This window comes from Agrobacterium sp. ST15.13.015, from assembly GCF_027871645.1.
In the GTDB taxonomy this organism is placed as follows: Bacteria; Pseudomonadota; Alphaproteobacteria; order Rhizobiales; family Rhizobiaceae; genus Agrobacterium; species Agrobacterium leguminum.
In genome coordinates this window covers 1-54264 of the sequence record NZ_JAQAHF010000023.1, presented here as the reverse complement: position 1 = coordinate 54264, position 54264 = coordinate 1, and the positions used below count along the sequence as shown (strand labels likewise).

Sequence of the window (54264 nt, the reverse complement as noted above, 5' to 3'; positions counted from 1 at the left end):
TGCGAAAGCTTCTGACAATGCTCAACGCCATCATCAGAGACAACAAACCATGGCAAAACGCTTGACATCAAAGACAGTCGCTCATCCGACCCTTCGGGCCACCTTCTCCCCGGCGGGGAGAAGAAACCGGCGGCGATGCTGTGCCCTCAAGTCACCCAACCCGGGCCAGCGGCTCATGCGCGCCGTAGTAGTGGCCGAACCGGTTTTCGAGGAATTTCGATAGCGCCACTTCCTCCTGTCGCACGAAGCCCTTCTGCGGCAGGGCGCCTTCGGCGAGCAGATCGAGAACCGTGCAGATGCCGGCGGCGGTCGTGATCTGGATGGCGCTCATCATCCGGCCGGAAACCGGGCCGGCATAGACCTTGTTGGCGTAGGTTTCCTGCAGGAAACGGCCGTTCCGGGTGCCGCAGACGGTGACGAAGACGATGACCACATCCTGCATGGTGCCGGGCAGGGCGTTTTCGAACAGGTCTTTCAGCACATCGCGGCGATTGCGCAGATTGAGATCGTTCAGCAGCGCCTTCATGATCGCCACATGGCCGGGATAACGGATGGTGCGGTAATTCATCGTGCGCACCTTGCCTTCCAGCGTGGCGCAGAGCGTGCCAAGCCCGCCCGAGGTGTTGAAGGCCTCATAGGTGACGCCGTCGAGCGAAAATTCCTCACGTTCCTCCAGCGCCGGAACGGCGGTAAGGCGGCCTTCGACGATCGCTTCGCAGGGCTCGATATATTCGTTGATCAGCCCGTCCGTGCTCCAGGTGAGGTTGTAATTGAGCGCATTGGACGGATATTGCGGCAGAGCGCCGACGCGCATCCTCACGCTGTCCAGCTTGTCGAACTTGGCGGCAAGATCGGCAGCGACGATGGAGATGAAGCCGGGGGCGAGGCCGCATTGCGGAATGAGCGCCGTCCCGGCCGTTTCTGCCAAGGCCTTGACCTTGCGGGTGGATTCGACGTCTTCGGTGAGATCGAGATAATGCGTGCCGACGGTAACGGCCGCTTCGGCAATGCCCGCCGTCAGGTGGAAGGGGGCGGCGGAAAGCACGGCGAATTTGCCTTTCAGCAGTGCTTCCAGAGCGGGACGGTCGGTAATGTCGACGATTTCGGTATCGACACGTTCATGCGCCGGCACATTGGCCAGCTGATCGGCCGAACGGTCTGCGACGGCGATGCGATAATCGCCGGTGGCGGCCAGCATCCAGGCGATGGCCGAACCGATATTGCCCGCGCCGATGACGACAATGTTTTTCATGTTTTGTTCCCCGCAGTGAATGCAAATCTGTCAGCGCGGATGCGCTTCAAGAACAGAATGCCAGTTTTTATTGACGATTCGCAGCTTCACTATGTGCGGATAGCGGGTTAATATTAGGCAATAAGACGACAGGATTGGTCACTATGACGATTGCCGACAAGGACCGGGCGCTGCTTGCCCTGCTTTCCGAAAATGCCCGCATGCCGGTGGCGGAACTGGCGCGCAAGCTCGGCCTTTCGCGCACCACGGTGCAGGCCCGTATCGAGAGGCTGGAGGCGGACGGGGTGATTGCGGGTTATGGCCTCAGGCTTTCGGAAAGCTATCTTTCCGGGCTGGTGCGCGCCCATGTGCTGATTACCATCGCACCCAAGGCGCTGCCCGGCGTCACGGCGGCGCTTGCCGCCATCAAGGAGGTGACGACGCTGCATTCGGTGAGCGGCACCTTCGACCTCATCGCCATTCTCGCTGCGCCTTCGATCCTCGATCTCGATCGGTTGATCGACCGGATCGGCGCACTTGACGGCGTGGAGCGCACGCTGTCGTCGATCATTCTGTCGACACGAATTTCGCGGTAGGAGCGTTTGAGGGAGTGGAAGATACGCGAAACCCACTTCCGTCATGCCGGATTTGATCCGGCATCCAGCCGACGCGCGTTTGCGCGGCGAATAGAGTCTTTTCAGCCCAAGGACTTGGGCTGGCTGGATACCGGATCAAGTCCGGTATGACGGAAGCGATGGTCTGCAAAACGAAGCAGCAAAGGAGTTTGCCGCTCCCATGCTTCCGTCTCTACGCGGGCGCGAAGACCCTCTAAACCACCGCCCGCTCATCATAAGCCCTCTGCGCCGCCATCACCGCGTCGATATTCCCCTCCGCCCAATGGGCAAGCGCCGCCACCGTGTCGGTCAGCGTCCGCCCCAGCGGCGTCAGCGAATATTCGACCGTCACCGGCACGGTCGGGAACACCTGCCTCGAAATCAGCCCGTCACGCTCGAGCTTCTTCAGCGTCTGCGACAGGACTTTCTGCGAAATGCCCTTGATCTCCCGCCGCAGCAGATTGAAGCGCACCGCTTCCACCCGCAGCCGGTCGAGGATCAGCAGCGCCCATTTGTCGGCAATCCTGTCCAGCACCATGCGGGTGGGGCAGCGGTCTTCATAGACGTCATAGATACGTTCCATGGGTTTGTTCCGTCGTTTCAGGGCCATACCGGTTTCCGAAAGGAAACCAGATAACCGAAAAGTGCTCTCTTTTCATGATTTCGCAAACGCAGTACCTGTGTTTTCGAAACATGGTTTCCATTAGATACTACGGAGATTTGAGATGACAGGCAAGATACTCGTAATCGGTTCCACCGGCACCATCGGCACGCCGCTGGTGAAAACGCTCCTTTCCAAGGGCGAAAGCGTGAAGGCCGCCTCGCGCAGCGGCAAGGCCACGGACGGCGCGGAAGGCGTGCGTTTCGATTATACCGACGCATCGACTTACGCGGATGCCTTCGACGGCGTTGACCGTCTGTTCCTCATCCTTGCGGGCGGGCGTCTGGATGCCATCGACGCGCTGACGCCTGTGGTCGAGGAGGCGGCGCGCCGCAAGGTGAAGATCGTGTTCCTCAGCGTCCTCGGCGTCGATGCCGACGATTCCATTCCCTATCGCCAGATCGAGCTAAAGATCATCGCTTCGGGCACGCCTTACGTCATCCTGCGCCCCAACTGGTTTGCCGATAATTTCCACAGCTACTGGAAGGCCGGCATCGATCACGGCCAGATCGCCGTGCCGGCCGGCGAGGGCAAGTCGAGCTTCATCGACGTCCGCGATATTGCCGACAGCGCCGCCGCCGCCCTGACCTCTGACGCCTTTAACGGCAAGGCTTTCAACCTGACGGGTCCGAAGGCCCTCGGTTACGGCGAAGCGGCCGCGCTGATATCGCAGGCGATCGGCAAGCCGGTGTCCTACGCCGCCGTTTCGGATGAGGTTTTCATCGGCATCCTCACCGGTGCGGGCGTGCCGCAGGACTATGCCTCCTTCCTCGCTTCGATCTTTTATCCCGTGCGTGAAGGCTGGACAGCGGTGGTGACCGGCGATGTCGAGACACTGACCGGCCATGCACCGCGCTCACTCGAGACCTATATCGCCGACAATCTGGACCGGCTGGAGGGCTGAGGCTCAAAGCGAGCCCGCCGTGCTCACGCCGGATCGGTGGAGCCGCGGCGGGCCTTGAAGAACATCTTCAGCCGCTGGATCTCCTCGGGGTTCCAGCCCTGCGGCTCGGTCACCTCCGTCCATGCATCGATATAATGTTCCGGCGCATAGACATGGCCATAACCAATAGGCGCGGTGGTGGCTGCGGCGACATCGAGACCGAGCTGCAGCAGGGTGACGACCGGGAACCAGCGGAAGGATGTGGAAACGTCAGGCCCGTGATGCGCCATCCATTGCGGCCGCCGGTAAAGCGAGGCGGCCTCGAAGAAGGTGATCGGGTCGCTGGCATATTGCAGATAGACGATCCGCATCGGCCCCCATTTCGCATCGGGCATATGGGCGGTGGTATATTGGTTGGCAAAGCGGATGACGGAGGAATCGCGGAAGCGCGGTAGCCATTCCGGCGTGCCCTTCACCCGGCCATTGGTGGCCATGCGCCATGTCGGGCTGGAAAAGGGCGGTCCGCTCCACAGCGCGCCCTGGAACGGATCGGAGAGCACATCGTAAAGATCCGAGGATTTCTGCGAGTTGAGCGAACCGAGGCTGAGGCCATGCAGATAAAGCTTCGGCCGCGTTTCCTTCGGCAGCGTGGTCCAGTAACCGTAGACGGCCTCGAACAAAGCGCGCGCCGTCTCAACACCGTAATCCGGTTCCGTCAGCAGCGCGATCCAGCTCGAGAGATAGGAATATTGCACGGCGACGCTGGCGATATCGCCGTCATGCAGATATTCGACCGTATCGAGCGCTTCCGGGTCGATCCAGCCGGTGCCGGTGGGAATGACCACCAGAAGCACCTTGCGCTCGAAACCGCCGACCCGTTTCAGCTCCTCCAGCGCCAAGGCCGCTCTTTCTTCCGGCGTCGACGCCGAGTTGAGGCCCGCATAGACCCTGAGCGGCTCCTTTGCCGGGCGATGGGTGAAGGCGGATATCTCTGTGGCCGCCGGGCCTTCGGCGACGAATTCACGCCCGCGTCGGCCGAGCGATTCCCATGTCATCAGCGAGGCGCTGCTGCCGGTCTTGAGCGCGTCTGACGGGCGCGGGACGTCGGGTTCGATCAGCGCATCCACCTGCTTCAGCGAGGAATCGGCAAATCTGAGGCCGATATCGAAGATCAGCCCATTAAGCAGCATCCAGGAGAGGATGATCGCCACCGCGATACCGAGCACATTGGCAAGGCGGCGTGGCAGGAAATGGCGGCTGCGCGCAGCAAAGAACCGGCGGATAAGCTGGAACAGCCGGCCGGCGCCGATGAGGATGGCGGCGACCAGCACCGCAAGACCGCCGGTCTTGGTGGGGTGGGCGCTCGGCAGCGGATCGAGCTCCATCAAAACGCGGATGGAATTCTGCCAGTCCTTCGCCTGCCATAAAAACGCGATGGCCGTGATGGCGGCGGCGAGCGCAATGAGAAAACGAATGCCGCGCGCATTGTGGCGTGAAGGTTCAGGCAGCTCCAGATAGGCCCAGATGGCGTGCAAAGCGACACCGATCAGATAACCGATGGCGAAGGAAAAGCCGCACAGCACCCCCTGCATCAGCCATGTGCGCGGCAGGAGCGAGGGCGTGAGCGAAGCACAGAACAGGATAGTGCCGAAGACGATGCCGGTTGCCGAAAGACCTGCAAACAACCGCTCAACCCATTGTTTCACCAACTTGACTCGCCCCTTGTACTCACCGCGTGGTGCTGAGTGTAATATGTGACGGACGAGGGTGCAAATCCTGCGGGCAGGATAAAAATCATGAAAATAGGAAAATAATCCTTTACAGCGTGACGGTGGTTTGATAGTGTTTGGCTACGGTCGGAGATTTGCGGCTGGGTTAATTCAAAATATCAGAGCGCTGGATTTTACAAGTAACAAGGCTTTGCTCTCTTCCCTCATTCCTGTGCTTGTCACAGGAATCCAGCCAGCCCAAGTCCTTGGGCTGAAAAGACTCCTTCCGCCGCGCAGACGCGCGTCGACTGGATTCCTGTGACAAGCACAGGAATGAGGGTTGTGGAGAGGCGCCGCCCGCAAATGAACCACGTGCATCCCGTACCCATTTCCATTTCCATCTCAGGCCAATTCCATGACAATGTCTCACAATTGCGATCCGGCGCTCTACGGCGTCTGGCCGGAAACGCCCGCCTATGCGGCTGAGGACGCGCTTGAAGCCGCACCGGAGACGAAGTCGCGGGCCGACAGGCTGGCCGCCGAAGATGCGGCGCGCAACGGCAGCCTGCGGCAATTGCTGAACGAGCTGACGGAGGAGATGCGCGAGCAGTTCTGCCTGTACCGCAATCTCCGCCAGGCGAGCGAAGCGGCCTTTCTGGCGACGGCGGAGGACGCTTCGGGCAAGCTGGCGCGCGCCGATGTGAAGGCTGCGACGGACCAGCTCTCGCTGATCGTCCGCACGCTGGAGCGGATCGACGCCCTGCAACGGGTGCTGGCGGAAGAAAGGGAAGCTCTTTTCAGCGAAGACGAAACCGGGGCCGGGGACTACGAAGCGGCGGTGGCGCATTTCCTCAACCGCATCGACGAACTGGCTGAACAGAAATGCCGCGCGAAGATGGAGGTTGATCCCGCCCGCAGCCCATCCGCAGAAGCCGACACGTGACGGATACGCCAACCGGACCCCATCTGCCGGCGCAGGTCTTCAACCTCCTGCGTGACTGGCGTTTCATCGGCAACCTGCCGCAGCAACCGCCGGAGGGCGACTGGCGGACATGGCTTCTGATCGGCGGGCGCGGTTCCGGCAAAACGCGGGCCGGGGCGGAATGGGTGCATCGTGTCGCCTCCGCCGGCAAGCAGTCGGATTTGCGCATCGCGCTCGTGGCCGAAACGCTGGGTGACGCCCGCGAGGTGATGATCGACGGCATTTCCGGCATCTGCCGCATCGCCCGCCGCCATCGCCCCGCCTTCGAGGTATCGCGCCGGCGGCTCCTCTGGCCGAATGGCGCGATGGCGCAGGTGTTTTCCTCGGAAGACCCGGAAAGCCTGCGCGGCCCGCAATTCCATATGGCCTGGGCGGATGAACTGGGCAAATGGAAATATCCGCAGGAAACCTGGGACATGCTGCAATTCGGCCTGCGTCTGGGTGAAACGCCCCGGCAACTGGTGACCACCACGCCACGGCCCATTCCTTTGCTGAAGGAGCTTCTCGCCGATCCCGCGACACGGGTGGCGCGGATGCCGACGGCCATGAATGCGCGCAATCTCTCTCCCGGTTTTCTCAAAGCCATGCAGGACCGTTACGGCGGCACCCGGCTGGGGCGTCAGGAAATCGGCGGTGAATTGATCGACGAGCGTGAGGGCGCGCTGTGGAAACGCGCCGATCTGGAAGCGATCGTCGAAGCGGTGAATGAGCCGCTCACGCGCATCGTGGTGGCGGTAGACCCGCCCGCCGGCGTCGGTGAACATTCCTGCTGCGGCATCGTCGTGGCGGGGCTTGGCATGTCCGGGCGTCTTAACGTGCTGGCGGATTGTTCGGTGGAGGGCGAAACGCCGGCCGGCTGGGCCCGCACCGTGGTCGCCGCCTTTCGTCGCCACGAGGCGGACCGGGTGGTGGCGGAGGTCAATCAGGGCGGCGAGATGGTGCGCGCCATGCTGCAGAGCATCGACGCCAACCTGCCGCTGACACTGGTGCGGGCGAGCCGCGGCAAGTTCACCCGCGCTGAGCCGGTTGCCGCACTCTACGAACAGGGCAGGGTGCGCCACGCCGCGCGGTTTGAAAAGCTGGAAGACCAGATGACGGATTTCGGGCCTGACGGCCTATCCTCCGGGCGTTCGCCGGACAGGCTGGATGCGCTCGTCTGGGCGATCACGGCGCTGACGACGATGGTGGTGAGTGAACCGAAAGTGCGGGGGATGTGAGGTAGCCGATTATTGGCTCCCGCGAATGAGAGCCAATTACCCGTGGAGCGGATGCCCCCGGTTTCTTCTCCCCGCCGGGGAGAAGAAAAGTGAGGCGCCGTCAACGCCCGTTTCGGGCGTCTGACGGATATTATTTCTTCGGGGATTGCGCCGGTTTCGGCTGGGAGCCGGTTTCACGCATCTGGCGCCACTCGTTTTCGAGACGGTCATAAACGGTCTGGGGGATTGTCGCTGTCATGGTGGCATTCCTCCTTGAATGGTTAACGCTGCAGGATTGCGCGGTGAATGGAGTTAGCGCGCTAAGGTTCCGGAATTCAAGGAATTTTTTACCCCAAAACCCCGGGGCGCGGATTAAAATCGATTAAGGTTTTTTCAAATCGATTTAGTTCCGGCGGCCTGCATGTGGAAAAACCGGGCGTCGCATCGCCCATCATTTTCAGGAGCCATCATGGCCTATGACGAGGCGCGATTCTTCGCGTCGGCGCGGATTTCCATTTTTGGCGGTCGCCTGCGCGCGGCCCAGCTTGCCGGCACGAAAACGATGCTGGCAGGGTTCGAAAAGTCGATGCCGGGCGGCGACCCGCGCTGGCTCGCCTATATGCTGGCGACGGCCTTTCACGAGACGGCGGCGACCATGCAGCCGGTGCGCGAGACATTGGCGGCAAGCGATGCCGAGGCGATGGCAAGGCTCGACCGCGCCTTTGCGGCGGGCAGGCTGCCGATGGTGCGCAAGCCCTATTGGCGGCCGGACACGGAGGGTAAGAGCTGGCTGGGGCGCGGCTTCGTGCAGCTGACGCATCGGCGCAATTACGAGGCCATGTCGGCGCTGACCGGCGTCGATCTCCTGGAACGGCCCGAGCGCGCCATGGAGGCGGAGGTGGCCACCGCGATCCTGATCCACGGCATGGCGGGTGGCGGTTTTACCGGCCGCAGGCTCACCGATTTCTTCAGCGACAGGCGTGAGGATTGGGATGGCGCCCGCGCCATCATCAATGGCAGCGACCGGGCACGGCTGGTGGGCGGTTACGGGCGCGCATTTCATCACGCGCTTGTCGCGGCGCGGATTGAACCCGGGCGGGCCAGATGATAACCCGTTACCCGGTGCCGAAAAGGCTGCCTCCAAATTCTGCATGACAGGTGACACCGTGATCCGCCATATCGTCTTCTTCACCGTTCCCGAGGAAAACCGCGACGCCGTGCGCAGGGGGCTTTCCGGCCTCACCGCGATACCGCATTCGCTGAAGCTGGAAATCGGCGAGAACGTGAAGAAGGACCAATGGGGCAATTCGGTCGATTTCATCGTCTATGGCGAGTTCGAAAACGAGGCGGCGCTCGCCGCTTACAAGGCCGATCCGGCCTATGACCTCTCGACCCGCACGGTAAAGCCGCTGCGCGAGACCCGCGTTGCCGCCGATTTCGACAGCGATACGGCGGTGAAAGCGCCGATCCGGTAAACGTCCGGTTTCACCGAAGTCGGCATGAGATATTGCCGTTGTGCGGACAGGGTGCCTCACGCGCGACGTCATCCTTGGGCTTGTCCCGAGGATCTGATCACGTCCAATAAAATCGAGACGTTGCAGATGCTCGGGACAGGCCCGAGCATGACGAAAGAGAGCTTTCAGGACGTCGTCAGAAATTTCAGCGTCTAGCCTGTCGGTGAAAACCCCATGCGGGCGACGCCACAGGACTCGACGCCGCGCGCCATCAAAACAAGGACAACTCCATGCGATTTCCCTTTTCCCTGCCGTGGCTGCGCCCGGCGGATGGCAGAGCCGTGCCTGAAAGCCGGAAAATGGCCGATGGCTTCATGGCGGTTGCCGTGCAGGGCGGGCAGGCCTTCTGGTCGGGCCGGTCCTATGCCGCACTTGCCCGCGAGGGCTTCATGAAGAACCCGGTGGCGCACCGGGCCGCCCGCATGGTGGCGGAGACCTCGGCTTCCGTCAGCTGGCTGCTTTATGATGGCGAAGAGGAACTCGCCGATCATCCGCTCCTGGCGCTGCTTTTAAAACCGGGCGCCCATATGGGCGGGCCGGATTTCTTCGAGGCGCTTTATGGTCACCTCATGCTCGCCGGAAATGCCTATATCGAGCCGCTGATGGTGGGCGGGCGGCTGCGCGAGCTGCATCTCCTGCGGCCCGACCGGGTCAGCATCGTCGAGGGGCCGGATGGGTGGCCGGTGGCCTATGATTACCGCGCCGAGGGCCGCGCCTCCCGGCGCATCGCCGCCGAGCGCGACGGGCTGGGGCTGCTGCATCTGAAACTTTTCCATCCCTTGGATGACCGGGCGGGTTTTGCGCCGCTCGCCTCCGCAGGGGCCGCGCTCGATCTGCACAATGCCGCAAGCCAGTGGAACAAGCGCCTGCTCGACAATTCCGCCCGGCCATCCGGGGCGCTGGTCTACCAGCCGAAGGAGGGCGGCAATCTCTCCACCGAGCAATATGAGCGGCTGAAGCGTGAACTGGAGGAAGGCTATCAGGGGGCGATGAATGCCGGCCGGCCACTGCTTCTGGAAGGCGGGCTGGACTGGAAGGCCATGGGGCTTTCGCCGCGCGACATGGATTTTCTCGAGGCCCGCAACGGTGCGGCGCGCGATATTGCGCTTTCGCTCGGCGTGCCGCCGATGCTGATCGGCATTCCCGGCGACAATACCTATGCCAATTACCAGGAGGCGAACCGCGCCTTTTATCGCCTGACCGTCCTGCCGCTCGTTTATCGCACGGCGGCAAGGCTCTGCGGCTGGCTTTCTCCGGTCTTCGGCTCTGGGCTGAGGCTTGAACCCGATCTCGACCGGATTGCCGGGCTTGCCGGCGAGCGGGATGCGCTCTGGGCTCGCATCGGCGCGGCCTCGTTCCTGAGCGACGAGGAAAAGCGCGAAGCCGTCGGTTATTGATCGCCGCCCCGGCGGGATCGGAACCACGGTTTCCTGTTCAATCATTTTCTGAAGAAGCGGAATCTCCCTGTGAGGTCTTCCGTCCAAGCGATTCCGAAGATTCGCAAAATCACCGGCGCAGGCGCGCAAAAAGCGCCTGCGTGCGACGCGGCGCGTCCGCCCGATAACCACATCCTAGAACGGAATGATTACCCATGTCTGAATTCGCCAATGAGGCTGGCATCTGGGCCGCCCGCATCACCGGCGCCGTGGCGGGCGCGGGTGTGTCGCTCGTTTATCTCCTGCCGAAAAGCAGACGCGAGGCCGCGAGCCGTTTCATCACCGGCGTTTCCTGCGGCATGATCTTCGGCGGGCCTATTGGCCTTTGGATCGTGCAGCAGCTCGATATCGCCGGTGCGCTTTCGGGCCGGGAAATCATGGTGGCGGGTTCCGCCGCCGCCAGCATGGGCGCGTGGTGGGGGCTGGGCGTGCTGGTGCGCATCGCCGACCGTTACGGTGCGCGCCCGCGCGCCTGACATTTCCTTCATATCGCAGGAGTTTTCCATGCACGTTTATCGCGGGCCGCGTCCCGCCACGCGCAAATTCGCCAATCTGGAACTGCGCGGCATTAGCAGCGACGGCACCTTTTCCGGTTATGCCAGCGTCTTCGGCGAGGTCGATCTCGGTCAGGATGTCATCGAGCGCGGCGCTTTCCGCCGCTCCATCGAGGAGCGGGGCGCAGCCGGCATCCGCATGCTCTACCAGCACGATCCGGCCGAGCCCATCGGCGCCTGGCGCACCATCCGCGAGGACGAGCGCGGCCTTTATGTCGAGGGCGTTCTCGCCCCCGGCGTCGCCCGCTCCCGCGAGGTGCATTCGCTGATGAAGACCGGGGCGCTGGACGGGCTGTCCATCGGATTCCGAACGGTGCGTTCCGGCAAGGCGGCGAGCCACGGCGTCCGGCGCATCCTGGAAGCCGACCTCTGGGAAATCTCGGTCGTGACCTTCCCGATGCTGCCCTCGGCGCGCGTTTCCGACGTCAAGCATGCCCGCTTCTTCCGCGACCGCGAGACCGAGCTGGTGCGCACCATGCGCCGCGCCGCCCGCGCGCTGTTCGACACGACACCCAAACGCTGACTTCCGGACAATCACCAACAAGGAAACGACATGACAGACCAGATGACGAAACCGGCCCCGATGACCGTCGCGCCGCAGGTGAAGGCCGTGCCCGATACGGTGACGGCTGCCTTCGATGAGTTCATGGAGGCCTTCGAGGCCTTTCGCGAGACCAACGACCAGCGGCTTGCCGATATCGAGCGCAAGATGGGCGCGGATGTCGTGACCCGCGACAAGCTCGACCGCATCGACAGGGCGCTCGACGACAACCGCCGGATCATGGACGATCTGGCGCTCAAGAAAGCGCGCCCCGCGCTTGGCCGCAAGGATGCGCTTTCCCACGATGCCGAAGAGCACAAGGCCGCTTTCGAGGCCTATATCCGTCGCGGCGAGGAGGGCGCGCTGCGCGATCTGGAGGCCAAGGCCTTTGCCGGTTCGAGCGGGGCCGATGGCGGTTTTCTGCTGCCGAACGAGACGGATGGCGAGATCGGCCGGCGCATGACGGCGATTTCGCCGATCCGCGCGCTGGCGACCGTCCGGCAGGTTTCCGCCGCCGTGCTGAAGAAGCCATTCTCGCCCGGCGGCATGACGACCGGCTGGGTTTCCGAAACGGCGGCGCGTCCGCAAACGGCAACGCCGCAGCTTGCCGAGCTTTCCTTCCCAACCATGGAGCTTTACGCCATGCCGGCGGCGACACAGGGCCTGCTGGATGATGCGGCAGTCGATATCGAAGCCTGGATCGCCTCCGAAGTGGATATCGCTTTCGCCGAACAGGAGGCCGCCGCCTTTATTGCCGGCGATGGCGCGAGTAAGCCCAAGGGTTTCCTCTCCTATGCGGCCGTCGCCAATGATGGCTGGAGCTGGGGCAATATCGGTTATGTCGCGACCGGCGTTTCGGCCGGATTCGCCTCCGCCGGGCCGATGGATGTGCTGCTCGATGCCGTTTATGCGCTGAAGGCCGGCCACCGCCAGAACGGAACCTTCCTGATGAACCGCAAGACGCAAGGGGCGCTGCGCCGCTTCAAGGATACCAGCGGCGCCTATCTGTGGCATCCGCCCGCCGCTGCCGGCCAGCCGGCCTCGCTGATGGGCTTTCCGGTGACGGAGGCGGAGGACATGCCGAATGTGGCGGCCAACAGCTTCGCCATCGCTTTTGGCGATTTCCGCGCCGGCTACCTCGTCGTCGACCGTACCGGGGTGCGCATCCTGCGCGATCCCTATTCGGCCAAACCCTACGTGCTGTTCTACACCACCAAACGCGTGGGCGGCGGCGTGCAGAATTTCGAGGCGATCAAGCTGGTGAAATTCGGGGTGAATTGACCGCCCTTTCTTCTCCCCGCCGGGGAGAAGATGCCCCGAAGGGGCAGATGAGGGGGCAAGCTCTCCGAACACATCTACCCTTGCCCCCTCATCCCGCTGCCGCGGACTTCTCCCCCTCGGGGAGAAGAAACAAGCGGTACCCGCTCGCTAATGCGACTACCTTTCTTCCGGAGAACCCATGACCTATGCCCTCATTCATCCGCCGCAGGCGGAGCCGTTGACGCTTGCCGAGGTGAAAGCGCATCTGCGTCTCGATAGCGGCGATGAGGATGCGCTTCTTGCCGCGCTCATCCGCACCGCCCGCGAGCATCTGGAACGTACGACCGGGCTTTGCCTCATCCGCCAGACCTGGCGGTTTTACCTCGACCGGTGGCCTGAGAACGGCGTGATTCCGATTGGCAGGACACCGGTGCAAGCCATCGAAACTATACTGGTTTTTGACGGTGAGGGTCGCTCGGCGGACATCACCGCCGTGGAAAAATTGCTCGATGGCGCGGCGCGTCCCGCAAGGCTGTGGCTGCGCGATCCGCCGGCCCCCGGACGGGCGATGAACGGCATCGAGATCGATTTCATTGCCGGCTATGGCGAAGCGGGAACGGATGTGCCCGACACGCTGAAACGCGCCATGCTGATGCATGTGGCGCAGATGTTCGCCTTTCGCGGCGCGGTCGCCGCGGAAAACCAGCCCGCCGCCATTCCCGCCGGTTACGAGCGGCTGGTGGCGCCTTTCTGCCGTCTGGGGCTTTGAGAGATGAACCTTGTTTTTCTCGATCCCGGCAGGTTGACGGCGCGGCTGGAACTGGACGTGCGGACCGAAACGCCGGACGGGCAGGGCGGTGCTGCGGAAAGCTGGAATTTCCTGCGGTCGCTCTGGGCTGCGATCGAACCCGTTTCGGAGGCCTCGCATGAACGGGCCTCGGCCGAGGGCGTGACGATTACCCATCGCGTCTGGCTGGCTTACCGCGCCGACATCGCCGCCGGCATGCGCTTTCGCAAGGGCCGCCGCATTCTGGCGATTCGGGCGGTGATGGACCCGGATGAGACGCGTCGCTTCATCGTGTGCCGCTGCGAGGAGGAAAGCCGATGAGCGCTGCCAACGCATTTCTTCAGGCGATTTTCGCAAGGCTTGGTAGCGATTCAGCGCTGACAGCGCTTGTCCCCGGCGGCATCGTCGACCGGCTTCTGCCGCGCGCGCTTCTGCCGTGCATCGTTATCGACGATCTCGAAAGCCGGGACTATTCGACGGCGACGGAAAGAGCCGAGGAGCATTTTCTGTCGCTGCAGATATGGAGCGATGCCAATAGCCGCAGGGGTGCCGGCGAAATCGTCGAACGGGTGAAGATCCTTCTCGATGATGCGGCGCTGCCGATTGCCGGTGTGTCTCTCGTCAATCTGCATCTTCTTTCCAGCCGCTCGCGGCGCGAGGCGAAGACACGGAATTTCATCGCGGAAATGCGTTTCAGGGCGGTGACGGAGTAGGGCCGTTTCAGGAGCCCTGCCTGCGCACGGTTTTCCACAGAACGATCAGCAGCAGAAACGAAATGCCGATCAGCACGGAGGCGATGGTGAGCATGGCGGATACGCCGCCGCGATCCAGCGCCACGGTGAAGATGACCGGCGCCACGGCAATGGCGAGGTTCTGCGGCAGGGAGATGCGCGCGGCCTGAAGCCCATATTCTTCCGGGGAAAATACCGCGAGCGGCAACACGGCCCGGCTGACGGTGAGCACGCCGGCGCCAAAGCCGAAGAAAACGATGAAGCCGATGAAGGCAGGCATGGCCGGAGCAAAGGCGAGCAACAGCAGCAGGGAAAAGAGCAGCAGACAGAAGCCGATCATGGCGGTGAGGAAGGGGTTTCCGTGCTTCCCGAGCAGAAAATCCAGCCCGCGCGCCGTAATCGCAAGGACGCTGCGTGCCGATGCCAGTTGCACCGCAAGCGATTGCGTTGCGCCGGCCTGAACCAGAAGCAGCGGCAGGAGCGGTGACAGGCCGAAGGTCGTAAACGCGCTGATCGTCGTCATGGCGGCCAGCAGCACGAAGGCGCGCCGCGTATCGACCGGTGAGGGCGACATGGCCGTCTCTTCTTTCGGCTTTGCCTCTTTTCGGGCCGGCCGGCCGGGAAGCACGAAAAGATAGAGCGGCAGCAGGATGAAGATTTGCAGACAGGCATAGGCGGCAAGCGTGCCGCGCCAGCCGAGATGCTGATCGGCAATGGTGGTGACCGGCAGGAAAACCGCCGCCGAAAGCCCGGTGAACAGCATCAGCAGCGTCAGCAGCCGGCCGCTTTCCGCGCCCACGCGTTCCACCACGGCCGCATGGGCCGCCGTCGTCAGGCCGCAGGTGGCGGCAAAACCCATCACGGCCCAGCCGAAGAGATAGCTCACCGCCCCGCCCGCAAAGGCGAGCACGGCAAAGCCGGCCGCGAAGAATACCGAACCGGCCGCCAGCACCGGCGCCGCGCCGTGGCGCATCAGCATTCGTCCAAGCAATGGGCCGCACAGGGCGCTGATGGTCATCATGATCGTGAGGCCGGCGAAAACCACGCCGTTGGTGATGGCCAGTTCCTTACCGATCCGTGGCCCGAGGACGGCCAGCATATCGAAACCGCTACCCCAGCTCACGATCTGCCCGACCGCAAGCACGCCGATAAGGCGCGCGCGAGACGTCAGGGGGGCAGCGTCGGACATGGTGAGATCGCGGGGTGCGAGGTGCAGGAACGCTTTTGGTAGCAGGCCCTTCGCGACCCCGCAACAGCAATCGAGACGAAAGGAAACAACATGGTGGCGCAGAAGGGCAAGGACCTGCTGCTGAAGATCGACAATGCCGGTTCCCACGTAACCGTTGCGGGGCTGAGGACAAAGCGGCTGGCCTTCAATGCCCAGGCCGTCGATGTGACGGATGCCGAAAGCGCGGGGCGCTGGCGGGAGCTTCTTGCCGGCGCCGGCGTGCAGCGGGCATCGCTCACGGCCTCCGGCATCTTCAAGGATCAGGCGAGCGATGCGCTGGTGCGCGGCGCATTTTTTGCGGGCAGCATTTCCGGCTGGCAGATCGTCATTCCCGGTTTCGGCATCGTTACCGGGCCGTTCCAGATCGTAGCGCTCGAATATTCCGGCCGCCACGATGGCGAGGTGCAATTCGAGATCGCGCTGGAATCGGCCGGTCTTCTCAATTTTGGAGCGCTGTGATGCCTGAGCGTTTGCGTTACGGGCGGGCGAACCGCCATCGCGGCGAGATCGAGGCGCTGATCGACGGCGAAAGGCGCGTTCTCTGCCTGACGCTCGGGGCCTTGGCCGAACTCGAAACCGCCTTTGCAGCCGACGACCTCACCGCGCTTGCCGAACGTTTTGCGAGCGGCCGCATGAAGGCGGTCGACATGGTAAGGGTGATCGGCGCGGGCCTGCGCGGTGCGGGCAATGTCTTTTCCGACGAGGATGTGGCCGCCGCCACGGTGGAAGGCGGCATTGCCGGCCATGCCGCCATCGTCGCCGATCTTCTGACCGCCACCTTCGGCGGCCTGAAAGGCGAGGCGCCACCGGACCCTTGAGCGCCGCAGCAGGCGAAGCGACGCCGCGCCCGTTCCCCTGGGAGGCGGCGATCCATGCCGGCTTCTGCCTGCTGCGGCTCTCCTCCGAAACCTTCTGGCGGCTGACCCCGCGGGAATTCTTCGCGATGACGGGCGGCAACGCCGTTCTCCGCGGCCCCGACCGTCAGGCGATGGAGGCGATGATGCGGCGGTTTCCCGATGGGTGACGGCGTCAGGGCATTTTTCGTGGGCGGCCGCCCTTGGCACCGTTCGCGCGACTGGCTGCTGCCTTGGCCGGAGAGCGGGATTGCCCGCCCTTGCGCTGCGTTTCCATGAATGTGCGGCTGCCGAAAATACCGTTCATCAGGCCGCTGATCGTATAATCGACATCGAGGGTTTCCCAATGCAGACCCGTCTCGCCGAGCAGTTCGACATCCGCAAGCTGTTCGGCGGTCGCGTCCTGCAAGCCTTCGAGCGCCCGCGCGGGAAACATGAAGCAGGCGCCGTTGGCGAAATCGACGATGACACGGGCCGAGGCCGTTTCGAAACGCACGGAAACCGGAATGGGGCGCTCGGCGCGCTCTTTTTGCCAGCGTTCCTTGGCGGCGGCGAGTTCGGCATCGCTGACCTCAACCATGATATCGTCTCCAGGTTTCCATAAACAGCTTCCGGTTTTCCTCGATGACGGCGACGGCGCGCCGCACATCCCGGTCCGACATGCCGCCCTGCGTGAGAACGACGAGGCTGACGATGTCGATACGGGCTTCACCCTCTCCATAAACATGAGCATGCGGCGGCTCGTGATCGGCAGTGTAGATGACAAAACGCATGCCATGCTGGCGGAGAACCGTGACCATGAGAACCATAACCCAAGAAGTTGGGTTTTAAAAGAGTGTGGGTTGAAGCAGCGGTTTTTGAGAGCTGTTTCAGCACCATGCATTCCCCAGTTGAATCAGAAAGGCAAGCGCGATGGCGGGCGAAGGATCAATGGCCGAGAACCGGGAAGAGGCGGAGGCGCTGTCCGAGGTGATGGGCGATCTCGAGCGCCGGTCCGAGCGGTTCGGGGCGGCCCTGACCTCGGCCCTGCAGGCGGCGACGGCGGGTGGCAAAGGGCTGGACGATGTGTTGCGCGGGTTGGGGCAGCGGCTGTCCGGCATCGCACTCTCGGCCGGTCTGAAACCGCTTGAGGGCATGATCGGCAATGCCGTCAGCGGGCTGTTGAACGGCGGCGGTTCGCTGTTTGCCTTTGCCGATGGCGGTGTGCCGGGACGCAGCATCACGCCCTTTGCCGATGGCGGCGTCGTTTCCAGCCCCGCCTTTTTTCCGATGGGCGGCGGACTTGGCCTGATGGGCGAGGCGGGGGCGGAAGCGGTCCTGCCGCTGAAGCGCGGTTCGGATGGCGCTCTCGGCGTTGCTGCACCGTCCGGCGGTGGCGGGGCGCAGATCGTCTTTAACGTGACGGCGACGGACGCTGCGAGCTTTCGGAAAAGCGAAGGCCAGATCGCGGCCATGCTGGCGCGCAGCGTCGGGCGCGGCCAGCGCGGATTGTGACGCACGCGCGTCCTCCCACGTTTCAAGACCATCGAAAAGAATCCAGGAACAATGACATGGCGGCATTTCATGAAGTGCGGTTTCCGCTGCGGCTCGCACTCGGGGTGAGCGGCGGGCCGGTGCGGCGGACGGACATCGTCAACCTGTCCAATGGCCGCGAAAGCCGCAATCAGCGTTGGAGGAACGCCAGACGCAGTTATGACGCCGGATCCGGTATCCGCTCCGTCGCCGATCTTTATGAGGTGCTCGCCTTTTTCGAGGCGCGACGCGGCGAACTTTACGGCTTTCGTTTTCGCGACCCGGTGGATTTCAAATCCTGCCCGCCGGGAGAGACGCCCGCCGCGACCGATCAGAGGATCGGCACCGGCGACGGCGTGACAGCGGGTTTTCAGTTGCGGAAGACCTATGCCGATGCGGGCGGCTCCTTCGTGCGGCGGATAGAAAAACCGGTCGAAGGTTCGGTCATGGTTTCGGTCGAGGGGGTGAAGGTCGAAGCGGCTGAGGTGGCGGTCGATCATGTAACCGGCATGATCGTGTTCCGTGCGGGGCGGGTGCCGCCCGCCGGCACCGCGATCCGCGCCGGTTTTGAATTCGACGTGCCGGTCCGCTTCGGGATCGACCGTATCGACGTGAACCTGACCGCTTTCGAGGCGGGCCGCATTCCCTCCATTCCACTGATGGAAATCCTGCCATGAAAACCATTCCCGCCGCCCTTGCCGGGCATCTCACGCAAGATGCGACGACCACATGCCATTGCTGGAAGGTGACACTGAAGGACGGCGGGGTGATCGGTTTTACCGATCATGACGAGGCGATATCACTCGGTGGTCTGTCCTACCTCGCCGCCAGCGGCTTTTCTGCCAGCGATAGTGACGGCGAAACGGGACTGGGTGCCGGCGCCGGGGAGGTGGCGGGCGGTTTTTCGAGCGAGGCGATTGCGGAGGGCGATCTGGCCGCCGGGCGTTTCGATGGGGCGAGGGTGGAGCTTTTCCTCGTCAACTGGCAGGCGCCTGACCAGCATGTGCTGCTGAACAGGCGCGAGATTGGCGAGGTGACGCGGGCCGGCGGCGCTTTTCGCGCCGAGCTGCGCAGTCTTGCCCATCGCCTCGGCCAGCCACAGGGCCGGGTCTATGGGCGGCGCTGCGACGCCGCCCTTGGCGACAGGCGTTGCGGTGTCGATCTGGCACGCTTCACCGGGCATGGCAGCGTGGCGGCGGTGGATGCCTCGGGCGGCCTGCTCGTTTCCGGGCTCGATGCCTTTGCCGATGGTTTTTTCAGCCGGGGAAAGCTGCGTTTTCTGACCGGCCCGCTCGCCGGCAAGGGGTTCGATCTCGACGGGCAGGAGCGGGGTGACGGTGGCGTTCTTCTGTCCTTCTGGCTGCCGCCGGAACAGCCGCCTTTGCCGGGAGATGCGTTTTCCGTCACCGCCGGCTGTGACAAGAGCTTTGCCACCTGCCGGGCGAAATTCGCCAATCATCTGAATTTTCGGGGCTTTCCGCATCTGCCGGGGGCGGATTTTGCCTATTCCTATGCGGCGGGCGGCGAGAGCCACGACGGCGGGGCGCTGTTTTCATGAGCCATCCCGGCGAAAGAGTGCTGGCGCTCGCCGAAGGCTGGATCGGCACCCCCTATCGGCATCAGGCCTCGTTGAAGGGTGTCGGCTGCGATTGCCTCGGCCTCATTCGCGGCATCTGGCGCGACCTTTACGGCCACGAACCGGAATTGCCGCCGCCCTATGCGCCCGATTGGGCCGAATGCGGCGGCGAGGACCGGCTGATGGCGGCGGCAAAACGCCATTTTCCGACGGTGGCGGGCATGGAAGAGGCAAGGCCGGGAGACCTGCTGCTGTTCCGCTGGCGGGCCGATGCCGCCGCCAAGCATCTCGGCATTCTGGCCGGTTCGCAGCATTTCATCCACGCCTATGAACAGGCGGCGGTGGTGCGTTCGGCGCTGGTGCCCGGCTGGCGGCGGCGCATCGCCGGCGTCTTCCGTTTTCCCGATCCCTGATTTTTCGAGGCAAGCATGGCGACAATCGTTTTTCAGGCGGCGGGCGCGGCACTCGGCGGCATTTTCGGTCCTTTGGGCGCGGTAATCGGCCGGGCGGCGGGGGCGCTGGCGGGCAATGCCATCGACCGCACGCTGCTTTCGAACGGGCGGACGGTAACGGGCGCGCGGCTCTCGACCGCGCGCATTCCCGGCGCGGATGAGGGCGCGGCGATCAACCGGCTTTACGGGGCAGCGCGGATCGGCGGCACGCTGATCTGGGCGACGCGTTTCGAAGAAAGCGTGGAGGTGGAGCGGCGCGGCGGCAAGGGCAATCGTGGCCCGAAAGTGGAGACCTTTCGTTATTTCGCCAGCTTTGCCATCGGCCTTTGCGAAGGCGAAGCGGCAAGGGTGCGGCGCGTCTGGGCCGATGGGCGGGAGATGGACCTGAGTGCCGTGGAGATGCGCTTTTATCCCGGCAGCGAGACGCAATTGCCCGATCCTTTGATCGAGGCAAAGCAGGGGGCGGGCAATGCGCCGGCCTTTCGCGGACTGGCCTATGTGGTGTTCGAACGCCTGCCGCTCGACGGGTTCGGCAACCGCATTCCGCTCATGCAGTTCGAAGTGGTGCGGCCGGTCGGTCGGCTGGAAAAATCCATCCGCGCCATCACCGTCATTCCGGGGGCAACGGAACATGGTTACGCCACTGCGCAGGTTTCCGAAAGGACGGGGATCGGCCAAAGCCGCATCATGAACCGCAACGGCCTGACCGCTTCGACCGACTGGGCTGCGGCGATCGACGAGTTGCTGGATCTGTGTCCCAATCTTGAGAGCGTGGCGCTGGTGGTAAGCTGGTTCGGCACGGATATGCGGGCGGGGGAATGCCGCATTCTGCCGGGCGTGGAAGTGGCCGGCCGGGATGGGGAAACCATGCCATGGTCCGTCGCCGGCCTTTCGCGCGATGAGGCGCATCCTGTCAGCCATCATGGCGGCGGCCCGGCCTATGGCGGCACGCCGAACGACGAAAGCGTGTTGCAGGCGATAGCCGATCTCAGGGCGCGCGGCCTTCGGGTGTGCCTTTACCCCTTCGTGATGATGGATGTTCCCATCGGCAATGGTCTGCCGGACCCCTATGGCAAAGGCGAACAGGACGCCTATGCCTGGCGCGGGCGCATCACCTGCTTTCCCGCACCCGGCAGGGCCGGTTCTGCGGATCGCAGCGCGGGCGCAAGGGCGCAGGTTTCCGCCTTCTGCAACCGCGATGAAGGCTATCGCCGTATGGTGCTGCATTATGCGGCGCTGGCGGCCCGGGCTGGCGGGGTGGATGCTTTCCTGATCGGTTCGGAGCTGCGAGGGCTGACGGCGCTGAGAGACGAGAATGATGCCTTTCCCTTTGTCGAGGAACTGGTGCGGCTGGCGGGCGATGTGCGGGCGATACTGGGGCCGGCGGTGAAGCTGACCTATGCGGCGGACTGGAGCGAATATTTCGGTCACCAGCCGGCGGACGGTTCGGGCGACGTGTTCTTCCATCTCGATCCGCTCTGGGCGAGCCCGAATATCGACGCCATCGGCATCGACAACTATATGCCGCTTTCCGACTGGCGCGACGGGGATGCCGCAAACGGCAATCCCGACGGCATGACCGGCCCGGACGATGTGAGCGCCTTCCGCCGCGCGATCACGGCGGGAGAGGGGTTCGACTGGTATTATGCCAGCGATGCGGACCGCGCCGCGCGGCGGCGCACGCCGATTACCGACGGGCTGAAGGGGAAGCCGTGGGTGTTCCGTTACAAGGACTTGCGCAACTGGTGGGGAAACCTCCACTACGACCGGGTGCGGGGTGTGGAGAAAACCGCGCCGACGGCATGGGCGCCGCGCTCGAAACCCATCTGGTTCACCGAACTCGGCTGCCCGGCGGTGGACAAGAGCGCGACGCGCCCCAATGTCTTTCCCGATCCGAAATCGGCGGAAAACGCTTTTCCCTATTTTTCCCGCCGCAACCGCGCCGACAGCCAGCAGCGACGGTTTCTGGAGGCGCATCTCGACCATTGGGGAAAGGGCGATGCGGCGATGGTCGATGCAAGCCGGGTCTATCTGTGGACCTGGGATGCACGGCCTTTCCCTGCCTTTCCGCAGAATGGCGCGGCCTGGAGCGATGGGGCGAACTGGCGCACCGGCCACTGGCTGAATGGGAGGCTGGGCACGGCAACGCTCGCCGATGCCATCGCCGCCATCCTCACCGATCACGGCTTTTCAGACTTCGATGTTTCCGCCGTCAGCGGCGATCTGGGAGGTTATGTGCAGGGAGACGTGACCTCCGCCCGCAACCTCTTGGAGCCGCTGATGGCGGCGTTTCAGGTGGATGTGACGGAAGATGGCGGAACCCTGCGCTTCCGCTCCCGCAATACGGCGGTCTTGCCGGTGCGGGATATTGCCGTGCTGGCCGATCTGGAGGACGAGCCGCTCTGGTCGGAAAATCGCGGCCATGACAGCGATTTCGCCGCTGAAGCCGTGCTGACCTCTTTCAACCCCACGCTGGATTACGAGCAGGCAAGTGTACGGTCCCGGCGCATCGACAATGCCGGCAGCCGGGTGATGCGGCTCGATCTTAACGCTGCCCTGCCTGCGGAAACGGCGGAAGCCGCCGTCGAGGCGTTGTTGCGCGACAACCGGCAGGCGCGGCGCAGCCTGCGCTTTGCTCTGCCGCCTTGCGATATCGCGCTTGAACCGGGTGATTGTATCCGCCTGCCGGAAGGGAACTTTCCGCAGGCGCCGGCAGGGCGGTTTCTGGTCAGCCGGATCGAGGACGGCGCGGTGCGGCAGGTGGAGGCGCGGGCCTTTTCCGCTGCCTTTCCGATCTTTGCCGGCGGCGCGGAGGAACGGCGCAGCAGCGGCGCAAGCGGAGCGGAAGGTTTCGCGCCCGAGGTGCTGTTTCTCGATCTGCCCTACCATGACGGCACCGCGTCGGAGGATTCGGCGCGGATTGCGGCGCTTGCAAAGCCCTGGCGACCAATCATCATTTCCGCGTCGCCGGGCAGGGAAGGTTACCGGCAGCGCGTGCTGCTGGATCGGCCGGCGATGCTCGGCGCGCTGGCGATGCCGCTGACATCAGGCCCTTCCGGCCGCTTCGACCGGAAAAACACCGTTGTCGTCGATCTGCCCTTCGGGGAGGTATCGTCGGCCGGGGAGCTTCCGGTGCTGAACGGCGAGAACCGTCTCGCCATCAAGGCGGCGAACGGCGTGTGGGAGATCGTCGCTTTCGCAAAAGCCGAGGAAATCACACCCTCGCGCTGGCGGCTCTCCGCTCTTCTGCGGGGACTGGCCGGCACGGAAGACGCGCTTGCCGCAGGCGCGCCGAAAGGTGCGCCGGTGGTGGTGCTGGATGCGGCGGTGCAGCCGCTCGGTCTTGCCGCGAGCGAGCGCGGGCGACGCCTGAACTGGATCGCGGAAGCGGCCGGAATGGCGGGCGCGCCGAGCGGTCCGTTTGCCTTCGAGGGCGGCCTGCGGGCGCTGACACCGCTCGCGCCGGTGCATCTTGCCGCCGAGCGGCGCGGCGACGGCGTTTTCATCAGGTGGAAACGCCGGGGCCGGGTAGAGGCCGACGGCTGGGATGCGAGCGACATTCCGCTGGACGAGCCCTTCGAGCTTTATCGCATCGAGGTGCTGGACGGCGAGACCGTGCGGCGCATGGCGGAGGTTTCGCAACCCTTCTGGTTTTACCCCGCAGCGGACGAACTCACAGATTTCCCGGCATTGCGGGATCACATTTCCGTGCGTGTCCGAATGCTCGGCCGCGCGGTGCCTTCGGGCGTGGTGGCTGAGGCCACCCTCCCGATCTGACATGTGCCTGAAAAACAACGCAAAGGATGAGACTATGGACAGTACCAAAGCATGGTATCAATCGCGCACGATCTGGGGCGCTCTGGTTGCGGTTTTCGCACCGCTTTTCAGCATCGCCGGCCTTGATCTGCCCGCCGGTCTGCAAGGAGAACTTGCGGACGGGCTGGTGACGGTTGCGGGCGGAATCGGTGGTCTGGTCGCACTTTACGGCCGTCTTTCGGCGACCAGCGCCATTCGCTGACAGCACCCGCGACAACGCCGTTCCCGCCTGGCGCCCACGCGGCGGGGGCGGCATTCATTTGCCATTCAGACGCTTTGCGCTACATATTCGGTCACAATACGGTTCGAGACGCACCCGGTTTTTTGGAAGTTTGTAGAATGGCATCACCTCTCATCATCGCGACGCTTGCAGCCGGGCTTTCCGGTTTCACGGCGCCCGAGGCTGATCTGCAGGGCCATTACATTCTGGCGGCGAGCGATTGCGGCGCAGCCGTCGCCCGCGTCGTGCGCGAAACCGGCGGTCAGCTGCTTTCGGTCTATCCTTCCGGTGACGGTCAGTCCTGTGTCGTCACCGTTCTCGTCCAGGGCAATGGCGAACGCCCGCGCAAGGTGACGATGCGCGTGCCGATGTAGCTTGCCCGCATCGCCGAAATATCGGAAAACAATCCGACACATTTAGCATGACCGGCGACGCGCCTGCGGGCCGGGATACAGGAAAGGGCGGACAATGCGTATTCTCGTTGTTGAGGACGATGCCAATCTCAATCGTCAGCTGACCGATGCGCTGAAAGAAGCCGGTTATGTTGTCGATCAGGCATTCGACGGCGAGGAAGGCCATTATCTCGGCGATACCGAGCCCTATGACGCCATCGTCCTCGATATCGGCCTGCCGCAGCTCGACGGCATCACCGTCGTTGAAAAATGGCGTGCGGCCGGCAAGGCCATGCCGGTGCTCATCCTCACCGCCCGCGACCGCTGGAGCGACAAGGTTGCTGGTATCGATGCCGGTGCAGATGACTATGTGACGAAGCCTTTCCATGTGGAAGAAGTGCTTGCCCGCGTGCGCGCGCTCATCCGCCGCGCCGCCGGCCATGCTTCTTCCGAACTGGTGTGCGGCCCGGTCCGGCTCGACACCAAATCTTCCAAGGCCACCGTCAACGGCACGACGCTGAAACTCACCTCGCACGAGTTCCGGCTGCTGTCCTATCTCATGCACCATATGGGCGAGGTCGTCTCGCGCACGGAGCTGGTCGAACACATGTACGATCAGGATTTCGACCGCGATTCCAATACCATCGAGGTGTTCGTCGGCCGTCTGCGCAAGAAGCTCGGGGTTGATCTGATCGAGACGATCCGTGGTCTCGGTTACCGGATGCAAGCGCCGGCAGATGCGAAGTAATTCCCTCACCGCCCGCGTTCTGCTGCTCGCCTCGCTCTGGTCGGTGCTGGCGCTGGTGGTGATCGCCGTCGTGATCTCGACGCTTTACCGGCAGGGGGTGGAGCGCAGCTTCACCGATCTTCTGAGGGCGCAGCTTTATAACGTCATCAATTCCGTGACGATTTCCAACGAGAACACGCTGGCCGGCAGCCCGCAGCTCGGCGATCTGCGCTTTTCGCAGCCCGATACCGGCTGGTACTGGGTTGTCGAGCCGCTCGGCAATTTCCAGACCGCGCCGCTGGTGTCGTCGTCGCTCGGCGTCTCCACCCTGCCGGTGCCGAGCATTCTCGATGCGCCCTTCGACAACCGCTATGAGCGCTTTTATGCCGTCACCGACGAGGCCGGCAATCAGGTGCGCGTGGCGGAAACGGAAGTTGTGCTGGATGGCGAGGGGCGCGCGGCGCGTTTCCGTGTCTCCGGCAATCTGAACGTCGTGGAAGACGATGTGCGTGATTTCTCCAACAGCCTTTATCTGGCGCTCGCCGTTTTCGGTGTCGGCAGTCTGGTCGTCAACGGTCTTGCCATTCTCTACAGTCTGCGGCCGCTCGATCAGGCTCGCGTGGCGCTCGGCAAGATCAGGGGCGGGGAGGCGGAAAGCCTCGAAGGTGAATTCCCGCGTGAAATCCAGCCGCTTGCCAATGAGGTCAATGCGCTGATCGACAGCAATCGCCGCCTCGTGGAGCGCGCCCGCATGCAGGTCGGCAATCTCGCGCATTCGCTGAAAACGCCGATCGCCGTTCTTCTGAACGAGGCCCGCACGCTGGAGCCGCAGCATGGCGATCTGGTGCGGGCGCAGGCGGACGCCATGCAGGCGCAGGTGCAATCCTATCTCTCCCGCGCCCGCATCGCCGCCCAGCGCGGCTCGATCCTTGCCCGCGTGGAAGCGGAGCCGGCGCTGGAGCGGCTGGTGCGCGTGATGCGCCGCCTGAACCCCGACAAGCAGTTCGTGCTGAATTTCGAGCAACCCGGCGCCGTCCTCGGTATGGAGCAGCAGGATCTGGAAGAGGTCGTCGGCAATCTTCTCGAAAATGCCGCGCGTTTTGCGCAGACGCGCGTGGTCATCACGCTTGCGACCGGCACGCACCCATCCTCCGATGCGGAAATTGCCCGTCGCTCCTGGGTGGAGCTGACGGTGGAGGATGACGGGCCGGGGCTTGAGCCGGAACAGATCAGCGAAGCGATGAAGCGCGGGCGGCGGCTGGACGAGAGCCGGCCGGGTACGGGCCTCGGATTGTCGATCGTTTCCGAGGTGGTGTCAGAGTACCATGGCCGTTTTTCGCTGTCGCGCAGCGCCATCGGCGGGCTGAAAGCCGATCTGATTTTGCCGGGCCTTTCGAAAGAGCTTGCGTGAGACAAGAAAAAAGGCAAGAAATTCAATGGCACTATATTAGGTGCGATGCGGTAAAAAAGAGGACAGGGTTTGGTTGACGTGTATGATGGCTGCCGCTCCGTGACAATGCGTTCGCTGGTGTCACGCCCGGCACTTCTCTCGATCCTGTGCGTATCGATGCTGAGCGCCTGCACCACCACGGGCACCCGCCCGGCGGGCGGCGGCCTGTTCGGCCGCTCTGCGCAGCCTTCGACGCCGTTCCTTGCCAATCTGGAAGGCGGCATTGTCGGGAGAAGCGGCGTGCAGCTCGACAGGGGTGACCAGACCAAGGCGCTGGAAGCCGAATACAAGGCGCTGGAAACGGCCCCGGTCGGCACGCCTGTGTCGTGGACCGGCGATGACGCCAAGGGGCAGGTGGTCGCCAATGCGCCCTATCAGGTCGGCAACCAGAATTGCCGGCAATATTCCCACACCCTGACCGTCGACGGACGCGAAACCAGGGCGCGCGGCGCGGCCTGCCGCAATGCCGATGGAAGCTGGTCGCCGCTGACTTGAAATAGTTTGACGTAAATCAAGGTCACGGGCCTTTTGCGATGACAAGAAGAGGCATGGCGGTGCAGCCGGGAGATGGCCTGCGGTGCGGCGTGATGTCTCAAATTCACGTCATCCCCGCGCTTCATGTTTCCATGTGCCGCGCATTCGAGTAATTGAGCCTTATGTTCTGGATTGTCGTTGCGATATTGACGGCGGCTGTCGCCATCGTCCTGATGTACCCGCTGATGCGGAAGACCGAGGCGTCGCAGACGCGCCGCGACGGTGAGGTCGCCGTTTATCGCGATCAGCTGGCCGAACTGGACCGCGAACGCGCCGCCGGTCTGATCGGCGACACCGAGGCGGATTATGCCCGCGCCGAAATCGGCCGTCGGCTTCTCGCCGCCGCCGAAGCGGAAGAGCAATCCGGCAAAGAAACCCGGCCGCGCCGGCACAATCTCGCCGCCAGCCTCATCACCATTCTGCTGCCCGCGCTCGGTCTCTGTCTTTACATCTGGAACGGCAGTCCGGAGGTGCCGGACATGCCGCTCGAGGCGCGTCTTGAAAAGCCCGGCAGCGACATGAACCTTCTGGTCGCCCGGGCGGAACGGCATCTCGCGCAGAACCCGGAGGACGGCGCCGGCTGGGATATCCTCGCGCCGATCTATTTCAAGACATTGCGGCTTGGTGATGCCGAGCTTGCCTATCGCAACGCGCTTCGTATTCTGGGACCGAGCCCGGAACGGCTGACGGGCCTTGGCGAAACGTTGGTGGCCGGCAATGACGGCATCGTCATCGAAGCTGCGCGTGCTGCTTTTGCTGAGGCTGAAGAGCTGAAGCCCGGCAATCCGCGCGCCCGTTTCTATCTGGCGCTGTCGCTGGAACAGGCCGGCAAGGCCGAGGAAGCACGCGCCGCCTTCACCGCACTGGCGGCGGATGCGCCCGCCGGTGCGCCCTGGCTGCCGCTGGTTCAAGAGCATATCGCCCGCACCGGCGGCGCGGCGACCCCCGCCGCACCCGGCCCGACCGCTGAGGACATGGCGGCGGCAAAAGACATGACGGCTTCTGACCGGCAGGCGATGATCGAGGGCATGGTGTCGAGCCTCGACGCCAAGCTGAAGGAAAACCCCGCCGATTTTGAAGGCTGGATGCGGCTTGTCCGTGCCTATTCCGTGCTGAAGAACGAAGCCAAGGCTGGAGAGGCGTTGCGAGCGGGGCTGAAGGCTTTCCCGCCGGAGGGCGAGCAGGGCCGCCAACTTTTGGCGCTGGCCAAGGAACTGGGCGTTTCCGCCGGACCGATCCGCATGAACGGGCAGCAGGATGCCGCGCCGCAGGGAGTGACGCAATGACCCGCAAACAGAAACGTCTGGCGATCATCGGCGGCGGCATGAGCTTCATCGTTGCAGCCGTGCTGCTGGTCATGTTCGCCTTCGGTCAGTCCATTGCCTATTTCTACATGCCGGCCGATCTGGAGAAAACGCCCGTCAACCCCGGCACCCGCATCCGCCTCGGCGGGCTGGTGGCGGAAGGCTCGATCAAGCGCGGCGAGGGCCGCACGGTGAGCTTCACGGTGACGGACGGTGAAGCGAACGTGCCGGTCAGCTATACCGGCATCCTGCCCGATCTTTTCCGCGAAGGGCAGGGCGTGGTGACCGAAGGCATGTTCGATGCCGCGACCCGCGGTTTCGTGGCCGACAGCGTTCTGGCCAAGCACGACGAGAACTACATGCCCAAGGAAGTGGCAGACCGGCTGAAGGACAAGGGCCTGTGGCAGCACGCGGGGGAAGGCGAAGAACCAGCCGCCGCAACGCCAGCGGCCAGCGCAACTTCTTCCGACAAGACCGGAGCGACCAGATGATCAACGAGATCGGCCATTATGTTCTGGTTCTGGCGCTCGGTGTGGGGCTGATCGTCTCGACGCTGCCGGTCATCGGCGCGCGCCGCAACGACCGGGCGCTGATGGATGTCGCCTCGCTCGGCTCGGTCCTGATGTTCCTGCTGGTCGCCTTCTCCTTCGCGGCGCTGACGCGGGCCTATGCCGTATCGGATTTTTCCGTGCGCAATGTCTGGGAAAACTCCCATTCGCTGATGCCGATGATCTACAAGCTGACCGGCGTTTGGGGCAACCACGAAGGCTCCATGCTGCTGTGGCTGCTCATCCTGGTATTTTTCAGCGCGCTCGTCGCCGCCTTCGGCCGCAACCTGCCGGAAACGCTCAAAGCCAATGTGCTTGCGGTGCAGGCATGGATTTCGGTCGCCTTCCTGCTGTTCATCCTCCTCACCTCCAACCCATTCCTGCGGCTGGAGCCGGTGCCGGCCGAGGGGCAGGACCTCAATCCCATTCTTCAGGATTTCGGCCTCGCCATCCATCCGCCGCTGCTTTACCTCGGTTATGTCGGCTTTTCCGTCTGCTTCTCCTTTGCCGTTGCGGCGCTGCTGGAAGGACGCATCGACGCCGCCTGGGCGCGCTGGGTGCGGCCATGGACACTCGCCGCATGGACCTTCCTGACCGCCGGCATCTCCATGGGCTCCTACTGGGCCTATTATGAACTCGGCTGGGGCGGCTGGTGGTTCTGGGATCCGGTGGAAAACGCTTCTTTCATGCCGTGGCTTGCCGGGACCGCGCTGCTGCATTCGGCGCTCGTCATGGAAAAGCGCGAGGCGCTGAAGATCTGGACTGTGCTTCTGGCGATCATGACCTTTTCGCTGTCGCTGCTCGGCACCTTCCTCGTCCGCTCCGGCGTGCTCACCTCGGTTCATGCTTTCGCCACCGATCCGAGCCGCGGCATCTTCATTCTCGGCATCCTGACCGTCTTCATCGGCGGCGCCTTCGCGCTCTTTGCATGGCGTGCACCTTCCCTGAAGGCCGGTGGCCTGTTTGCGCCGATCTCGCGCGAAGGGTCGCTTGTCCTCAACAACCTCATCCTGACGGTCTCGACCGCGACCGTGCTGATCGGCACGCTTTACCCGCTCATTCTGGAAACGCTGACGGGCGAAAAAATCTCGGTCGGCGCGCCTTTCTTCAATCTCACCTTCGGCCTGCTGATGATCCCGATCCTCATCGTCACGCCGTTTGGCCCGATGCTCGCCTGGAAGCGTGGCGATCTTCTCGGAGCCTTCCAGCGGCTTTATGTGGCGGCAGCGCTTGCGGCCCTTGCCGGGCTGACGCTCTGGTACATTGAAAATGGCGGTCCGGTGCTGGCCGCACTCGGCATCGCCGCCGGTTTCTGGCTGATCTTCGGCGCTTTCGCCGATCTCTGGTATCGCGCGAATTTCGGCAAGCTCGCCTTCGGTATAGCGTTTCGCCGCCTGAAGGGCCTGCCGCGTTCGGCCTTCGGCACGGCGCTGGCGCATATGGGGTTCGGCATCACCGTGCTCGGCATCGTCATCGTCACCACTTTCGAGACCGAGACGGTCCTGGAAATGAAAGAGGGCATGGCGGCGGAAGCGGGCGGTTACAGCCTGACCTTCGATGGCGTCCGCCACGCCGTCGGCCCGAATTTCACCGAGGATCGCGGCCATTTTACCGTGCGCAAGGCGGGGGTGGAGGTGGCCGATGTCTGGTCGTCCAAGCGGCTCTATACCGCGCGGCGCATGCCGACGACGGAAGCCGGCATCCTGACCTTCGGCCTCAGCCAGCTTTATGTCTCGCTGGGTGACCCCATGGCCGATGGCGGCATGGTGGTGCGCATCTGGTGGAAACCCTTCATCCTGTGCATCTGGGGCGGCACGCTGTTCATGATGGCGGGCGGTTTCATCTCGCTCTCGGACAGGCGTTTGCGGGTGGGTGCGCCGAACCGCAAGGCGAAGCCGGTGCGGGCGGCAATGCCGGAGGCGGCGGAATGAGTGCGGCCTTGTTCCGGGGAACAGGAATGAGGGAGAGAGTGGCAAGGCTCGCTCTTCTTCTCACCCTCATCTTCGCAGCAGCCTCTCCGGCCTTCGCGTTCAATCCGGACGAAGTGTTGAAAGACCCCGTGCTGGAGCAGCGCGCCCGCAACCTCACGTCTCAGCTCCGCTGCATGGTCTGCCAGAACCAGTCCATCGACGACAGCAATGCGGAGCTCGCGCGTGACCTGCGGGTTCTGGTGCGCGAACGGCTGGTCGAGGGCGACAGCGACAAGGCCGTCATCGATTATGTCGTGTCGCGTTATGGCGAGTTCGTGCTCCTGAAACCGCGCCTCAGCCTGCGCACCGTGCTTTTGTGGGGCGCGCCCATCGGTCTCACCCTTGCGGGAATTTTCGCCGTCTTCGTGTTTTCGCGCCGTCGCGCCACCCAGGAACAGCCGCAGAAACTGAGCGCGGACGAAGAGATGAGAATTCGCAATCTCATTGAAAAATAACCGGTTTTCATTTTTCTCCCCGGTTCTTTTTCAACATTACGGATTTTTCATTCGTCAGACACTTCGCCGTAAGGTGTCGCCTCCTATATCTTCATCATCCACCGCTTCTCCCCCGGTCAAACGGGCTCCAGTCTGAATGAAGAAAGAAGGTACACCATGTCTCATTCGCAAAACGGCAATTCCTCGCTGAAGGCGGCCTCGCTGAAGACGGCTTTGAAGGCCACGACCGTTGGCGGCCTTGCGGCGCTGATGCTTTCCACCGGCATCGCCGCACCGATCCTCCATTCGTTTGCCGCTCCCGTCGAGGTGAATGCGCCGCAGGTTCCGAGCTTCGCCAATGTGGTCGATGCGGTGTCGCCCGCCGTCGTCTCCGTTCGCGTGCAGTCCAACGTGCAGCCCGCTTCCGATGACTCCAGCAATTTCTCCTTCAATTTCGGTGGCCGTGGCCTCGACCAGCTGCCGGACGACCATCCGCTGAAGCGCTTCTTCAAGGAATTCGGCGGCCCCAACCAGGATCGCTCCGACCGTGGCCCGAACCGCCACCGTGACGGCAAGGGTCCGCTGCGCCCCGTCGCTCAGGGCTCCGGCTTCTTCATTTCCGAAGACGGTTACATCGTCACCAACAACCACGTCGTCGATGACGGCTCCGCCTATACGATCGTGATGAACGACGGTACCGAACTCGATGCCAAGCTCGTCGGCCGCGATCCGCGCACCGATCTGGCGCTGCTGAAGGTCGATGTGAACCGCAAGTTCACCTATGTCCAATTTGCCGATGACAGCAAGATCCGCGTTGGTGACTGGGTTGTCGCCGTCGGCAACCCCTTCGGTCTTGGCGGTACGGTGACATCCGGCATCATATCGGCCCGCGGCCGCGATATCGGCTCCGGCCCCTATGACGACTACCTGCAGATCGACGCCGCCGTGAACCGTGGTAACTCGGGCGGTCCCGCCTTCAACCTCAACGGCGAAGTCGTCGGCATCAACACCGCCATCTTCTCGCCCTCCGGCGGCAATGTCGGCATCGCCTTCGCCATTCCGGCATCGGTCGCCAAGGACGTGATCGCCGACCTGCAGAAGGACGGCAAGGTTGAACGCGGCTGGCTCGGCGTGCAGATTCAGCCCGTCAGCAAGGATATCGCCGAATCGCTCGGCCTTTCCGAAGCCAGCGGCGCGCTCGTCGTTTCGCCGCAGGCCGGCTCGCCGGGCGACAAGGCCGGTATCAAGCAGGGCGACATCATCACCGCCGTCAATGGCGAGCCCGTCAAGGATGCGCGCGACCTGTCGCGCCGCATCGGCGGCATGGCTCCCAACACCAAGGTTGAAATCTCGCTGTGGCGCGGCGGCAAGTCGCAGCCTGTCACGGTAACGCTCGGCGATCTCGCCAGCGACGATGCTTCCAAGGCGACACCGAGCCAGAACGACGACAAGGGCGGCCAGTCCTCCAGCGAGAAGGTGCTCTCCAGCCTCGGCCTGACGGTTTCGCCCGCCGATGACGGCAACGGCCTTGCCATCACCGATGTCGATCCCGACAGCGATGCTGCCGCCCGTGGCCTGAAGACGGGTGAGAAGATCACCTCGGTCAACAACCAGCAGGTCGCTTCCGCCGCCGATATCGAGAAGATCCTCGAACAGGCCAAGAAAGACGGACGCTCCAAGGCGCTGTTCCAGATCCAGACGGACGATGGCAGCCGCTTCATCGCTCTGGATATCGACCAGGGTTGATAGGCTGAAAGGCGATGCCGGTTCTTTCGGGAGCCGGCATCGTATCCCGCTCTTGAGATGGGGCGGTTGAGTATGGCAGGGCGTTGCGGCCCGTTTCTTCTCCCCGCCGGGGAGAAGGTGGCCCGAAGGGTCGGATGAGGGGGGAACCTCTCGGTAAATCTCTGGCCTTGCCCCCTCATCCCGCTGCCGCGACCTTCTCCCCGGCGGGGAGAAGAAACAAGCGGTAACCACTCGCTCCATAGGCGGTCGCCCCGTCTAGAAGCCAGATAACGCCAGAGACCGGGTCTTCGGAGGAAACCTCATGGAAAACAAGGTTCAGGAAATGTCTGTCGCATCTGTTTCCGGTTGTGCGGAAAAGGGCGAGGGCGCTATTGTCCCGCACATGAAGATTCTTGTCATTGAAGACGACCTCGAGGCTGCGGCCTATATGACCAAGGCGTTCCGCGAAGCCGGGATCGTCGCCGACCATGCGAGCGACGGTGAGAGCGGCCTGTTCATGGGCTGCGAGAACGCTTACGACGTGATGGTGATCGACCGCATGTTGCCGCGCCGCGACGGACTTTCCGTCATCAGCGAGCTGCGCCGCCGCGGCATCGAGACGCCGGTTCTGATCCTTTCCGCGCTGGGGCAGGTGGATGACCGCGTCACCGGCCTGCGCGCCGGGGGTGACGATTATCTGCCGAAACCCTATGCCTTTTCCGAATTGCTCGCCCGCATCGAGGTGCTGGGCCGCCGCAAGGGCAAGCCCGAGCAGGACATGATCTACCGGGTCGGCGATCTCGAACTCGACCGGCTCTCCCACGATGTCCGCCGCAACGGCAAGGAAATCCTGCTGCAGCCGCGCGAATTCCGCCTGCTCGAATATCTGATGAAGAATGCCGGTCAGGTCGTGACCCGCACCATGCTTCTCGAAAACGTCTGGGACTATCATTTCGACCCGCAGACCAATGTCATCGACGTGCATGTGTCCCGCCTGCGCTCGAAGATCGAGAAGGACTTCGAGAAGCCGCTGCTGAAGACCATTCGCGGCGCCGGTTACATGATGAAGGACGAGGGCTGATTGGCGAAAATGGCCCGCCTCAGAATAGTGTTCCGGTCGACAGCGGTGCGCCTTTCGGCGCTCTATATTTTGCTGTTTGCGCTCTGCGCCGCCTTCCTGGTCTTTTATGTCACCGCCCTTTCCGAACGGCTGCTGAACCAGCAGACGCGTGACGCCGTGCTTCAGGAAGTTTCGGATGTGCAGCGCATCTATAATCGCGGCGGCATCAACCCGCTGTTGCGGATGATGGAGCGCCGCGCCCGCCAGCCGGGGGCGAGCCTTTACGTCATCGCCGGGCCGAATGGCGAAATCCTTGCCGGCAACGTCGCTTCGGTGCAGCCGGGCGTTTTCGACAAGGAAGGCTGGACCGGTTTTCCTTTCCGTTACGAGCGTTACTCCGAAAGCGGCGACAGCGTGCAGCATCTGGCCACAGCCAATGTCTTCATGCTGGACAATGGCCTGCGCATCCTGATCGGGCGCGACCTCGGCGAACCCACCAAGTTCCGGGCGCTGGTGCGCAACGCGCTGATGGTGGCGCTCGCCATCATGGGCGGCGGCGCGCTGCTCATCTGGTTCGGCATCGGCCGCAACGCGCTGAAACGCATCGACCGCATGTCAGCCGCGACCAAAAAGATCATGGCGGGCGACCTTTCGCAGCGCCTGCCGCAGGGCCGCTCCGGCGATGAATTCGACCGCCTGTCCGGCTCGCTCAACGCCATGCTCGGCCGCATCGAAAAGCTGAATGAAGGCCTGCGGCAGGTCTCCGACAATATCGCCCATGATCTGAAGACGCCGCTGACGCGACTGCGCAACAAGGCGGCCGCAGCGCTTGACGACAATGACGAGACGAAACGGCGCGCAGCGCTTGAAGGCATCATCGCCGAATCCGACCAGCTTATCCGCACCTTTAACGCACTCCTGATGATTTCCCGCGTCGAGGCCGGCTCAATTGCAGCAGAAATGACCGATGTGGACGTCTCGGCGATTGCCGCCGACAGCGCCGAACTCTACGAGCCGGTGGCCGAGGATGCCGGGCTTGTGCTGGAGGCCGAAATAGAGGCTGACCTTTCGGTAAAGGGCAACCGCGAGCTGATCGGCCAGGCACTCTCCAACCTCATCGACAACGCCATGAAATATGCCTGCGAGGGCGAAGGCGATAAAAAACTCGTTGTGCGTCTGGCAAGGGAACCGGAGGCCATCGTGCTCTCCGTCGCTGATAACGGCCCCGGCATTCCCGCCGACAAACGCGGCGAGGTGCTGAAACGCTTCGTCAGGCTGGATGAAAGCCGCTCGAAACCCGGAACCGGGCTCGGCCTGTCGCTGGTGGAAGCCGTGATGGAGCTGCATGGCGGATCGCTGATGCTATCGGACACGGATGCCACGAATGCCGCCCGCCCGGGGCTGACCGTTTCGATGGTGTTTCCCGTCTCGAAGGCTTAGGCATCTTGGCTGGTGATGCCGTTCACCGGGATTTGTGCGCAAAGTCTTCGCCATCCGGAAAATGACTGTTCTTCAAGATTGTATTGCAAGATGATTTGAAGAATAGTCCGATTGATTGACTGCAATGGCTCTGTTCGGAAATCGCGTGCGATGGACGAGAGGATGTGTGACGGGTGGCAGCTACGGTTCTCTTGACCGACGATGGGCACGGCCCGATCATTCTGTTCGATGCCGAATGTGTGCTGTGCTCCGTGAATGCGCAATTCGTGCTGCGGCATGACAGGGCCGGACATTTCCGTCTGGCATCCATGCAGGGCGATATCGGCGCGGAAATCTACCGACGATGCGGCATGGACCCTAAAGATCCGGTCAGCATGCTGGTCGTGGAGGGCGGCAGGGTGCGGCAGGACAGCGATGCCGTGTTGAGCATATATGAAGCATTGGGCATGCCCTGGCGGCTGGTCACCGTACTACGCATCGTTCCCGCATTCCTGCGCGATCCCGTTTATCGCTTTGTCGCCCGCAATCGCTACCGCTGGTTCGGAAAACGCGAAGAATGCTGGGTAGCGCCGCCGGAGTACCGGGACAGGATACTCTAAGCATGGCGGCCCCGGTGAAACGCCTTGCGGCGCTTCACCGGGTGAGGAGGCGTGAGGGCAGGGACGCCTTTCCTCATTGGGGACGTGGCGGAGTTCGCATCCGTGGCCGCGCGGTTCTCCTGCTCGCGGTTCAGAACGTGTAAGCCACGCCCACCATCGCAAACGGCTGAATATCTTTCTTCGACAGGGGGCTGTCCTTGGCATCGCCCAGCAGGAAGCCGACGCCGCCTGTGCCGGTGATAGACCAGTTCTCGGTCATAAGGTAAGTGACGGAGGCGCTGGCGTCGACGCGCTTGAAGCCTGATTTCGCGTCGAAGCGGCGCAGGCCCGAGCGGGCGGACTGGGCCGAGGTGACGCCGAAATAGGATTTCATGTGCTTGTCGTCGGCCCAGGTGGCGGAGAGGTCGGCGCCCAGGATGAACTGGTCCACCTTGTGCGAGACGCTGGCGCCGATGGTCGCGGTCAGGCCTTCGCTGCCGTCGATGGTCTTGTCCACCTTGGCGTAGATTTCGAAGGGATCCGCGCCATAGGCGATGACGCCGCCGACCACGCCGGCCGCCTTGATATCGCCCATTCCGCGCAGGTTTTTCCTGTCGTCCTTTTCCTTGCGCCCGGCTTCCCAGCCGCCCTTCACACCCAGCCTGAAGCCGTTGTGGTTCAAAAGGTTCACGGTGACGCCGCTGAAATCGATGCTCAGCGTATCTCCATATTCGATGGAAACCAGCGGCACGGCGCCTGCTTCCAGCTTGTCCGAACCCTCATATTTCGGGGCGTAGGCAGCACCGACACCGAGCGTGATCTTCCAGTCGCTGGAGCTGCTGTAGCGGGCATTGTCGAAATTGCCCTGCGGATCGGCCACCCGGTCCGATTTGCCGATGTCGGCGGCAAAAACGGGCGTGCAGACGGCCTGCGCCATGGGCAGCGCCGTCAGGCAAAGGGCCATCGCGCGCAGGTTCTTTTGCAATTTCACCGTAAAAATCTGTTTCATGATCATATCCGTTGCAACACCGAGCGTTGGAAAACCGGGGAGTCGGGTTTCGTTGAGGCTGACGCTACGCGGGCACAATTGCGGAGACATTACGGGGAACGGCGCTTTGGAAAACATCGCCATCGACGGTTTTATGATCGCAAAGCGGCCTGCATTTGTTACAACGCCAGATGCATGCGCCGGGAGGATTCCAAGAGGTGCGGCGGCAGGGACGTTTCGGGTGCGGCGCATCCGGTCCTGAAAGTCGCATGTCAGGGAGCGGCGAGAGGATAGTCGTAAGAGGGAGAGACACAGTGACGAAACGGGAAACCGCTGAAAGGCGGCTGAGCGAGGTTCTGCCGGGCGTAATCCGCCCCTACACGCAGACGGAACTGAAATCCGTTCTTTCGACGCTGAAGGATATCGGCAAAAGCGAGCCGGCGGTGGCCGCGCTGCTTGCCGGGGAAAGTCCGCTGAAGGATTTTATCGCCGCGGCTTTCACGCTGTCCCCCTATCTGCGTGACATGGCGTCGGCGGATGAGGGGCTTTTGTCGCTGGCGATGTCGAAACCGCTCGAGCCGCTGCTGGCGGGTCTTGTCCATGAGGCGCGCGATTGCTGGAAGCCGGGCGAAGAAGGCGGGGTGCCGAGCGAAAACGAGGTGATGTCGCGGCTGAGGGTGGCCAAGCGGCGGCTCTCTTTCATCGCAGCACTTGCCGATCTGGCGCGCATCTTCACCGCGCGCGATACGACACGCTGGCTGAGCGACATGGCGGATGCATCGCTTTCCGCCGCCATCGATCACCTGCTGCTCGCCGCCCATGAGAGCGGCAAGCTGAAACTGAAAAATGTCGCAGCCCCCAGCGACGGGTCGGGCCTCATCGTGCTCGGCATGGGCAAGCTCGGCGCGCGCGAACTGAACTATTCTTCCGATATCGACGCCGTGGTGTTCTTCGAACCCTCAGCCGGCATCATGGACGATCCCTATGATGCGACGGAGAATTTCGGCCGGATGATGCGCCGTCTCGTCCGCATCATGCAGGAGCGCACGGCCGATGGCTACGTTTTCCGCACCGATCTGCGGCTCCGGCCCGACCCCGGCTCGACGCCGCTCGCCATCCCCGTGGAGGCAGCGCTGCTTTATTATGAGGGCAGGGGCCAGAACTGGGAACGCGCCGCCTATATCAAGGCACGGCCGGTAGCCGGCGATATCAAGGCGGGTGAGAATTTCCTGCGCGAGTTGACGCCCTTCATCTTCCGCAAATATCTCGATTATGCGGCGATTGCCGATATTCATTCCATCAAGCGGCAGATCCATGCCCATAAGGGCCACGGCGCGATTGCGGTGAAGGGCCACAATGTCAAGCTCGGGCGCGGCGGCATCCGCGAGATCGAGTTCTTCGCGCAGACACAGCAGCTTATTGCCGGCGGCCGCATGCCGGCGCTTCGGGTGCGCGCAACGCAGGAGGCGCTTGCGGCGCTAACCGAGGCGAAATGGATCGACGCCGAAACGCGTGACAGCCTGACGGAGGCCTATTGGTTCCTGCGCGAGGTGGAGCACCGCATCCAGATGGTGCGCGACGAGCAGACCCATGTGCTACCCGACACCGAAGCCGAACTGAAGCGCATCGCCTTCATGTTCGGTTTCGAGGACACCAAGGCCTTTTCGGAAAAGCTGGAACAGGTGCTGCGGCTGGTGGAGCGGCGTTATTCGGCGTTGTTCGAGCAGGAGGTGAAGCTGTCAGGCGAGGCCGGCAATCTGGTCTTCACCGGCCAGAAGGACGATCCCGATACGCTGAAAACGCTCTCGACGCTCGGCTTTCAACGGCCGGAGGATATTTCGCGCGTCATCCGCACCTGGCACAATGGTCGTTACCGGGCAACGCAATCGGTGGAGGCGCGCGAACGGCTGACGGAGCTGACGCCGGACCTGCTCAGGGCCTTCGGTGAAAGCAAGCGGGCCGATGAGGCACTGCTGCGCTTTGATAATTTCCTCTCTGGGCTGCCGGCGGGCATCCAGCTTTTCTCGCTGCTCGGCAACAACCCGGCGCTGCTTGACCTGCTGGTGACGATCATGTCCTCCGCGCCGCGCCTTGCCGAAATCATCGCCGCTCGGCCGCATGTCTTCGACGGCATGCTGGACCCGGCGCTAATGAGCGACGTGCCGACACGGGATTATCTCGCCCACCGCATGGGTAATTTCCTCTCCAACGCACGCCACTACGAGGATATTCTCGACCGGCTGCGCATATTTGCCGCCGAACAGCGGTTCCTCATCGGTGTCAGGCTGCTGACTGGCGCAATCCGTGGCGAGGTCGCCGCCCGCGCCTTCACCCACCTTGCCGATCTGGTCATCGAGGCGGCGCTGAATGCCGTTCTCTCAGAGATGGAAAATGCCCACGGGCCTTATCCCGGCGGCCGTGTCGCCGTCATGGGCATGGGCAAGCTCGGCTCCTTCGAGCTGACAGCCGGTTCGGATGTCGATCTCATCCTGCTCTATGATTATGACGACACCGCCCATGAATCGACCGGCGCAAAGCCGCTCGATGTGGTGCGTTATTTCACCCGCGTCACCCAGCGGCTGATCGCTGCCCTGTCAGCCCCGACGGCGGAAGGCGTGCTCTACGAGGTGGACATGCGGCTGCGCCCCTCCGGTAACAAGGGGCCGGTGGCGACGCGGATTTCCGCTTTCGAGAAATACCAGCGCGAGGAGGCCTGGACCTGGGAGCACATGGCGCTCTCCCGCGCCCGCCTGATCTGCGGCGATGCCTCGCTGATGGAGGATGCGCGCCGCATCATCGCCTCCATCCTGTCGCAAAAGCGTGATGTGGCCAAGGTCTCGGCCGATGTGCTGGAGATGCGAAACCTCATCGAGCAGGAAAAGCCGCCGGAAAACAACTGGGATTTCAAGCTCATCAATGGCGGGCTGATCGACCTCGAATTCATCGCCCAATATCTGGCGCTGGTGGGGCCGGTGAAGGGGCTTGTCGCGCACGAACCGGGGCGCAACACGGCCGAGGCGCTGCAGGCGCTCGCCGCCCCTGTCATGGAGCCGCAGGCTTTCGATGACTGCATGGCGGCGATGGCGCTCTACACCGAAATCTCACAGATCGTGCGGCTGTGCATCGATGGCGCCTTCAACCCGAAGGAGGCGCCGGCGGGCCTCACCGATCTCGTTTGCCGGGCGGGGGACTGCCCTGACATTCCCACACTGGAGGGAGAGGTGAAGCGGCTGGCGAAGGCGGTGCGGAAGGCGTTTGTGGGGACGGTGAAGAATGGTGGGTGATGTGGGTGGGTGAGGCTTCACCCCCCTCTGCCCTGCCGGGCATCTCCCCCTCAAGGGGGAGATCGATATGCGGCACTCTTCAGCCCATCTCTAACGTTGCGAATGAGCGAGCGTTAGCTCCCAGCTGATCTCCCCCCTTGAGGGGGAGATGCCCGGCAGGGCAGAGGGGGGTAATCGCGCACTCGACCTGTACATATTGCAGGAAACTCAGCGCGTCCGACGCCACCTCAATGCACCGTCCCGCAGCACCCCGCCGCATGCGGAATGATGATCGTCACCACCGTGCCACGGCCCTCACAGGAGCGGATTTTCATCGTGCCGCCATGCAGCTTGACGAGCGAGCGGGAAATCGCAAGCCCGAGGCCGGAGCCGCCCTGGCTCTTGGCATATTGGCTCTGCACCTGTTCGAAGGGCTGGCCGATCTTGTTGAGCGCCTGGGCGGGAATGCCGATGCCGGTGTCTGCGATGGTGAGGATCATCGCGGCCTGATGCACATGGGTGCGCAGCGCGATGCGGCCGCCGTCGCCGGTGAATTTCACGGCGTTGGAGAGCAGGTTGAGCATGATCTGCTTCATGGCGCGACGGTCGCCCTGCATGGTCAGCCCAGCGCAGACCTTCTGCTGCACGGTGATGTTCTTCTGCTCGGCCTGAATGGCGGTCAGCCGCAGGGTTTCCTCGATCAGCGGCGCGAGATCGATTGTCTCGCGGTTGATGCGCATATGGCCCGCCTCGATCTTCGACATGTCGAGAATATCGTTGATGACGTTGAGCAGGTGTTTGCCGCTATCGTGAATATCGCGGGCATATTCGGAATATTTCGGCGAACCGACCGGTCCGAACATTTCGTTTTGCAGGATGTCGGAAAAGCCGAGAATGGCGTTGAGCGGCGTGCGCAGCTCATGGCTCATATTGGCGAGGAATTCGGATTTCGCCCGGTTGGCGGCCTGGGCGCGCTCTTTTTCGGCGAGGTAATTGGCGTTGGCGTCGGAAAGCTCGGTCTTCTGCCGCTCCAGCTTGTGCTGCGAGGCGGAAAGATCGCCGATGGTGGCCATCAGCCGGCGCTCGGAATCGCGCAGGCGTTCCTGATGGCGCTTCAGAAGGGTGATATCGGTGCCGACCGAGACGAGACCGCCATCGCGGGTGCGGCGTTCGTTAATTTGCAGCCAGCGGTCATCGGCAAGCTGCACTTCGGTGGTGCGCGACAGGCCGGACTGGTCCGGATCGGCAACGCGACGTTCAACGACGGGGCGGGCGGCTGCGGCATAGACGGTGCTTTTTTCCGTGCCGGCCACCAGCACGCTGTCCGGCAGGCCATAGGCCTTCTGGTAATGGGTGTTGCACATCACCAGACGGTCGTTCTTGTCCCATAGCACGAAGGCTTCCGAGGTGGACTCGATGGCGTCGGCAAGGCGCTGGTCGGCCTCGGCGTAGCGTTGCGCAAGGCGGTGTTGTTCGGTCACATCCATGGCGATGCCGATGACGCGCGGGCCGTTATTGGTGCGGATGACCTGGGCGCGGGCGCGCAGCCAGACATAATGGCCCTTGGCATGGCGCATGCGGAAGATCTGGTCGATCTGGCGCAGATTGCCGCAGCCGACGGCGCGGGCAAGCTCATAGAGATTGCCGTCTTCGGAATGCATCATGCGGGCGGCGTCGGAGAAGGAAAGCGGCGCTGCTTTGGGCGGCAGCCCGAGAATTTCGTAGAGCGAACCCGACCAGAACATGCGTCGGGTGGAAAGATCGAAATCCCACAAGCCGCAGCGGCCGCGAGACAGCGCGGTTTCGACCCGCAGGTTGGATTCGGCGAAGATGTCGTCGGCGTCGCGGGCGCGCTTCACCTGCATGTAATAGGCATAGAGCACGACCAGCAGGATCGAGGAGATGCCGGCAAACAGCGTCACGTTCATGGCGATTTCGCTGCGCCAGAAGGAACGGATCGGCTGTAGCGAGCGGGCCGCGATCACCATCGCGCCGTCGTCGCCGAAGGGGATCATCGTCGCATAGTGCTGCTGGCCGTCAATATTGGTCTCGATGGTGCCGGGCGCACCGGGGAAACGCTGCACGATGGCTATTTCAGGAAGCAAAGCCGGCAGCGACGTGCCGATATAAAGCATCGCTTCCTTGCCGGCGCCGGCGAAAATGCGGCCATTGCTGCCCGAAAGAAGCACCATGGTGCCGTCGGCAAGGCTGCCGGATGGCAGCGCCGCGACCAGATTGGCTTCGGCGCGGGCACGGTCCTGCGCGGTGAAAACGGTATCGTTGTTGAGAAGGGCCGCCTTGGCCGTAAGCGCCGTCAGCGCCGTGGAATGGCGGGCGGCCTCTTCCATGCGGCTATATTCGGCAACGATGCCCAACATTCGTGAGGCCGCGACGACGACGAGAAAGGCGAGGATGAGAATGGGAATGAGACGTTTCAGCAGGGTCTCGACCTGCGGCATCGGGCGGTCGGAGCCATTCATCAAACCCATCAGGTCGCTGGAAAGCCTTTCGCCCCAGGCCGCAAAATCAGAAAATTTGGCATACGGCCGCTCATCGCCCGCAGTCGCCCGCCGCACGTTCGTCATTGTCCCGCCTTCAAGATGTCCCCAGTGATTCGAAGCGCCGCCGCTCGAATATGACTAGTGAATCAAATGCGATTCGCCGTGTCCAGAGGCAAAAGTTAAAAGAATTTTAACCCCTTGAACCGACTCCGTATTTTTTCGGGACGGTCTGTTTCCGTTTTGGTGAAGGCGGGAATTATGAACGAAATCAGTGAGCCGGCAATCTGATCCGGTCTTTGCGGAGCGCCGCTGGAACAGGCGTCAGGTTCCGTCGAAGGCGTCGAGAGCCGGGCCAAGCGCGCTGATCACGCCATTGCCGGCCGCCGGAAGACCGGTCAGCACCGCACTGATGATATCGTCGCGGCTTGCGCCCCGCACCTTGGCTTCCATCACGTGAAAGGCGAGACCGCTTTCCAGACGCAGGGCGGCAAGAATGCCGATATAGATCAGGCTCTGTGTTTTCGCATCGAGCGTGGACGCCGCCCCGAGACCCTGCACGGCCTGAAACCATGCCGCCTTGTGGGCCGGAGCATCGGTCATGAAGCGCTGAAACGAAGCGCTGGTCCTGGACATATCCGTCATCTGAAATTCCTTTCCGGTCTTCAGCCGTTCCCGGCCTCTCGCGCACCATCATATCGCGCAACGCAATACGCCGCCTTGATGGCGATCAAGACGGCGTATCGGCATTGTCCGGAGTTTTGGCGGGGCGGTCAGCCCTTCAGGATGCGCCCGACGATGTCGCTTACATCCGTCGACAGGCCCTTGGCGTCGGCGATCGTCGAAAGCGCCGCCTTGGCGTGCTCGGCACGGCTTGCCTCCAGCGACCGCCAGGAGCGCATGGAAGTGAGAATGCGGGCGGCAAGCTGCGGATTGCGCTTGTCGATGGCGATGATCTGCTCCGCCAGGAACCGGTAAGCGGCGCCATCGGCGCGGTGGAAGCCGGTAGGGTTGGCGAAGGCAAGCGTGCCGACGAGCGAGCGGACCCGGTTCGGATTGGTGGCGATGAAATGTTTCGATTTCATCAGTTCCTTGATCCGGTCGAGTGCGCCGTCGCCCGGAATGGCTGCCTGCAGCGAGAACCACTTGTCGAGCACGAGCGCATTGTCGGCAAAGCGCTTTTCGAAGGCGGCAAGCGCTTCCTTTGTCTCCGTACTTTCCGGGAAACGCTGGGTCAGCACGCTGAGCGCATGGGCGAGATCGGTCATGTTGGTGGCCTCAGTAAAGGCCTTTGCCGCGCGGGCCGGCGTTTCCTCGGCAAAGGCGAGGAAGGTCAGCGCGCCGTTGCGCAGCGAACGGCGTCCCGCACTTACCGCATCCGGGCTGTAGGCCTCGCCATCAGCCGTGCTTTCGGCAAGCCGCCGCAGCGTTTCGAGCCCGGCTGTCGCAATGGCCTTGATGGTGGCGTTGCGCGCCTTGTGGATGGCGTCCGGGTCATTGTCGCCGCCCATTTCGCGGGCGATATCCGTTTCGCTCGGCAAGGCCAGCGCCTGCGCCCGGAAGGCGGGCTCAAGAGCGTCGTTACCGATGATTTCGATAAGCGTTGCGGTCAGCTCCGCATCCGTTTGAACGTCCTTGCCACCCTGAACGGCCCTGGTGGCGGCAATCAGCGCCGGCAGGGCAAGATCGGTCAGCGCCTGAAAGCGCGCGAACATATCCGTCTCATGCCGGGCGATCTGTACCAGATCGGCCGCATTCTGCTCGAAATCCAGATTGATCGGCGCCGAGAAGCTGCGGTTGATCGACAGCACCGGCCGCGAGGAAATGCCGGAGAAGGAGAAGGTCTGGTTGCGTTCGGTCAGATGCAGCACGCCGTCGCGATATTCGCCGCCTTCGACGGCCTGCGGTTCGGCGATCTGGCCATTGTCGAGGATCAGCGCCAGCGACAGCGGAATGTGACGCGGCTGTTTTACCGGCTGGCCGGGCGTCGGCGCGGTCGTCTGTTCTAGAGTGAGCTTGAATGTGGACTTGCCCGCATCATAAGCCGATGAGACGGAGACGAGCGGCGTGCCCGCTTCGGTGTACCACAGCGAAAACTGCGAAAGGTCACGGCCGCTGGCATCCGCGAAGCTCCTGACGAAATCCTCGACGGTTGCGGCTTCGCCGTCATGGCGCTCGAAATAGAGGTCCATGCCCTTCTTGAAGTCGTCCGCGCCGAGGATCGTGGCGATCATGCGGGTGACTTCGGCGCCCTTTTCATAAACGGTCGTCGTGTAGAAATTGTTGATTTCGCGATAGGTATCGGGGCGCGGCGGATGCGCCAGCGGGCCGGAATCCTCGGGAAACTGCTCCGATTTCAAGTGGCGCACATCGGCGATGCGCTTGACCGGCCGAGAGCGCATGTCGGCGGAAAATTCCTGATCGCGATAGACCGTCAGGCCTTCCTTCAGGCAGAGCTGGAACCAGTCGCGGCAGGTGATGCGGTTGCCGGTCCAATTGTGGAAATATTCATGCGCAATGATGCGCTCGATATTGGCGTAGTCAGCGTCGGAGGCGGTTTCCGGGTCGGCCAGCACGAATTTGTCGTTGAAGACGTTGAGACCCTTGTTCTCCATCGCGCCCATGTTGAAGTCCGACACGGCGACGATCATGAAAATATCGAGGTCGTATTCGCGGCCGAAGCGCTCTTCGTCCCATTTCATCGAACGCTTCAGCGCGTCCATCGCATAGGCCGCACGCGGCTCCTTGCCATGCTCGACGTAAATCTTCAGCGCCACGTCGCGGCCGGACATGGTGGTGAAGGTATCTTCCACCACGCCGAGATCGCCGGCGACGAGTGCGAAGAGATAGCTGGGCTTCGGATGCGGATCGAACCATGCCGCAAAGTGACGGCCTTCATCGTAATTGCCGCCGCCGAGGAAATTGCCGTTCGAGAGCAGCAGGGGATTGCCGTCCTTTGCCGCGATGATCGTCACCGTATAGGGCGCCAAAACATCCGGGCGGTCGGGGAAATAGGTGATGCGGCGGAAGCCTTCCGCCTCACATTGGGTGCAATAGACGCCATTGGTGCGATAAAGCCCCATGAGCTGCGTATTGACCTGCGGATTGATGTAATTGGTGACGCAGATTTCGAAGGGCGCCTCCGCCGGCAGGTCGCGGATGGTCAGGCTCTCCGGCGTCGCCTCATATTGACCGGCGGGAAGTTCCACCTGGTCGAGCAGCAGGCTGGAAAGCTTCAGCTCGTCGCCATCCAGAACCAGCGGCGCCTGCCGCTCGGCGCCTTCGCGCCGGTGAAAGATCAGACGGGCTTCGACCTTGGTATTCTTGGGGTCGAGTTCGAAGGTGAGATCCACCCGCTCCAGAACGAAATCGGTGGGGCGGTAATCTGCCAGGTGAACGATCTGGCCCGTGTCTGTTCGCATGACTGTCCCTGAATAACTTTGCGTGGTCTTCCCGGCATCATGTCGTCATAAGGCCCGGATGTAAAATGGGTAGAATATTCGTCACGTTCATGTGCGCGTCGGAGGACGTTCTGTCCCGCCATGGAAGGCTTTGCCGGCCATGCAGACAATCCTCCCGCCGCCGGACCTGTGGACCATGGCAGCAAATGTTGAACGATTGCTGAAATTATATTTTATTTTCTTCAAATTTTAGCGCGCGTCGCTTTTGGTTTGCATCATTTCCGCAGCCGCGAAAACAATCCCTCCCCAAATCAGCCGAATTCACGGGTAAATCACATTTTTTGTTGTAAAGCGCCGGGGGAATGCTCTAGCCTTGCGCAATTCCAATTCCCCTGCGTCGTCCTCCCCGCATGAAAAATCCCCCGATGGCGTGTTTGCGCAGCCGATATGAGTAGTTGCCAATGAACGCCGAACCGATGAATCCCTTTCGCGGGATTAGCCTGAAGCTGATTTCGGTCGGCTTTTTTCTTGTCATGCAGACCTGTATCAAGGCCGCAGGCGATGTGCCTGCCGGCCAAATCACCTTCTTCCGCTCCGCTTTCGCCATTCTCCCGATTGTCGTCTATCTTGCGTGGCTGCATGCGCTGACGAGCGCGCTGCACACCAATAATCTTTTCGGCCATTTCAAGCGCGGGTTTCTGGGCATCCTGTCCATGGCCTGCGGCTTTTACGGGCTGACCATGCTGCCGCTGCCGGAATTCATCGCCATCGGTTATGCCTCGCCGCTTCTCGCGGTCGTTTTCGCGGCCGTCATCCTGCATGAAAAGGTGCGCATCTATCGCTGGAGCGCGGTCTTCGTCGGTATGACGGGCGTGCTGGTGATTCTCTGGCCGAAGATGACGCTTCTGAGGGAAGGCGGTTTTGCCGCGGGTGAGGGGCTGGGGGCCATTGCCGTATTGTGCGGTGCGGCGCTCGGCGGTCTGGCGATGATCCAGGTGCGGCAACTGGTGGAGACGGAAAAGACGCCGACCATCGTGCTTTATTTTTCGCTCACCGCCACGCTGCTGTCGCTCGTCAGCGTGCCTTTCGGCTGGAGCGCTCTGAGCATGACGCAGGCCATGCTGCTGATCACCAGCGGCATCTGCGGCGGGGTTGCGCAAATCTTCCTGACGGAGAGTTATCGGCACGCCGAAGTCTCGGTCATCGCGCCCTTCGAATACAGCTCCATCATCTTCGGCATCGCGGTCTCCTACATTCTGTTCGGAGATATTCCCACGGTGACGATGCTGATCGGCACGGCGATCGTTATCCTCGCCGGCATCTTCATCATCTTTCGCGAGCATCAGCTGGGCCTGGCAAGACGGGCGGCCCGCAAGGCCTCGACGCCGCAGGGGTGAGGGATGTTATTGCCGGTGTTTCATGGCAACCGCTTCCGTCATCCCGGCCTTGAGCCGGGATCCAGCCGACGCGCGTCCGCGCGGCGAAAAGAGTTCTTTCAGCCCAAGGACTTGGGCTGGCTGGATGCCGGATCAGGTTCGGCATGACGGAGACTTATGATCGTAAAAACCGCAAAAGCAAAAGGCGCCTTCCCGAAGAAAGACGCCAGCGCGCAATCATATCTGTGGACCAGCGCTAGACTGGCCTGAGTGCTTCTCAGCGCTCGCGGAAATCCGCGAAGACTGCCGAGGGACGCGTCACGCGGACCTGCTGCATGGCAGCGCGTGCGGTCATCTGTTCGTTTGCGGCTGCGCCGAAACGATGGTAGCCCTGACTGGAGCGAGGGCCGAGGCCCGCCAGGCGGAGCGTTTCAAAGCCGGAATGTACCGGACGGAAGCGAGTGGTCATTGCCTTGGTTCCTTAAACCTATTCCTCCCAAGACATGGGGCTATATCGCAGCGCAGCATGGATTCGGCAAGCTGAGCAAATGCGCCGCTGTTATGCGCATTGTGCATGGCTTTTTTCATAATTCATTTACATTGAGCAAGAATAAGGCAGTCAGCCTTCGGCAATCTTTGCCTGAAAAGCCAATAAATCCTGCCATGCCAATGACTTGCTGGCAGGCGCATTCAACAGCTCCTGCGGATGCAGGCTGGCCAAAGCCGGCAAAATCAGGTGTCCGGCTGCGACATCACGCCACTGTCCGCGCAGCGTATGGATCGTGCCGGTGCCGCCAAAGAAGAAACGTGCGGTAAAGTTGCCGAGAAGCAACAGGTGTTTCGGCTCCGCAAGGGCGATCTGACGCTCGATGAAGGGGCGGCAGATATCCATTTCGGCCTGAGTCGGCGGGCGGTTGCCCGGCGGCCGCCAGGGCACGACATTGCCGAGCATGATGGTACTGCGCTCAAGCCCGATGGCTGCCAGCATGCGGTCGAGCAACAGCCCGGTCTTGCCGGCGAAGGGCAGGCCCTCGCGGTCGTCATCGGCATCCGGCATCGGACCGATGACCATGATGGCGGAGGCGGGGTCGCCTTCGGTAAAGATCGTATTGCGCGCGCTGTTCTTGAGGTTGCAGCCGCTGAAACCGTCGAGCGCGGTTTTCAGCTCGGCAAGCGACCGCGCGCTTTCGGCCGCAAAACGCGCCGCCGCCACCGCCTGCTCGTCCGGCATGGCGACATTCTGCTGAATGGCGGGAGCCGCCGGTGCGCCGCGCGCCGGGGCGCTGCGCGTCGCCGCCTGCCGCTGAGGCGCATCGGCACGGCGGTCCGCCGGCCTTTCCATCTGGCGTGAAGCTGCTGCTGCCTCCTGCGCAGGCGCGGATCGGGCCGGGCGGGCGGCGGCAAATTCGGCGAAACGGTCGACCGGGGTCTCCTCCAGCAGCCAGTCGACGCCCGCATCCGCATGGAAATGCAGGAGGGCGGCGAGTTCGGCCGGGGAGAGGTCGTGAGCGGCGATCATGGGCGGAAATTAACCCATGTTCCCCGCCCGGGGAACCCGCAAATCACACTGTCCAGCGCTGAATGTCGCCGCTTTCGCCGATCATGGCCAGACCATGGGCAATCGAGAGCAACTCGCCGCCGCTTTCGATGCGGTCGGCGTCGAAACGGCGGGTGAAAAGCTCCCGAACCGCCGGCACGAAGGAGGTGCCGCCGGTCAGGAACACCTTGTCGATGGCTTCGGGCGCGACTTTCGTTTTTTCCAGAACCTCGTCGAGCGCTTCTTCTATCTTGGCGAGGTCTTCGGCGATCCAGTTGTTGAAATCGCTGCGCTTCACCATCTTGCGGCCGGCCTTGCCCAATGGTGCAAAGTTGAATTCCGCTTCTTCCGCCGAGGAGAGCGCCATCTTGGTGGCGGAAATCGCCTGATAGAGCGGATAACCCTCGTCATGTTCGACCAGATCGATGAAGAGCTCGAGCTTTTCCGGCTCCAGCGCCGAGCGCACCAGCGACTTCAGATCGGTGAACTCCTTCGAGGTCTTGAAGATCGACAGCTGGTTCCAGCGGCCGAAATTCACGTAGTAGCCGGAGGGCACGTCCAGCACCTTGTCGAAGCTCTTGAACTTGCTGCCCTTGCCGATTTCCGGCGAGACCAGATTGTCGATCATGCGGAAGTCGAAATGATCGCCCGCCACGCCGACGCCGGAATGGCCGATGGGGGTGGCGGAAAGCTTGCCGGCATGGGTCTCGAAACGGATCAGCGAATAGTCCGTCGTGCCGCCGCCGAAATCCGCCACCAGCACATTCGCGTCCTTCTTCAGGCTTTGCGCGAAATAATAGGCGGCTGCCACCGGCTCATAGACATAGTGGATTTCCGGGAAACCGGCGCGGGTGAGCGCCTCGTTGTAACGGGCGAGCGCCAGCGTTTCATCCGGATTGCTGCCGGCGAAACGCACCGGCCGGCCGGCGATGACGGTGGAGACATCCCCCGGCCATTCCTCGCCCGCATAGGTCTTCAGCTTGCGCAGGAACACGTCCATCAGATCCTCGAAGCTCTGGCGCTTGGCGAAGATCAGCGTGCCCTGAAACAGCGGAGAGGCGGCGAATGTCTTGATCGACTGCAGGAAACGGCAGTCGCCGGCATTGTCGATGAATTGCCGGATGGCGGCATGGCCGGCTTCCACATGCAGGGCGGCCGCACCAAGGCCGGCATCCTTCATGAAGGAGAGCGCCGTGCGCATGCTGTCATCCGTGCCCGCGCTGCTGGTGAAGCGCATGGAACGGCTGGCACCGCCCGCGTCGGAAAGAGCCATGACCGTGTTGGTCGTGCCGAAATCGAGGCCGAGAGCCCGCTTTTGCGTCATCGCCATATCCTTGTTGCCGATAGAAACACCCGCCCGGCCTGAAAGGCGGCCCGGCGTGAAAATAAGGGATGCCTTTGGCACCCCGATGTCAGAGGAGGGCGGTTGATTGCACAGGGCTGACGGAATGGCAAGCGCCTGCACCCGGGTTTATTGTGAAAATTGCATGAAGTAATCGCCATGGCTGGAAGGCCGTCCTGCCGCAAGCATTAAATATTTTTTCGCATAAAGCGAGTATAAGGCTGAACTATAGCGTTAAAGAGCAGATTTATTTTTGTATTTGTTGTGTTTGCAGACGCGGAGCCCCGATGTCCCGAAAGCCGGCCCGTTCCTCCCTCGAAGACGTGTTGCCGGCGCAAAACGCCCGCGGCGATGCGGAGAGCTTCAACCGCCATCTCATGGACCTGATGGCGGCGTCCCAGCAGGGTTATGCCCTTTTCGACGGCGAAGATGAACTGCGTTTCGCCAACACGGCGTTCCGCATGGCGCTCGGCATCGGGCCGGACGAATTTCCGACATGGGCCGATCTGATGCGCATCGGTTACCGCAACTCCACCGGCACGGCCGTCGAGACCGCCGATTTCGAATTATGGCTGCGCTCGGCGGGAACGAGGCGCGGCAAGCTGCCGTATCGCACCATTGAAACCAGCCTCAATGACGGGCGCTGGATGCTGACGACCGAGACGACGCTGCCGGGCGGCTGGATGCTTTGCGTCGTCACCGATATTTCCGAACTCGGTGTTGAGCTGCGCGATCTTCGCCAGGAGCGGGACAGGGCGCTGAAATTCGCCCTGAGCGACGAGTTGACCGGCCTCGGCAACCGCCGCTACGTCATGGATATTCTTAATCACAGGCTTGGCCCCAACAAGGCCGAGGCCCTTGCCGTCATCATCATGGACATAGACCACTTCAAGTCCGTGAACGACCGTTTTGGCCATGCCTGCGGCGATCTGGTTCTCAGGGACTTCGCCGCCCGACTTTCCGCTGCGGTCGCCCGCGACGATCTCGTGGGGCGGATCGGCGGTGAGGAGTTCCTGCTGATGGTCGCCGGTTCGCGCGTTTTGGGGGTTGAGGCGGTCATGCAGGGGGTGCTGTCATCACTGGCGCAGGCCTCACCGCTCGCAGACATGCCCGGTTTCCGATACAGCTGCTCGGCGGGCATTGCCTTTGCAAATCCGGGTGAGAGCGCAAGCGATGTCCTGCGCCGGGCCGATACCGCCCTCTACGAGGCCAAGAATACTGGCCGGAACCGCTACGTGATCTACGGAGCGGCTTCCTGACTGGATTCGTAGCTCTGTGGCCTTAATTCGACTTCGCCGCGCCGCCATCTACCCTGAGCATCGTGCCGGTGATGTAGCTTGCCGGCACCGAGCAGAGGAAAGCGCCGGCGGCTGCGAATTCCTCGACCGTGCCGAGACGGCCGGCCGGAATGCTCTTCACGGAAGCCTCGCGAATTTCCTCGACGCTTTTGCCCAGACGCTTGGCGTTGGCGCCATCGAGTTCATCGATGCGGTCGGTGTGGATACGGCCGGGCAGCAGCAGGTTGGATGTGATGCCGAAACCGGCCACTTCGGAGGACAGCGTCTTGCTCCAGCCGACCAGTGCGCCGCGCAGCGTATTGGACAGCGCCAGATTGGCGATCGGCTCGAACACGCCGGAGGAAGCGACTGTCAGGATGCGGCCGAACCCCTGTTCCTTCATCTGCGGCAAAAGCGCATTGGTAAGCGTGATGACGCGCAGCACCATCGACTGGAAGAAGGTATCCAGCTTGTCGGCCGTCATCTCCTGCGCAAGGCCCGGCGTCGGGCCGCCGGTATTGTTGACGAGAATATCGATGCCGCCGAGCTTTTCCCTGACGGCCTGAACCATGGCCTCGACGAAATTGTCCTCGGCCAGATCGCCCCAGACCCAGTCGGCCTTGCCCTTGCCGAGCGCATTGATCGCCTTGCAATTCGCCTCCAGCTTCTCACCGCTTCTGCCGACGAGAAGGACATGTGCGCCTTCCTTCGCCAGCGCGGTGGCAATGCCCAGCCCAAGGCCGCGAGAGGAGGCGAGAACGAGGGCGCGTTTGCCGGAAATGCCGAGATCCATGGGTTTTGTCCTGTCTTGTGAGTGCTCAATGTGCTGTTTATAGAGCATTTCCAGGAAAAGTGGACCCCGGTTTTCCGCCTGGAAATGCTACAAAACAAAGAGTTAGAGGATTTTCTCGATTCAAGGAAAAGAGAAAGCGCTCCGCCAAGGCGGCATCCGGTTTGAAGGTAAAATACACGTCATGACAGAACAATCCCTGCTCAAATTCTCCATTGCCGTCACGGTTCTCCTGGCGCTCTTCGGCATCGGCGCAGGCCTGTTCTCCGGCTCCTTCGCCGTGGTTTTCGATGGTGTCTATGCGCTGACGGATGCTTTCATGACGGTGCTGGCGTTGCTTGTCGCGCGGCTGATCGCCGCTTCCGCCGCGCCCAAACCCGGCGGCCGGCTGGTGGAGCGTTTCACCATGGGCTTCTGGCATCTGGAGCCGATGGTGCTCGGGCTTAACGGCACGCTCCTGATGGGGGCGGCGATCTACGCCCTCATCAATGCCATCGACAGCCTGATGGATGGCGGCAGATTGATCGAGTTCGATTACGCCATTGTCGTCACCTTCGTCAGCTTCGCCGTCTCGCTCGCCATGGCATGGTTCGTCAAACGGCAGAACCGCCGGCTGAAATCCGCCTTCGTGGCGCTGGACGCCAAAAGCTGGCTGATGAGCGCGCTTCTGAGCATGGCGCTCTTCGTCGCCTTCGCCGTGGGTTACGGGCTCACGGGAACGGCGCAGGCATGGCTTGCACCCTATATCGACCCGGCCGTGCTGGCGCTGGTCTGCCTCGTCATCATTCCCATGCCGCTCGGCAATGTGAAACAGGCGCTGGCGGATATTCTTCTGGTGACCCCGCTGGAATTCAAGCAGCATGTGGACCGGGTGGCCGCCGAGACGGTGGAGAAATTCGGTTTCTCCTCGCACTATTCCTATGTCGCCCGCGTCGGCCGCGGCCGTCAGATCGAACTCTTTTTCATCGTCCCGAAAAACTGGCCGCCCCGGCATCTGGAAGAATGGGACGCGATCCGCGACGAGATCGGCGATGCGCTGGGCGGCGAGGGGAGCGACCGCTGGCTGACGATCGTGTTCACGACGGATGAGGAATGGGCGGTTTGATGTTGGAGAGTAATTTTAGCTAATCGGCTGGGGGCGGGCTGGCTGGTTTGAGAGGCGAAACGGCAGATGCAGTCAGCACTCCCGATTTGACTACAATCTGGCGGCCTACAATGTATCATGTTAGAATAGCTTCAGTCCATTTTATGCAACTATATAATCAAAGTGGTGTTAAAATACTCCACGTTAAACCGAGTGGGAACAATTACTTTCGATAATGAAAGACACCAAAAGCCCAAATCCAATCTTCCCGGCTATGTATCAAAAGCCACAGTTTGAGCTTATGCCCACTGACCAATGTGTTGGTGAATTTCCTGATACGCGAATTTTTATAGAAACAATTGAGGCAGCCGACGATAGGCTGAATCAAATTGGCTGGATCGGAGCACATGTGCGCGCTTCGGTACCATGGCCAACAAAGCCACATCTCGTAGAGTTTCGAGGCTTCCAGTTGTTTCTCTTGCCAGCTGAAGGATCATTCCTGCCAGCAATTTTTGTCAGAGATTCAACTGGAGCGGATGGTCTTCCTAGATCCGCGATCCTCAGGTTTTTGAGTATATGGAGTTGGATTGAGGGATATGGAATAAAAGTCGAGACTTGGACGGGCGGTGACCTGCCACTGAGAATTTCCTCCAGATTGGATTAGAGTCCGGCCCATCGTGAACCGCCCCAGGTTTCTGGACCATCTGAGGCTAGAGTTTTCCGGCTTCATTCAGGGAGGCGGGCTGGTTGAGCCTCCTGATTTCATCAGCGAGATCGGTACCTTATTGC

At 62.5% G+C, this 54264-nt stretch carries 52 protein-coding genes; 38 read left to right on the top strand and 14 right to left on the bottom strand.

Annotated features, from left to right (window positions below; translation table 11 throughout):
• Positions 1-151: 151 nt before the first annotated feature.
• Positions 152-1252 (bottom strand): saccharopine dehydrogenase family protein, encoded by a 1101-nt coding sequence (locus PIB16_RS24625; RefSeq protein ID WP_271046511.1) that lies wholly within the window; start codon positions 1250-1252, stop codon positions 152-154.
• A 143-nt stretch (positions 1253-1395) separates the two neighbouring features.
• Here PIB16_RS24625 and PIB16_RS24620 point away from each other — a divergent pair, with 143 nt between their 5' ends.
• Entirely contained in the window at positions 1396-1827 is a 432-nt protein-coding gene (locus PIB16_RS24620; RefSeq protein ID WP_052817598.1) for an Lrp/AsnC family transcriptional regulator, read from the top strand.
• A 232-nt stretch (positions 1828-2059) separates the two neighbouring features.
• Here the strand turns inward: PIB16_RS24620 and PIB16_RS24615 are convergent, their stop codons facing one another.
• A complete protein-coding gene (locus PIB16_RS24615; protein WP_003509204.1) occupies positions 2060-2428 on the bottom strand; it encodes a winged helix-turn-helix transcriptional regulator in 369 nt (122 codons plus the stop codon).
• A 142-nt stretch (positions 2429-2570) separates the two neighbouring features.
• Between PIB16_RS24615 and PIB16_RS24610 the strand changes: the two genes are divergently transcribed.
• The gene (locus PIB16_RS24610; protein ID WP_271046510.1) at positions 2571-3410 is read left to right on the top strand and encodes an SDR family oxidoreductase; all 840 of its coding nucleotides are present in this window, start codon (positions 2571-2573) and stop codon (positions 3408-3410) included.
• Between the two features lie 23 nt (positions 3411-3433).
• Here the strand turns inward: PIB16_RS24610 and PIB16_RS24605 are convergent, their stop codons facing one another.
• Positions 3434-5074, bottom strand: coding sequence for an alpha/beta hydrolase (locus tag PIB16_RS24605; RefSeq protein WP_271046513.1), 1641 nt, complete (start codon positions 5072-5074; stop codon positions 3434-3436).
• 439 nt (positions 5075-5513) lie between these two features.
• Between PIB16_RS24605 and PIB16_RS24600 the strand changes: the two genes are divergently transcribed.
• The 11 genes from PIB16_RS24600 (at position 5514) to PIB16_RS24550 (ending at position 14081) form a co-directional block, all read left to right on the top strand.
• Complete coding sequence (locus tag PIB16_RS24600) at positions 5514-6041, top strand: hypothetical protein (protein WP_271046509.1); 528 nt, start codon at positions 5514-5516, stop codon at positions 6039-6041.
• Complete coding sequence (locus tag PIB16_RS24595) at positions 6038-7297, top strand: DNA-packaging protein (protein ID WP_271046508.1); 1260 nt, start codon at positions 6038-6040, stop codon at positions 7295-7297. The genes PIB16_RS24600 and PIB16_RS24595 overlap by 4 nt, the downstream gene beginning before the upstream one ends.
• 448 nt (positions 7298-7745) lie before the next feature.
• Positions 7746-8384: a hypothetical protein gene (locus PIB16_RS24590; RefSeq protein ID WP_271046507.1), complete on the top strand. Its 639-nt coding sequence runs from the start codon at positions 7746-7748 to the stop codon at positions 8382-8384.
• A 58-nt stretch (positions 8385-8442) separates the two neighbouring features.
• Positions 8443-8751 carry a Dabb family protein gene (locus PIB16_RS24585; protein WP_003522330.1) on the top strand — a complete coding sequence of 103 codons (309 nt, stop codon included), beginning with the start codon at positions 8443-8445 and terminating at the stop codon, positions 8749-8751.
• 269 nt (positions 8752-9020) lie between these two features.
• The gene (locus PIB16_RS24580; protein ID WP_078054266.1) at positions 9021-10187 is read left to right on the top strand and encodes a phage portal protein; all 1167 of its coding nucleotides are present in this window, start codon (positions 9021-9023) and stop codon (positions 10185-10187) included.
• A 194-nt stretch (positions 10188-10381) separates the two neighbouring features.
• On the top strand, positions 10382-10702 hold the full coding sequence (locus PIB16_RS24575; RefSeq protein ID WP_003521211.1) for a DUF6107 family protein: 321 nt from the start codon (positions 10382-10384) through the stop codon (positions 10700-10702).
• 28 nt (positions 10703-10730) lie between these two features.
• Complete coding sequence (locus PIB16_RS24570) at positions 10731-11303, top strand: HK97 family phage prohead protease (protein WP_271046506.1); 573 nt, start codon at positions 10731-10733, stop codon at positions 11301-11303.
• 30 nt (positions 11304-11333) lie between these two features.
• Positions 11334-12602 (top strand): phage major capsid protein, encoded by a 1269-nt coding sequence (locus tag PIB16_RS24565; protein ID WP_271046505.1) that lies wholly within the window; start codon positions 11334-11336, stop codon positions 12600-12602.
• Between the two features lie 178 nt (positions 12603-12780).
• Positions 12781-13350 (top strand): head-tail connector protein, encoded by a 570-nt coding sequence (locus tag PIB16_RS24560; protein ID WP_271046504.1) that lies wholly within the window; start codon positions 12781-12783, stop codon positions 13348-13350.
• A gap of 3 nt (positions 13351-13353) precedes the next feature.
• Positions 13354-13689 carry a phage head closure protein gene (locus PIB16_RS24555; protein ID WP_142846185.1) on the top strand — a complete coding sequence of 112 codons (336 nt, stop codon included), beginning with the start codon at positions 13354-13356 and terminating at the stop codon, positions 13687-13689.
• Positions 13686-14081 carry a DUF3168 domain-containing protein gene (locus PIB16_RS24550; RefSeq protein ID WP_271046503.1) on the top strand — a complete coding sequence of 132 codons (396 nt, stop codon included), beginning with the start codon at positions 13686-13688 and terminating at the stop codon, positions 14079-14081. The genes PIB16_RS24555 and PIB16_RS24550 overlap by 4 nt, the downstream gene beginning before the upstream one ends.
• Before the next feature lie 7 nt (positions 14082-14088).
• Here PIB16_RS24550 and PIB16_RS24545 read toward each other — a convergent pair whose 3' ends face one another.
• A complete protein-coding gene (locus PIB16_RS24545; protein ID WP_271046502.1) occupies positions 14089-15288 on the bottom strand; it encodes an MFS transporter in 1200 nt (399 codons plus the stop codon).
• Between the two features lie 90 nt (positions 15289-15378).
• On the opposite strand from PIB16_RS24545, the gene PIB16_RS24540 reads away from it, so the two are divergent.
• From PIB16_RS24540 to PIB16_RS24530, 3 genes are read left to right on the top strand one after another with little or no spacing between them, the layout of a single operon-like run.
• Positions 15379-15786, top strand: coding sequence for a phage major tail protein, TP901-1 family (locus PIB16_RS24540; RefSeq protein WP_271046501.1), 408 nt, complete (start codon positions 15379-15381; stop codon positions 15784-15786).
• On the top strand, positions 15786-16145 hold the full coding sequence (locus PIB16_RS24535; protein WP_271046500.1) for a gene transfer agent family protein: 360 nt from the start codon (positions 15786-15788) through the stop codon (positions 16143-16145). Before PIB16_RS24540 ends, PIB16_RS24535 begins: the two co-directional genes overlap by 1 nt.
• Positions 16142-16351 (top strand): rcc01693 family protein, encoded by a 210-nt coding sequence (locus tag PIB16_RS24530; RefSeq protein ID WP_142846191.1) that lies wholly within the window; start codon positions 16142-16144, stop codon positions 16349-16351. The genes PIB16_RS24535 and PIB16_RS24530 overlap by 4 nt, the downstream gene beginning before the upstream one ends.
• Before the next feature lie 5 nt (positions 16352-16356).
• On the opposite strand, the gene PIB16_RS24525 is transcribed toward PIB16_RS24530, so the two are convergent.
• Both PIB16_RS24525 and PIB16_RS24520 read right to left on the bottom strand, forming a co-directional pair.
• Positions 16357-16761 (bottom strand): DUF2442 domain-containing protein, encoded by a 405-nt coding sequence (locus PIB16_RS24525; protein WP_065654181.1) that lies wholly within the window; start codon positions 16759-16761, stop codon positions 16357-16359.
• Positions 16754-16981, bottom strand: coding sequence for a DUF4160 domain-containing protein (locus tag PIB16_RS24520; RefSeq protein ID WP_031233366.1), 228 nt, complete (start codon positions 16979-16981; stop codon positions 16754-16756). Before PIB16_RS24520 ends, PIB16_RS24525 begins: the two co-directional genes overlap by 8 nt.
• A 112-nt stretch (positions 16982-17093) precedes the next feature.
• Here PIB16_RS24520 and PIB16_RS24515 point away from each other — a divergent pair, with 112 nt between their 5' ends.
• The 18 genes from PIB16_RS24515 to PIB16_RS24430 all read left to right on the top strand — a co-directional run bounded on the left by PIB16_RS24515 (position 17094) and on the right by PIB16_RS24430 (position 35940).
• Positions 17094-17675, top strand: coding sequence for a phage tail tape measure protein (locus PIB16_RS24515; protein ID WP_142846193.1), 582 nt, complete (start codon positions 17094-17096; stop codon positions 17673-17675).
• A gap of 56 nt (positions 17676-17731) precedes the next feature.
• Positions 17732-18370 (top strand): TIGR02217 family protein, encoded by a 639-nt coding sequence (locus PIB16_RS24510; protein WP_271046499.1) that lies wholly within the window; start codon positions 17732-17734, stop codon positions 18368-18370.
• Complete coding sequence (locus PIB16_RS24505) at positions 18367-19251, top strand: DUF2163 domain-containing protein (protein ID WP_271046498.1); 885 nt, start codon at positions 18367-18369, stop codon at positions 19249-19251. Before PIB16_RS24510 ends, PIB16_RS24505 begins: the two co-directional genes overlap by 4 nt.
• Entirely contained in the window at positions 19248-19682 is a 435-nt protein-coding gene (locus PIB16_RS24500; RefSeq protein ID WP_271046497.1) for a C40 family peptidase, read from the top strand. The genes PIB16_RS24505 and PIB16_RS24500 overlap by 4 nt, the downstream gene beginning before the upstream one ends.
• Before the next feature lie 15 nt (positions 19683-19697).
• Complete coding sequence (locus PIB16_RS24495) at positions 19698-23498, top strand: baseplate multidomain protein megatron (protein WP_271046496.1); 3801 nt, start codon at positions 19698-19700, stop codon at positions 23496-23498.
• Positions 23499-23532: 34 nt separating this feature from the next.
• The gene (locus tag PIB16_RS24490) at positions 23533-23739 is read left to right on the top strand and encodes a hypothetical protein (RefSeq protein ID WP_035262738.1); all 207 of its coding nucleotides are present in this window, start codon (positions 23533-23535) and stop codon (positions 23737-23739) included.
• Positions 23740-23876: 137 nt separating this feature from the next.
• On the top strand, positions 23877-24131 hold the full coding sequence (locus PIB16_RS24485; protein WP_003497070.1) for a hypothetical protein: 255 nt from the start codon (positions 23877-23879) through the stop codon (positions 24129-24131).
• A 94-nt stretch (positions 24132-24225) separates the two neighbouring features.
• Complete coding sequence (locus PIB16_RS24480) at positions 24226-24897, top strand: response regulator transcription factor (protein ID WP_003509815.1); 672 nt, start codon at positions 24226-24228, stop codon at positions 24895-24897.
• A complete protein-coding gene (locus PIB16_RS24475) occupies positions 24887-26287 on the top strand; it encodes a sensor histidine kinase (RefSeq protein WP_003521230.1) in 1401 nt (466 codons plus the stop codon). Before PIB16_RS24480 ends, PIB16_RS24475 begins: the two co-directional genes overlap by 11 nt.
• Before the next feature lie 105 nt (positions 26288-26392).
• A complete protein-coding gene (locus PIB16_RS24470; RefSeq protein WP_031233367.1) occupies positions 26393-26821 on the top strand; it encodes a membrane protein in 429 nt (142 codons plus the stop codon).
• Between the two features lie 161 nt (positions 26822-26982).
• Positions 26983-28146: a c-type cytochrome biogenesis protein CcmI gene (gene ccmI / locus PIB16_RS24465; protein ID WP_174044107.1), complete on the top strand. Its 1164-nt coding sequence runs from the start codon at positions 26983-26985 to the stop codon at positions 28144-28146.
• Positions 28143-28655 carry a cytochrome c maturation protein CcmE gene (gene ccmE, locus PIB16_RS24460; RefSeq protein WP_174044108.1) on the top strand — a complete coding sequence of 171 codons (513 nt, stop codon included), beginning with the start codon at positions 28143-28145 and terminating at the stop codon, positions 28653-28655. Before ccmI ends, ccmE begins: the two co-directional genes overlap by 4 nt.
• Complete coding sequence (locus PIB16_RS24455; protein ID WP_271046495.1) at positions 28652-30643, top strand: heme lyase CcmF/NrfE family subunit; 1992 nt, start codon at positions 28652-28654, stop codon at positions 30641-30643. Before ccmE ends, PIB16_RS24455 begins: the two co-directional genes overlap by 4 nt.
• 26 nt (positions 30644-30669) lie before the next feature.
• Positions 30670-31137 (top strand): cytochrome c-type biogenesis protein, encoded by a 468-nt coding sequence (locus PIB16_RS24450; protein ID WP_271046494.1) that lies wholly within the window; start codon positions 30670-30672, stop codon positions 31135-31137.
• A gap of 156 nt (positions 31138-31293) precedes the next feature.
• Positions 31294-32862, top strand: a complete 1569-nt coding sequence (locus PIB16_RS24445) for a Do family serine endopeptidase (RefSeq protein WP_271046493.1) — start codon at positions 31294-31296, stop codon at positions 32860-32862.
• 301 nt (positions 32863-33163) lie between these two features.
• Positions 33164-33922 (top strand): response regulator transcription factor, encoded by a 759-nt coding sequence (locus PIB16_RS24440; RefSeq protein WP_031233368.1) that lies wholly within the window; start codon positions 33164-33166, stop codon positions 33920-33922.
• Between the two features lie 9 nt (positions 33923-33931).
• On the top strand, positions 33932-35341 hold the full coding sequence (locus PIB16_RS24435) for a sensor histidine kinase (RefSeq protein WP_271046512.1): 1410 nt from the start codon (positions 33932-33934) through the stop codon (positions 35339-35341).
• Between the two features lie 173 nt (positions 35342-35514).
• Positions 35515-35940 (top strand): thiol-disulfide oxidoreductase DCC family protein, encoded by a 426-nt coding sequence (locus PIB16_RS24430; RefSeq protein ID WP_271046492.1) that lies wholly within the window; start codon positions 35515-35517, stop codon positions 35938-35940.
• A 130-nt stretch (positions 35941-36070) separates the two neighbouring features.
• Here the strand turns inward: PIB16_RS24430 and PIB16_RS24425 are convergent, their stop codons facing one another.
• Complete coding sequence (locus PIB16_RS24425) at positions 36071-36934, bottom strand: MipA/OmpV family protein (RefSeq protein ID WP_271046491.1); 864 nt, start codon at positions 36932-36934, stop codon at positions 36071-36073.
• Positions 36935-37221: 287 nt separating this feature from the next.
• On the opposite strand from PIB16_RS24425, the gene PIB16_RS24420 reads away from it, so the two are divergent.
• Complete coding sequence (locus tag PIB16_RS24420) at positions 37222-40191, top strand: bifunctional [glutamine synthetase] adenylyltransferase/[glutamine synthetase]-adenylyl-L-tyrosine phosphorylase (protein WP_271046490.1); 2970 nt, start codon at positions 37222-37224, stop codon at positions 40189-40191.
• 227 nt (positions 40192-40418) lie between these two features.
• On the opposite strand, the gene PIB16_RS24415 is transcribed toward PIB16_RS24420, so the two are convergent.
• The 3 genes from PIB16_RS24415 to pepN form a co-directional block, all read right to left on the bottom strand.
• Complete coding sequence (locus tag PIB16_RS24415; RefSeq protein ID WP_271046489.1) at positions 40419-42755, bottom strand: PAS domain-containing sensor histidine kinase; 2337 nt, start codon at positions 42753-42755, stop codon at positions 40419-40421.
• Between the two features lie 237 nt (positions 42756-42992).
• Positions 42993-43313 (bottom strand): carboxymuconolactone decarboxylase family protein, encoded by a 321-nt coding sequence (locus tag PIB16_RS24410; RefSeq protein ID WP_125144618.1) that lies wholly within the window; start codon positions 43311-43313, stop codon positions 42993-42995.
• A 128-nt stretch (positions 43314-43441) separates the two neighbouring features.
• Entirely contained in the window at positions 43442-46090 is a 2649-nt protein-coding gene (pepN, locus tag PIB16_RS24405; protein ID WP_271046488.1) for an aminopeptidase N, read from the bottom strand.
• Between the two features lie 440 nt (positions 46091-46530).
• On the opposite strand from pepN, the gene PIB16_RS24400 reads away from it, so the two are divergent.
• Positions 46531-47466: a DMT family transporter gene (locus PIB16_RS24400; RefSeq protein ID WP_059753763.1), complete on the top strand. Its 936-nt coding sequence runs from the start codon at positions 46531-46533 to the stop codon at positions 47464-47466.
• Between the two features lie 256 nt (positions 47467-47722).
• Here the strand turns inward: PIB16_RS24400 and PIB16_RS24395 are convergent, their stop codons facing one another.
• From PIB16_RS24395 to PIB16_RS24385, 3 genes are all read right to left on the bottom strand, one after another.
• Entirely contained in the window at positions 47723-47914 is a 192-nt protein-coding gene (locus PIB16_RS24395; RefSeq protein ID WP_003509784.1) for a hypothetical protein, read from the bottom strand.
• Between the two features lie 150 nt (positions 47915-48064).
• Complete coding sequence (locus PIB16_RS24390) at positions 48065-48964, bottom strand: uracil-DNA glycosylase (RefSeq protein ID WP_271046487.1); 900 nt, start codon at positions 48962-48964, stop codon at positions 48065-48067.
• A 43-nt stretch (positions 48965-49007) separates the two neighbouring features.
• Entirely contained in the window at positions 49008-50306 is a 1299-nt protein-coding gene (locus PIB16_RS24385) for an Hsp70 family protein (RefSeq protein ID WP_220318812.1), read from the bottom strand.
• A 305-nt stretch (positions 50307-50611) separates the two neighbouring features.
• Between PIB16_RS24385 and PIB16_RS24380 the strand changes: the two genes are divergently transcribed.
• A complete protein-coding gene (locus PIB16_RS24380) occupies positions 50612-51583 on the top strand; it encodes a GGDEF domain-containing protein (RefSeq protein ID WP_271046486.1) in 972 nt (323 codons plus the stop codon).
• Between the two features lie 22 nt (positions 51584-51605).
• Here PIB16_RS24380 and PIB16_RS24375 read toward each other — a convergent pair whose 3' ends face one another.
• Positions 51606-52394: an SDR family oxidoreductase gene (locus PIB16_RS24375; protein WP_078054243.1), complete on the bottom strand. Its 789-nt coding sequence runs from the start codon at positions 52392-52394 to the stop codon at positions 51606-51608.
• A gap of 181 nt (positions 52395-52575) precedes the next feature.
• On the opposite strand from PIB16_RS24375, the gene PIB16_RS24370 reads away from it, so the two are divergent.
• The gene (locus tag PIB16_RS24370; protein ID WP_271046485.1) at positions 52576-53496 is read left to right on the top strand and encodes a cation diffusion facilitator family transporter; all 921 of its coding nucleotides are present in this window, start codon (positions 52576-52578) and stop codon (positions 53494-53496) included.
• Positions 53497-54264: the final 768 nt, after the last annotated feature.

Bases quoted from the DNA above. Each gene is read 5' to 3' on its own strand.
- PIB16_RS24625 (WP_271046511.1), bottom strand. From the start codon at position 1,252: ATGAAAAACATTGTCGTCATCGGCGCGGGCAATATCGGTTCGGCCATC.
- PIB16_RS24620 (WP_052817598.1), top strand. From the start codon at position 1,396: ATGACGATTGCCGACAAGGACCGGGCGCTGCTTGCCCTGCTTTCCGAA.
- PIB16_RS24615 (WP_003509204.1), bottom strand. From the start codon at position 2,428: ATGGAACGTATCTATGACGTCTATGAAGACCGCTGCCCCACCCGCATG.
- PIB16_RS24610 (WP_271046510.1), top strand. From the start codon at position 2,571: ATGACAGGCAAGATACTCGTAATCGGTTCCACCGGCACCATCGGCACG.
- PIB16_RS24600 (WP_271046509.1), top strand. From the start codon at position 5,514: ATGACAATGTCTCACAATTGCGATCCGGCGCTCTACGGCGTCTGGCCG.
- PIB16_RS24590 (WP_271046507.1), top strand. From the start codon at position 7,746: ATGGCCTATGACGAGGCGCGATTCTTCGCGTCGGCGCGGATTTCCATT.
- PIB16_RS24580 (WP_078054266.1), top strand. From the start codon at position 9,021: ATGCGATTTCCCTTTTCCCTGCCGTGGCTGCGCCCGGCGGATGGCAGA.
- PIB16_RS24575 (WP_003521211.1), top strand. From the start codon at position 10,382: ATGTCTGAATTCGCCAATGAGGCTGGCATCTGGGCCGCCCGCATCACC.
- PIB16_RS24570 (WP_271046506.1), top strand. From the start codon at position 10,731: ATGCACGTTTATCGCGGGCCGCGTCCCGCCACGCGCAAATTCGCCAAT.
- PIB16_RS24565 (WP_271046505.1), top strand. From the start codon at position 11,334: ATGACAGACCAGATGACGAAACCGGCCCCGATGACCGTCGCGCCGCAG.
- PIB16_RS24560 (WP_271046504.1), top strand. From the start codon at position 12,781: ATGACCTATGCCCTCATTCATCCGCCGCAGGCGGAGCCGTTGACGCTT.
- PIB16_RS24555 (WP_142846185.1), top strand. From the start codon at position 13,354: ATGAACCTTGTTTTTCTCGATCCCGGCAGGTTGACGGCGCGGCTGGAA.
- PIB16_RS24550 (WP_271046503.1), top strand. From the start codon at position 13,686: ATGAGCGCTGCCAACGCATTTCTTCAGGCGATTTTCGCAAGGCTTGGT.
- PIB16_RS24545 (WP_271046502.1), bottom strand. From the start codon at position 15,288: ATGTCCGACGCTGCCCCCCTGACGTCTCGCGCGCGCCTTATCGGCGTG.
- PIB16_RS24540 (WP_271046501.1), top strand. From the start codon at position 15,379: ATGGTGGCGCAGAAGGGCAAGGACCTGCTGCTGAAGATCGACAATGCC.
- PIB16_RS24535 (WP_271046500.1), top strand. From the start codon at position 15,786: ATGCCTGAGCGTTTGCGTTACGGGCGGGCGAACCGCCATCGCGGCGAG.
- PIB16_RS24525 (WP_065654181.1), bottom strand. From the start codon at position 16,761: ATGGTTGAGGTCAGCGATGCCGAACTCGCCGCCGCCAAGGAACGCTGG.
- PIB16_RS24520 (WP_031233366.1), bottom strand. From the start codon at position 16,981: ATGGTCACGGTTCTCCGCCAGCATGGCATGCGTTTTGTCATCTACACT.
- PIB16_RS24515 (WP_142846193.1), top strand. From the start codon at position 17,094: ATGGCGGGCGAAGGATCAATGGCCGAGAACCGGGAAGAGGCGGAGGCG.
- PIB16_RS24510 (WP_271046499.1), top strand. From the start codon at position 17,732: ATGGCGGCATTTCATGAAGTGCGGTTTCCGCTGCGGCTCGCACTCGGG.
- PIB16_RS24505 (WP_271046498.1), top strand. From the start codon at position 18,367: ATGAAAACCATTCCCGCCGCCCTTGCCGGGCATCTCACGCAAGATGCG.
- PIB16_RS24500 (WP_271046497.1), top strand. From the start codon at position 19,248: ATGAGCCATCCCGGCGAAAGAGTGCTGGCGCTCGCCGAAGGCTGGATC.
- PIB16_RS24495 (WP_271046496.1), top strand. From the start codon at position 19,698: ATGGCGACAATCGTTTTTCAGGCGGCGGGCGCGGCACTCGGCGGCATT.
- PIB16_RS24490 (WP_035262738.1), top strand. From the start codon at position 23,533: ATGGACAGTACCAAAGCATGGTATCAATCGCGCACGATCTGGGGCGCT.
- PIB16_RS24485 (WP_003497070.1), top strand. From the start codon at position 23,877: ATGGCATCACCTCTCATCATCGCGACGCTTGCAGCCGGGCTTTCCGGT.
- PIB16_RS24480 (WP_003509815.1), top strand. From the start codon at position 24,226: ATGCGTATTCTCGTTGTTGAGGACGATGCCAATCTCAATCGTCAGCTG.
- PIB16_RS24475 (WP_003521230.1), top strand. From the start codon at position 24,887: ATGCGAAGTAATTCCCTCACCGCCCGCGTTCTGCTGCTCGCCTCGCTC.
- PIB16_RS24470 (WP_031233367.1), top strand. From the start codon at position 26,393: ATGCGTTCGCTGGTGTCACGCCCGGCACTTCTCTCGATCCTGTGCGTA.
- ccmI (WP_174044107.1), top strand. From the start codon at position 26,983: ATGTTCTGGATTGTCGTTGCGATATTGACGGCGGCTGTCGCCATCGTC.
- ccmE (WP_174044108.1), top strand. From the start codon at position 28,143: ATGACCCGCAAACAGAAACGTCTGGCGATCATCGGCGGCGGCATGAGC.
- PIB16_RS24455 (WP_271046495.1), top strand. From the start codon at position 28,652: ATGATCAACGAGATCGGCCATTATGTTCTGGTTCTGGCGCTCGGTGTG.
- PIB16_RS24450 (WP_271046494.1), top strand. From the start codon at position 30,670: ATGAGGGAGAGAGTGGCAAGGCTCGCTCTTCTTCTCACCCTCATCTTC.
- PIB16_RS24445 (WP_271046493.1), top strand. From the start codon at position 31,294: ATGTCTCATTCGCAAAACGGCAATTCCTCGCTGAAGGCGGCCTCGCTG.
- PIB16_RS24440 (WP_031233368.1), top strand. From the start codon at position 33,164: ATGGAAAACAAGGTTCAGGAAATGTCTGTCGCATCTGTTTCCGGTTGT.
- PIB16_RS24435 (WP_271046512.1), top strand. From the start codon at position 33,932: ATGGCCCGCCTCAGAATAGTGTTCCGGTCGACAGCGGTGCGCCTTTCG.
- PIB16_RS24425 (WP_271046491.1), bottom strand. From the start codon at position 36,934: ATGATCATGAAACAGATTTTTACGGTGAAATTGCAAAAGAACCTGCGC.
- PIB16_RS24415 (WP_271046489.1), bottom strand. From the start codon at position 42,755: ATGACGAACGTGCGGCGGGCGACTGCGGGCGATGAGCGGCCGTATGCC.
- PIB16_RS24410 (WP_125144618.1), bottom strand. From the start codon at position 43,313: ATGACGGATATGTCCAGGACCAGCGCTTCGTTTCAGCGCTTCATGACC.
- pepN (WP_271046488.1), bottom strand. From the start codon at position 46,090: ATGCGAACAGACACGGGCCAGATCGTTCACCTGGCAGATTACCGCCCC.
- PIB16_RS24400 (WP_059753763.1), top strand. From the start codon at position 46,531: ATGAACGCCGAACCGATGAATCCCTTTCGCGGGATTAGCCTGAAGCTG.
- PIB16_RS24395 (WP_003509784.1), bottom strand. From the start codon at position 47,914: ATGACCACTCGCTTCCGTCCGGTACATTCCGGCTTTGAAACGCTCCGC.
- PIB16_RS24390 (WP_271046487.1), bottom strand. From the start codon at position 48,964: ATGATCGCCGCTCACGACCTCTCCCCGGCCGAACTCGCCGCCCTCCTG.
- PIB16_RS24385 (WP_220318812.1), bottom strand. From the start codon at position 50,306: ATGACGCAAAAGCGGGCTCTCGGCCTCGATTTCGGCACGACCAACACG.
- PIB16_RS24380 (WP_271046486.1), top strand. From the start codon at position 50,612: ATGTCCCGAAAGCCGGCCCGTTCCTCCCTCGAAGACGTGTTGCCGGCG.
- PIB16_RS24375 (WP_078054243.1), bottom strand. From the start codon at position 52,394: ATGGATCTCGGCATTTCCGGCAAACGCGCCCTCGTTCTCGCCTCCTCT.
- PIB16_RS24370 (WP_271046485.1), top strand. From the start codon at position 52,576: ATGACAGAACAATCCCTGCTCAAATTCTCCATTGCCGTCACGGTTCTC.